The sequence below is a fragment of the Burkholderia arboris genome (genome assembly GCF_038723655.1).
GTDB lineage: Bacteria > Pseudomonadota > Gammaproteobacteria > Burkholderiales > Burkholderiaceae > Burkholderia > Burkholderia arboris.
On sequence record NZ_CP109821.1, the window covers coordinates 3,401,934 to 3,457,476 of the forward strand.

A 55,543-nucleotide genomic window follows, 5' to 3' on the forward strand; every position below is an offset into this window, starting at 1 on the left:
TCGACGTCAGCAGCACGGCCATGTCGTAGCGGCCCGCGATCAGCCCTTCCTCGATCGACTCGCGGTTCAGCTCGTGCAGGTGGATCGTCAGGCGCGGATAGAGCGTATTCAACCGCAGCACGTGGTGCGGCAGGAAGTAGCCAAGCACCGTGTAGCTCGCGGCGATCGCGAGCGTGCCGGTCAGCGTGCTTTCGAGGTTCGGGATCCGCATCGCCTCGTCGACCGACGACAGGATCGTGTACGCGTGATTGAGAAAGCGCCGCCCGGTGTCGGTGAGCGTCACGCCCGCCGGCGTGCGCAGGAACAGCTGCGTGCCGAGGCTGTCCTCCAGCTCCTTGATCGCGCTCGTCACGGCCGACTGCGAGATCGTGAGCTGGATCGCGGCCTGCGAGATCTGTCCGAGCTCGGCGGTCGCGACGAAGTACTTGAGCTGTCTGAGAGTCAGGGCCATGTCCGGTGGAAAACTGATGGGCACACGGCAAACATCATATCAACCGCCCCGCCGGCGGCAATCCGTGACCGCCCGCCCTGCGCACACCCGCCTGCGGCGGCGCTGCGCGGCCGCTTCGCGCGATATCTAAAAAATCGATACGGTCGCATACAAAAATAGAACTATTTTGACGCACCCCGCACGGCTAACCTGCGTTCAACACGGTTTCGGCCCGCGCCCCCGGCGCAAACGACACCGGAGAACCTGGAGGAACGATCCGTATGAGGAAGCACAGTGTCGACCTGAATTCCGACATGGGCGAAGGTTTCGGCCCGTGGACGATCGGCGACGGCGTCGACGAGCAGATCATGCCGCTCATCAGCTCGGCGAACATCGCCACCGGTTTTCACGCCGGCGATCCGAACATCATGGCGCGCACGGTGCAGCTTGCGCGCGACGCCGGCGTCGGGATCGGCGCGCATCCGGGCTTTCGCGATCTGGTCGGCTTCGGCCGGCGCACGATCACCGAAACGCCGCAGGCGCTCGTCCACGACATCCTGTACCAGCTCGGCGCGCTGCGCGAGTTCGCGCGGCTCAACGGCGTAAGCCTGCAGCACGTCAAGCCGCACGGTGCGCTCTACATGCACGCGGCAACGAGCGAAGCGTTCTCCCGGCTGCTGATCGAGACGCTGCAGCGCGTCGACCCCGGCCTGTGGCTGTACTGCATGGAGGCATCGGTCACCTATCGCGTTGCCAGGGAGTACGGACAGCCGGTGATCCGCGAGTTCTACGCCGACCGCGACTACGACCGCAGCGGCTCGATCGTGTTCACGCGCCGCGTGGGCCGCCTCGACCCGCAGCAGGTCGCCGACAAGGTGTTGCGCGCGTGCATCGACGGCAAGGTGCGCACGGTCGACGGCGACGACATCGACATCGATTTCGATTCGGTCTGCATCCACAGCGACACGCCGGGCGCGCTCGACCTCGTCCGCGACACGCGCGATGCGCTGGTCCGCGAAGGCATCCGGACCGCGGGCCCGCGACCGCTCGCCGCCCATCACTGAACCCGATTCAAGGAGACGCCAGATGGCATTGCACGATATCGTCAGCCCGTTGCCGGGCACGTTCTACCGGCGCCCGTCGCCCGATGCGGCCTACTACGTCGCGGTCGATGCGACGGTCGCCGCGGGCGCCGTGGTCGGCCTCGTCGAAGTGATGAAGCAGTTCACCGAGATCGAAGCCGAAGCGACCGGCCGCGTGGTCGAGCTGCTCGTCGAGGACGGCGAACCGGTCGACGCGGGCCAGGTCCTGATGCGGATCGAGGGGTGACGCGATGAAGCCGGCCACCTCCCCCGACACGTTTTATCGCCCGGCGCGGATCAAGACCGTGCTGGTCGCGAATCGCGGCGAGATCGCGGTGCGCGTGATCCGCGCGGCGCGCGAGCTCGGCATGCGCGCGGTCGCCGTGGTCAGCGACGCCGACCGCGACAGCCTCGCCGCACGCATGGCCGACGAGGCGATCCACATCGGCTCGTCGCATGCAGCGAAAAGCTATCTGAATCCCGCCGCGATCCTCGACGCCGCGCGGCAATGCGGCGCGGACGCGATCCATCCCGGCTACGGCTTCCTGTCCGAAAATGCCGCGTTCGCCGCGCAGGTCGAAGCGGCCGGGCTGATCTTCGTCGGACCGGACTCGCAGGTCATTGCGACGATGGGCGACAAGGCGCGCGCCCGCGACACCGCGCGGCGCGCCAACGTGCCGACGGTGCCCGGCAGCGACGGCGTCGTGCAATCGCTCGACGAGGCCCGTGCGGTCGCCGCGCGCATCGGCTATCCGATCATGATCAAGGCGGCCGCGGGCGGCGGCGGGCGCGGCATCCGCGTCGCGCACGACGCCGCGCAGCTCGACGCCGAACTGCCGCTCGCGCAGCGCGAAGCGCAGGCTGCGTTCGGCGACGGCGGAGTCTATCTCGAGCGCTTCATCGCACGGGCGCGGCACATCGAGGTGCAGGTGCTCGGCGACGGCCGCGACGTCGTCCATCTGTTCGAGCGCGAATGCTCGCTGCAGCGGCGCCGCCAGAAGATCCTCGAGGAAGCGCCGTCGCCGTCGCTCACGCCGGCGCAGCGCGACGCGCTGTGCACGTCGGCCACGCGCCTCGCGCGCGAAGTCGGCTATCGCAGCGCGGGCACGCTCGAATACCTGTTCGACGACGCGCGCGGCGAGTTCTACTTCATCGAGATGAACACGCGCATCCAGGTCGAGCATCCGGTCACGGAGGCGATCACCGGCATCGATCTCGTGCGCGAGACGCTGCGCATCGCCGACGGCGAGCCGCTGCGGTTCGCGCAGCCGGACATCGCGATGCGCGGCGCGGCGCTCGAATGCCGGATCAACGCGGAAGATCCGCTGCAGGATTTCCGCCCGAATCCCGGCCGGATCGACGCCCTGGTGTGGCCGACCGGCCCCGGCGTGCGCATCGATTCGCTGCTCTATCCGGGCTACGTCGTGCCGCCGTTCTACGATTCGCTGCTCGCGAAGCTGATCGTGCACGACGAGAGCCGCGCGGCCGCGCTGCGGCGCCTGTCGCGCGCGCTCGGCGAACTGCACGTCGGCGGCCTGAAGACGACCGCGCCGCTGCACGTCGCGCTGCTCGCGGACGACGACGTGCGCGCGGGCCGCTATCACACGAATTTTCTCGAAGCATGGATGCCGCAATGGCGCGAGGCCGCGACGGCCGCCGCCCGGCAGCACGCAACCGCGGACGCCGCGCGCGTCGGGGAGGCCCTGTGACGACCCGTTATACGTTCGGCGGCGACGAGTTCGTGTTCGTCGAGATCAGCGAGGCGATGTCGCTCGACGCCTTCTTCAAGGGCACGGCGATCACGCGCGAGCTGCAGCGGCGCGCGGTGCCGGGCATCACCGAAATCTGCCCGGCGAACGCGTCCTACCAGGTGCGCTACGACCCGGACGTGATCGAGCCCGACGCGCTCGTCGCGCTGCTGAAGGCGATCGAGGCCGAGGTCGGCGACGCGCCGCTCGAACTCGACACGCGCATCGTCGAGGTGCCGGTGCTCTACAACGACCCGTGGACGCACGAGACGCTGATGCGGTTTCGCGAGCGTCACCAGGACCCGTCGTCGACCGATCTCGAATACGCGGCGCGGATCAACGGCAAGCGCGACGTCGACGACTTCATCGCCGCGCACTCGGGTTCGCCGTGGTTCGTGTCGATGGTCGGCTTCGTCGCGGGCCTGCCGTTCATGTACCAGATGGTCGAGCGCGAACGGCAGCTCGAAGTGCCGAAATACCTGCGGCCGCGCACCGACACGCCGAAGCTGACGGTCGGCCACGGCGGCTGCTTCGGCTGCATCTATTCGGTGCGCGGCGCGGGCGGCTACCAGATGTTCGGCGTGACGCCGGCGCCGATCTTCGATCCCGCGCAACGGCTCGACTACCTGCACGATTTCATGGTGTTCTTCCGGCCCGGCGACATCGTGAAGTTCCAGCCGATCGATCGCGACGCATACGACGCGGCAGTGGCGGCCGTCGAGGCCGGCACGTTCTCGCTGCGCGTGCGCCCGGTGAAATTCTCGCTCGACGCGTTCCTGCGCGATCCCGATGCGGTCAACCGTTCTCTCGTCGAGGTGCTGCATGCCAGCTGACGCGCACAACCTGATCGAGGTCATCAAGCCCGGCCTCGCGACGTCGGTCCAGGATACGGGCCGGCAAGGCTACTACCACGTCGGCATCCCGCCGTCGGGCGCGCTCGACCAGTATGCGTCGCGTGCGGCGAACCTGCTGGTCGGCAATCCCGAAGAAGCGGCCGTGCTCGAATGCACGCTGCTCGGCCCGGAGCTGATGTTCCATGCGGACGCGCTCGTTGCCGTCACGGGCGCCGAGATGACGCCGAAGATCGACGGCGTCGGGCAGTGCTGCAACATCGCGCTGCGCATCCGCGCGGGCAGTGTGCTGTCGTTCAACTACGTGAAGGGCGGTGCGCGGGCCTACCTGGCCGTCGCGGGCGGCATCGACGTGCCGGTCGTGCTCGGCAGCCGCTCGACCTATGCGCTCGGCGCGATCGGCGGCCATGCGGGCCGGCGGCTGCAGAAAGGCGACCGGCTGCCGATCGGCGCCGCGCGCGGCATGCATCGCGAAGGGCGCGAGCTGCCGGCGGCGGTCGTCCGGCCGCTCGACAGCCAGGTCGAACTGCGCGTGCTGACGGGCCTGTACCACTACCGGCTCACCGACGCATCGGCGCACACGTTCTTCGACGACGAATGGACGGTCGCGCCTGAAGCCGACCGCATCGGCTACCGCTACAAGAACGGGCGCCCGCTGCAGTTCCGGCCGCGCGAACAGCCGTTCGGCGCGGGCGCCGATCCGTCGAACATCGTCGACGCGTGCTATCCGATCGGCTCGATCCAGGTGCCGGCCGGGCTCGAGCCGATCATCCTGCATCGCGACGCGGTGTCGGGTGGCGGCTACGCGACGATCGGCACGGTCATCAGCGCCGACATGGACCTGATCGGCCAGATGCAGCCGAACCATCGCGCGCGCTTCGTGCGCGTGACGATGGCCGATGCGCTCGCGGCACGCCGCGAGTACCAGCGGCGCCTCGCGCTGCTGCGCGCCGTGCTGCAGGACTGAGCGCCGGACGCCCGGCCACCCTGCCGGGCGCCGTTCGCCGCCCGCCGTTTTCATCCTTCGCTTTCGTTTCCCGCCCGTGCGGCCGCGCGCGGCGCGGCGGGGACGCTTGCGCGCCGTTTCTGCCGGACCGGTTGCCCGCCCGACGTCGGGGCAACCCTGCGGATCGCCTGACCCGCGGCCCAGACGTCGTCCGCTGTTTTGCTCATCGAGGAGCACGCTCATGGCCAACCTGGCTCAGGCCCGCACCGACGAGGATCTCGACCTGTCGACGCTCGCCATTCCCGATCACGCGCGCATGCCGCCCTTTTCGCTGACGATGGCGTGGTGGGCCGTCTGCAGCGCGGTGTTCTACATCGTCGTCGGCGCGACGCTCGCGCTCACCTACGGCGCGCGCAACGCGCTGATCGGCATGGCGCTGTCGGTGGTGTCGTACGGCGTCGTCAATTCGATCATCAGCCGCTATGCGATTCGCACCGGCCTGTCGGTCGCGCTGTTCTCGCGCGTGCTGTTCGGCAGCGCGGGCGCGGCGCTCGCGACGCTGATCTTCTTCGCGACGGCGATCTACTACGCGGTGTTCGAGGGCTCGGTGATCGCGGTCGCCGCGCATCACCAGTTTCCGGCGCTGGACTACCAATGGGCCGCGCTGATCGTCGTCTGCTACAGCGTGCCGCTCGTGTTCGGCAGCGTGCAGCACTGGCTCGACAAGTTCAACGGCGTGCTGCTGCCGTTCTACCTGTTCGGGCTGCTCGCGGCGGTCGGGCTCGCGACGGCCGAGTACGGCTATCACGCCGCGTGGCTCGATTTCGGGCCGGCGGGCGGCGCACCGGCCGGCGGCTGGTGGCAGTGCTTCGTCTACTACATGGGTGTGTGGGTGCTGATGATGTTCACGTTCGACTACGCGCGCTTCGGCCGCAAGGAGGACGCCCGCTATCACGGCCGCTTCAACTTCGGGATGCCGTTCTATCTCGTCACGTTCCTCGTCAACGGCGCGGCCGGCATCTATCTCGTCGCCACGATTCCCGGGCTCGGCACGCTGTCGGAAGTGTCGGTCGTGCTCGCGCTGCTCAAGCTGATGGGCGTGTGGGGGTTGCTGTTCGTATGGGTCACGCAGTCGCGCATCAACACCGCGAACTACTACCTCGCGACCGTCAACATGCAGGCGTTCTTCCAGAAGGTCGCCGGGCTGCGCGCGCCGAAGTTCGTATGGGCGCTCGTGGTCGGCGCGGTCGTCTACGCGCTGATGATGGCCGACATCTTCTCGCGGATCCTGCAGGCGCTCGCGTACCAGGGCATCTTCGTCGTCGCGTGGGTCGGCGTCGCGCTCGCGCACATCCTGTCGGCGCGCTACGGGCAGCTCGTCGGCGACGATGTCGAGTGCCGCGACGCGCATGTGCCGGTGTTCAATCCGGGCGGGCTGACTGCGTGGTTCGCGGGTGCGTTCGCGGGGCTCGCGCTGAACCAGGCGACCGGGTTCGCCGCGTCGCTGTCGGCACCGGCGACCTTCGTCGTGTCGTGGGTCGTCTATCGCGCGCTGCTCGGCACCGCGAAGCGGGCCTGGTTCGTGCGGAATACGTAACGCCGCCGCGCCTGCGACGGCGCGGCAGCGGCTTACCCGATCGTCTGTACCGGGTTGCCCTTCGCGTCGCGGATCACCGTCTTCTCGACGCGCCAGCGCACGCCGTCGAGCCCGTCGATCGCATACTCGCCCGCGCGCGGCTTCAGCGTGCGCGCCAGCGCCTGCACCGTCGCGTCGGTGAGCCGCAGCGTCAGCGTGCCGTCTTCGTCGGTCACGGCGTTCGCGTCGCCGTGCACGAACCGCAGCGCGCCGTCGTGACCGACCAGGCGGAACGCGCGGTCGAACGGCAGCCGCAACGGCAGCAACGCGACGAGTTCCTCGACCTGCCGCGCGCCGACGGTAATCTCGATCACGGGCGCGCGCAGCAGCCGCTTGCGCGTGTCCCATCCGAGCACGTCGGTGAACAGGTAGCCGCTCGCCGAGCCGTCGCGCTGCGTACCCGCGTCGACCTGCTCGCGCACGTCCGCGCGTTCGAGCAGCGATGCGCGGCCGAGCTCGGTCACCCAGAGCGGCATGTGCGGCAGCAGCGTGTCGAGCAGCGCGCGCGTGCGCCAGCGCTTCGCGGCGCGCTCTTCGTCGAGCGTCAGCCCGACGACCTGCAGGAACGCGAGGCGGCCGTGCGGCGTGTCGATCGACGGCAGTTCCGGATCGAACGCGAAGCCCATCGAGCAGAGCGCCGTGCCGGTATCGAGCGCGATCGGGCCGTTGGCCGTCATCCAGTGGCCGTCGTCGAACGCGTTGCCGCTCTGGAACACGTAGCGCGCGAGATTCTGCAGGAAGCTGAACACCCAGCGCGGCGGCTCCTCTTCGCCCGCCGCGCACGCGACGCGCATCGTCAGCTCGAACCCGAAGCCGCTGACGGCCGGATCGTCGGACTCCTTCGCATACAGCTCGCTCAGCCCGTACGTGACGAAGTGCCAGTGCGGCACGGGCCCCGCGCGCTTCCACACGCTGATCCCGTCGAGCGGATCGGGGCCGCCGAGCCGCCACTTGACCAGCGTGCCGTAGTGCTTCGGCTCCTGGCCCGGATAGAGGCGTGCAAGCGCACCGTCGATCGCGTCCCAGCCGGGCGCGGCGTCATCGTCCGCGCCGTCCTGCGTGTCGTGTGTTGCGTCGGTCATGTGGCCCTCTGTCGCGTTTCATGTTCCGGTGCGTGGTGGCGCCAGCGCACGGGGCAGCGGCTGCGGCCGCCGCCGGGCGCATCACACGTGCGCCGCCGCGCCGTCGAGCGCCGCGCGCACGCGCTCGACGCGCTGTTCGTCGACGGGCGCGAGCACCTCGCCGCGCGGCCGCACGCCCGAGCCGAAATGCACCGCGCGCACGCCGGTCGCACGGACGAAATCGCCGACCGCATCGATCGTGAGCCCCGAGCCGGCCAATACCGTGCAGGTCGAACCGGCCGCCTGCCGCACCAGCCGCGTGATCGTCGCGACGGCATCGAGTACCGACGGATGGCCGCCCGACGTCAGCACCGACGTGACGGCCGGCACGCGCAGCAGCGCGTCGAACGCGGCGTTCAGATCGCGCGCGACGTCGAACGCCCGGTGGAACGTGAGTGCCCGGCCGTCCGCGGCGGCCGCGATGCGGGCCAGCGCGCCGAGATCGATGTCGCCGTGCGCGTCGAGCGCGCCGAACACGACGCCGTTCGCGCCGGCCGCGACGGCCGCGCGCACGTCGCGTTCGATCACGCGCAGGTCGTCGGCGTCATAGACGAACGACCGGCTGTGCGGACGCACGATCACGTTGACGGGAATCGGCACCGCGGCCACGACGGCCTCGATCAGGCCGACGCTGGGCGTCAGCCCGCCTTCGGTGATCGCGGTCACGAGCTCGAGGCGGTCGGCGCCCGCGCGGGCGGCGGCCTTCGCATCGCCGACGGTCGTGGCGATCACTTCGAGGAGGACGGAAGAAGCGGCGTTTCGGTTCATGGGCGGCCCGCGAATCGTCTGGACAATTCGCGCATCCTAGCCGAGCCGCGTGACGGACGCCAGCGTGCCGGCGGCCGTGCGCGTCAGCCGCGCCGCACGAGCCAGACGCCGGCGAGCGCGGACAGGCCGGTCACCACGGTGCCGGGCGCGAACCGGAACATCCGCACGGTGAATTGCACCCCCTGCTGCTGCATCACGTCGACGATCCCCGGCGCGAGCAGGAGCGTCGCCCAGCCGATCATCCCGAGCGCGGTGGTCGCGGTCGCGACGAGCAGCGCGATGCCGGCACCGCGCGCACGCGGCCGGAACGCGCCGGCAAACGCGCCCGCAGCCAAAAGCGCAACCGAAAACGCGGACATCCCGGCGGCAAACACGACCATCACCGTCGTCTGGCCGACCTTCAGGAACGCGACCATCTGCGCGACGATCACGCACATGCCCGCGATCGCGAACAGCACGATCGCCAGCGCGTTGCGCACGGCGTTCATGCGGGTGTCTGGCGGAAATACGCGGTCGCGGGGCGCCGGAACAGCAGGTAGACGAACAACGCGAACAGCAGGACGCCGGGAATCAGCACCGCGAGCATCGACGCCGGCATGTTGATTAACGAGAACGCAATCCCGAACACGAATGTCACGATATACGCCATGCGCGACCATTCGCGGCCCTTGAGGATCGCAATGCCGATGACGACGTTCGCCGCTTCGATAATCATGCTGATGCCGAACGTCGCCCACACGGGCAGCAGGTAGTGCGACATCAGCGCCTGGGTGGTCGGCATGCCGATCGAGAACGGCGTATAGACGCACGTGATCGCGTTGGTCACGATGATGATCCACGCGAGGATGGTCAGCGAAATCGGTCTTTTCATTGTGTTTTCCTTTTATTCGCCGCCATGGTTGGCCCCCGGGACGGCGCGATCGCGGTCACGACGGCCGCGGTCGGGCCATTGTCGGGGAAGCCCGCGGCGAACGCAACGGCCGCCCCGCGCCGCCGCGCCCCGATCGCCGCATGCGATCCGTGCGCCCCTAGCCGGCGTCCGCTTCGTCGTCGACCCAGTCGATGTCGCCGCACAGCACGCGCTGCGCATCGCCGACGCGCACCGCCACCGACAGCGTCACGCACGGCTGCGCCTCGTTGATCGACAGGTACGGCCGCGTGACCTGCACGCGCCCCGGCTCGGCGATCGCCGAGCGGAAATACGGCCGGCGCAGCCAGTTCGCACCTTGCGCGTCCGCCAGCGGCGAGAAGCGCGCCTCGGCGAGCGCGCGATCGGCGCGCAGCACGACGTTGCGGCCCGACTGCCGGCCGTGCGCGTCGAGCAGGAAGCAGCGCGCGGCCGCGTCGAGCGCGAGGAAGTTCCAGCACACCTCGTCGAGCGGCTCGCCGGCCGCGAGACGCTCGGCCGCCCGCTCGAACGCACGCAGGTACGGCGCGAGCCGCTGCGCGTCGCGCCGCTCGCGAGCTTCGGTCTGCTGACGAAAGCGCTCGGTCAGCTCGCCGATGCAGCCGGTCGCGGCCGCGCTGTCGGGCAGCCCCGGCGCCGGGCGCCCGAAGTAGTAGCCCTGCACGAAATCGGCCTCGCACGACAGCGCGATCTGCGCCTCGTGCTCGGTCTCGATCCCTTCGACGAGCACGAGCTTGCCGGCCTCGTGCAGCAACGTGACGAGTCCGTGCAGGATAGCGGTGAGCCCGGTGCGGTGCGCCGCGTGCGACAGCATGATCCGGTCGAGCTTCACGATGTCCGGGTTCAGCTGCCAGATCCGTTCGAGGTTCGAATGACCGGCGCCGAAATCGTCGAGCGCGATCAGGAAGCCGTGCGTGCGGAATTCGCGCACGGCCTCCGCGAGCCGCTCGACGTCTTCCGCGCGCTGTTCGAGCACTTCGAGCACGATGCGGCGCGGCGGCATGCCGAGCCGCTTCAGGTTCGCGAGCAGCGCGGCTGCCTGGAACGGATCGGTCAGCACACCCGGATGGACGTTGAGGAACAGCCACTCGCGCTCCGCGCCGAGCAGCGCGAAGTTCTCGAGATGCAGCGCCTGCGCGAGCCGGTCGAGCTGCAGCAGTTCGCCCTGCCGCGCGGCTTCGCCGAACACGTCGAGCGGCGACACCGCGCGGTCGAGCGCATCGTGCGCGCGCAGCAGCGCCTCGTAGCCGACCGCACGCTGGTGCGACAGGCTGAATATCGGCTGGAACACGGTCGTCAGCGTCAGGTCGCGGTGCTGCGTGGCCAGACGTTCGAAGCCGGAGCTCATCTCCCGCTCGAACCGGTACGGCGACGCGGCGGCCGGACGCTCCTGTTGAACGATCGTCATGCCTTCCTCCTGGTATTGCCTTCGAACGCGCCGCCCGCCGAAACGGACGGCGCGTTCAATGTCATGGTTGGACCCTCGGTTGCCCGGTCGATGCCGGACGGCTGCCCACCTTCAAGCAAGCTCCGTGCAAGGTCCTGACAACCCGTACGCCATGCGGCTGCACGGGGTCTTCGCACCATCGTGGCGCGCGCCGGATGCACCACTTTCGTGCGCACGCACCGGTCACTCGAGCGCAGCCGTCACGTCAGCACGCTACACTCCGTACGATCGTTTCATTCCCCGTATTCGCCGTATCGATGGAAATCGTCTTCACAGTCCTGATCCTGCTGCTGACCGTCGCGCTGTCCGGCGCCGTCACGCGCATTCTGCCGTTGCAACTGCCGCTGCCGCTGATGCAGATCGCGTTCGGCGCGATGCTCGCATGGCCGAAGCTGAACCTGCACGTCACGTTCGACCCCGAAATCTTCATGCTGCTGTTCATTCCGCCGCTGCTGTTCGCGGACGGCTGGCGGATTCCGAAACGCGAGCTGTACCTGCAGCGCCGCGCGATCCTGATGCTCGCATTCGGGCTCGTGTTCATGACGGTACTCGCAGTGGGTTACTTCGCGCATTGGCTGATTCCCGAGTTGCCGCTGCCGATCGCGTTCGCGCTCGCGGCCGTGCTGTCGCCGACCGACGCGGTCGCGCTGTCCGGCATCGCCGGCAAAGGCCGGATCCCGCCGCAACTGATGCACATCCTCGAAGGCGAGGCGCTGATGAACGACGCGTCGGGCCTCGTCGCGCTGAAGTTCGCGATCGCGGCCGCGCTGACGGGCGTGTTCTCGCTGCGCGCCGCGTCAGTCACGTTCGTGATCGTCGCCGCCGGCGGGCTCGCGACGGGCGCGATCGTGTCGTGGGTGTTCAGCGCGCTGTCCACGCGCTTCCTGAACGCCGAGCAGGAAGGCGATCCGGCCCCCGGCATCGTGATGACGCTGCTCGTGCCGTTCGCGGCCTACCTGTTCGCCGAGCACCTCGACCTGTCGGGCGTGCTCGCGGCCGTGTCGGCCGGGATGATGATGAATTACACGAGCTTCTCGCGCAAAAGCACGGTCGCGTCGCGCGTGCGGGCCGAAAGCACGTGGGCGATGATCGAGTTCGTGTTCAACGGCATGGTGTTCATCATGCTCGGGCTGCAGTTGCCGCACATCATCGGCCGCGCGCTCGTCGATGCGCACCATACGAGCGACGCGCTGGTCGGCCGGATGATCTTCAACGTGTGCGCGATGATGCTCGCGCTGTATGCGATCCGCTTCACGTGGGTGTGGCTGCTGCGCTGGTTCGCGAGCCGCCGCGCCGCGCGCCAGGGCCTCGCGGGCACGATGGCCGGCGTGCGCACGATCGCGGTGATGACGGTCGGCGGCGTGCGCGGTGCGGTCACGCTCGCCGGCGTGCTGTCGATCCCCGTCGCATTGTCGGACGGCGCGCCGCTGCCGGGGCGCGACACCGCGATCTTCGTCGCATCGGCCGTGATCCTCGGCTCGCTGATCGTCGCGGTGATCGGGCTGCCGCTGCTGCTGCGCGGCGTGCGCTCGGCGCGCAACCCGCTCGGCGACGAGGAACGCTCCGCGCGCTCGGCCGCCGCGCAGGCCGCGATCCGCGCGATCGACTCGTCGCACGATGCGATCTCGGCCGATCTCGACGAATCGGGCGCCGCACGCTGCGCGGACATCTCCGCACGCGTGATGGACCAGTATCGCCGCCGGCTCTCCGCGCTGGCCGAGGACGGCCCCACGCCGCGCGCGGAAGCGAAGCAGGCCGAGACGATGGAACTGCAGATGCGGATCGCGGCCGTGCGCGCGGAACGCTCGGCGCTGTACCGGCTGCGCAGCGACAGCAAGATTTCCGACGAGACGCTGACGAAGCTGATCCGCGAGATCGACCTGTCGGAAACCGCGCTGTCGACGCGCAAGAAAGGCATTCTTTGACGGGCCGGCAGCCGCCGGTGCGCAATCGGGTCGAAGTCCGGATAAAAAAAGGCGACGCAGCAGCGTCGCCTTTTTCACATCCGCCCGCGATCGCGCTACTTCGCGACGACGACCGGAATCCCCTTCAGCATCCCCGCGCCCTTCATCTCGTCGAGCGCATGTTGCACCGCCACGCTCGTCGCCGCGTCGATGCCGAGCTGCAACGCAAGCTCGCGCTCCGTGCGCTTCACGCCGGCCAGGTTGCGCACCTTCACGTGGCCGAAGCCGCGCACGCGGGCGTGCAGGTCGGCCAGTTGCACGACCTGCGCCGCATTGCCGGCCGTCATCGCGGCGAACGCACGCGCAAGCGTCGTCTCGTAGTCGTCGGCAAGCGCGCGCTCCATCTTGCGCTCGACGGTGCGGCCGAACGGATCGAGCCACGTGCCGCGCAGGCTGCGCACGCGCGCCAGCACGCCGAACACCGGCCACATCCACTGGCCGAACACGCGCTTCTTCGGCGTGCTGCCGTCGCTGCCGGCCTTCGCGACCGTCGGCGGAGCGAGGTTGAACTTCACGCGGTACGCGTGCCCCGGCACGCCTTCGAACTGCGCTTCGAGCGCCGTGCGGAAGGTATCGTCCGCGTACAGCCGCGCAACCTCATATTCGTCCTTCACCGCGAGCAGCCGGTAGAACGTCGTCGCGACCGCGCGCGTCAGCGCGTCGTCGCCTTTTGCGTGCGCGGCGTTCACGAGCGCACGGTAGCGCTCGACGTAACGCGCGCCGCCATACGCGTCGAGACGCGCTTCGCGATCGGCGATCACCTCGGCAAGCGTCTCCGGCGCGGCCTGCACGGCCACCGTGTGACGCGCGTTCCACAACGCGTCGAGGCCCGCCGCGTCGCCGGCCGCCATCCGGCCGATCGAGAACGCGAGCTTGTTCATCGGCACCGCGACATTGTTCAGCTCGATCGCGCGCATCATCGCGGCGAGCGACACCGGCACGAGGCCGAGCTGCCACGCATAGCCGAGCATCAGGATGTTCGCGCCGATCGAATCGCCGAGGAACTTCGCGGCGAGCGCCTGCGCGTCGCAGCTCGACAGGTAGCCCTCGCCGGCCGCGTGATGCATCTTCTCGAGCAGCGCGTCCGCATGCAGGTTCGCGTCGGGATTCTGCACGAACGATGCGTTCGGGATCCGGTGCGTGTTGACGACGATCCGCGTGCGCTCGTGACGCACCGTCTGCAGCGCCTCCGCACTCGCGCCGACGACCATGTCGCACGCGAGCAGCACGTCGGCCTGCTGCGTGTCGATGCGCACCTGGTTCAGCCACCGGTCGCTCGACGCGATCCGCACGAACGACAGCACCGAGCCGCCCTTCTGCGCGAAGCCCATGAAGTCGAGCACCGACGCGCTCTTGCCTTCGAGGTGCGCGGCCATGCTGATCAGCGCGCCGACCGTCACGACGCCCGTGCCGCCGACGCCCGTCACGAGCATGTCGAACGGCGCGGCGTCGAGATGGGTCGCGGGCACCGGCAGCCCGTCGACGCGCGCGGCCAGCGCCGCTTCGTCGAACGCGGCGCCGGCAGCCTTCTTCAGCGCCGCGCCTTCGACCGTCACGAAGCTCGGGCAGAAGCCGTTCACGCACGAATAGTCCTTGTTGCACGACGACTGGTCGATGCGGCGCTTGCGGCCGAGCGGCGTCTCGAGCGGCTCGACCGACAGGCAGTTCGACTGCACGCCGCAGTCGCCGCAGCCTTCGCATACCGCGTCGTTGATGAACAGGCGCTTGTCCGGGTCGGGGAATTCGCCTTTCTTGCGGCGGCGGCGCTTCTCGGCCGCGCAGGTCTGGTCGTAGATCAGCACGGTGACGCCGGGCGTCTCGCGCAGCTCGCGCTGCACCGTGTCGAGCTCGCTGCGGTGATGGAACGTCGTGCCCGCCGGGAACTGCCCGTGATGGCCGTCGTACTTCTCCGGTTCGTCGGACACGACGACGAAGCGCGACACGCCTTCCGCCTCGACCTGCCGTGCGATCTGCGGCACCGAGATGCTGCCGTCGACCGGCTGGCCGCCCGTCATCGCGACCGCATCGTTGTAGAGGATCTTGTACGTGATGTTCGCTTTCGCGGCGACCGCCTGGCGGATCGCGAGGATGCCCGAATGGAAGTAGGTGCCGTCGCCGAGGTTCTGGAACACGTGCTTCGTGTTCGTGAACATCGCGTGCGCGGCCCAGTCGACACCCTCGCCGCCCATCTGGATCAGCCCAGTCGTGTCGCGCTCCATCCACGACGCCATGAAATGGCAGCCGATGCCGGCCTGCGCGATCGAGCCTTCGGGCACCTTCGTCGACGTGTTGTGCGGGCAGCCGGAGCAGAAGTACGGCGTGCGCTTCACCGCGTCGGCCTCGTTCGACAGGATCTGCGGCGCGACCAGATCGACGACGCGTTCGCGGCGGTCGAGCGCCGGCTTGTGCCGCGCGAGCCATTCGGCGAACACCGGCAGGATGCGCGACGGGCGCAGCTCGCCGAGTTCGGACAGCAGGCATGCGCCGGCGGCGTCGTGCTTGCCGAGCACCCGCGGGCGCGCGCCTTCCGTGCGGTTGTACAGGTAATCCTTGATCTGCTGCTCGATGACCGGGCCCTTCTCCTCGATCACCAGCACTTCGGCGAGACCGTCGACGAACGTCTCGATGCGCGTCATTTCGAGCGGATACGACAGGCCGACCTTGTAGATCCGCACACCGGCCGCGTCGAGATCGGCGACCGTCAGGTCGAGACGGCGCAGCGCCTCCATCAGGTCGAGGTGCGCCTTGCCGCAGGTGACGATGCCGACGTTCGCGTGCGTGCTCGGCGCGATCCACTTGTCGATGCTGTTGGTGCGCGCGAAATGACGCACCGCGTCGAGCTTCGCGGCGAGGCGCGCCTCGATCGTCAGGCTCGGCAGGTCGGGCCAGCGGTTGTGCAGGCCGCCCGACGGCGGCGTGAAGCCTTCCGGCGCCGGCCACCGCGTCTGCAGCGCATCGAGGTCGACCGTGGAGCCCGACTCGACCGTTTCGGAGATCGCCTTGAAGCCGACCCACGCGCCCGAGTAGCGCGACAGCGCCCAACCATACAGGCCGAATTCGAGCATGTCGGCGATGTTCGCCGGGTTCACGACCGGCATGTGCCACGCGATCATCGCGAAGTCGCTCTGGTGCGGCATCGACGACGACACGCAGCCATGGTCGTCACCGGCGACGACCAGCACGCCGCCGTGCGGCGACGAGCCATACGCGTTGCCGTGCTTCAGCGCGTCGCCGGCGCGATCGACGCCCGGGCCCTTGCCGTACCACATCGCATACACGCCCTCGACCGTGCGCTCGGGATCGGACTCGACCCGCTGCGTGCCGAGCACGGCCGTGCCGCCGAGTTCCTCGTTGATCGCCGGCAGGAAGCGTACGCCGCTGGTGTCGAGCAGTTTCTTCGCCTTCCACAGCTGCTGGTCGACCATGCCGAGCGGCGAGCCGCGATAGCCGCTGACGAAGCCGGCCGTGTTGAGCCCCTGTTCGGTGTCGACCGTGCGCTGCATCAGCAGCAGGCGGATCAGCGCCTGCGTGCCGGTCAGGAAGATCCGGCCGCGCGTCGCGGTCAGGTTGTCGGTCAGGCGGTAGTCGGACAAGGCAGGCGTGCCATCGACGGGCAGGCGGGCGGTCATGGGGGATAGTCTCCGGATTGTGCTGTTCTGGGCTGCGCGGCGGGACGTCGGGCGGCGCGTGACCGGCGGCAGCGAATGGCTCTATTTTTTCGCGCGGAGCCGAGAATGTTTTTTCTCATCTTGCTCGGCCGGGGCTGTAGCGAGAAAGACTGCGCAGGTTTTTGCCGGGATTTGAGAGAGTTTTCGCGCGCGGTGGCGGGAGCGGGGTTGGCGGGACGTTCGGACGACCGGGTGGATCGGCGTCAAGGGCGGTGCATGCCCGACGGCCCGCCGTCAGCCCCGCGACTGGCGCGCGAACCCCGTGCGACAAGGGTTTCCGTGGCTCGGGCGGTCACCCTCACCGTTGCAATACACAGCGTTCCGATTGGTCGGTGGCGCCGGATGTCCACAACGCTTCGTCCGATCGGGCGCGCGCTCACCGTTCGATTGCACAGCGTTTCGAGTGGCGTCCGGGCCGGGATATCCACACCCGGAATCGGCATGCGGCTCGCCCGGGTGTCGCTGCTCACCGTCGGAATTCACAGCGCGGCGAGTGGGTTTCGGCGCGGGATATCCACATCGGACCCGGTGCATTTCGTCGATCCGCCGCGCACATTCACCGTTCGAATACACAGGGTCGAGAGTGAGTTTGTCAGGCGAATATCCACGCCGGAACACCCATGCTGCGTGATCGCCGTCTCACCCTCACCGTTGATGTGCACAGGAATTCGACTGGCTACGGCGGCGGTTGTCCACGCCCGGAACTGCATTGCCTTTCAGCCATCCGACCACCCTCACCGCCGAAAACCACAGCGCTTCGAGTGGCTTGAGGGTCCGGATATCCACATGGGCGCACGTTCTCCGATCGATCGAAGATGTGCCTTTCGCCGCGCTCCGACGACCGGCAATCCATACCGGACGCGGCTCTTCACCCGATCGGGCCTCGACGCTCACCCTCGAAATACACAGTGCCGCGAGTCGTTTCGGCGGCCGGATATCCACACGGCGGCGTGCGCCGCCCCCCGTTTGCAAGCTCGCGGCCGAGCCCGGCCCGAACAGCGCTTCGCGCGGCATCGGCAGCCGACCGGCCGCATTCTGGCGGGCCGCACGCCGATCCCGAAATCGCACTCACCATTGAATTGCATGGCGCGCCGAGTCGCTCGAGAACGCAGATATGCGCGGCGATATTCGCACTTTGCGGACCACACGCGCGCTTGCGCCGTTAGAATGCACGACCCTTTGATCGTGATCCGGAGCCGGATGTCGACGTCGCGGTGCGCGCCCGGCTTGGTCACGCATGCGCGCATTCAGCTAGAATGCGCGACCCTCCCGAATCGCGGCAAAGGGCGGAAACCCGCGCCGGAGCAGGCGCGCCGCGCGATCGGGCGCGACACTCACCGATGAATTTCACAGCAATTCGCGTCGTTTCGCGGCGAGTTGTCCACACCCCGATTCATGTCTCGCGCAGCATCCGGTCATCCTCACCTGTGAAACTCACAGCGTGCCGAGTCGTTTCCGGGCGCGGATATCCACAACCCGGCGAGCGGCCGGATCTTCATCCGGCTGTCGACGGACGTCTCGGCGCACCACCGCCGGGGACAACCGGAAAGGCTTGTCCGGCCGGCCCCGGCGGCACCCTCACCCTTCGAATGCACAGCGTTTCGAGTCGCTGCGAAGCGAGTTGTCCACATCGGTCCGCCGATGTCTCATCGCGCCCGCACGCGCGCCCGAGCGACGTTACTCGGCAATCGACCGGATGACCGTCGCCGGATTGCCGCCGACCAGCGTATTCGGCGGAACGTCGCGCGTGACGACCGCCGCAGCCGCGACGACCGAATTCTCGCCGACCGTCACACCGCCGATGATCGTCGCGCCGGCGCCGATCCACACGTTCCGCCCGATCACGATCGGCTTCGCGACGACGCAGTCACGGCGCCGCGAAGGCTCGACCGGATGACCGGACGTGATCAGGCTGACGTTCGGGCCGATCATCGCGTCGTCGCCGATCTCGAGCCCGCCCAGGTCGTAGAACGTGCAGTTCTGGTTGACGAACACGTTGCGCCCGAGCTTCATGCCGGTGCCGCCTGTGGCATGGAATGGCGGAATCAGCGTGAAGCCGTCGTCGACCTGCATGCCGATCAGTTCGCCGAACAGCGCACGAACCTCGGCCGCATCGTCGAACGTCAGACGGTTGAGCCGCGCGGTGATCGCCATCGCTCGTTTGACCTCGGCCACCATGGCCGCCGATTCGGACGTTCTGCGCGGAATGATCGTGGTGCGATCGTCGTTTGCCATGCGTGACTTGTCTCCAGTGATTGCCGTGTTTCGCGATGCGTCGGCGGTTGCAGCCGAATGCCTGCGGCGCGCATGTACGGGTGCTACAGAATCGGCGGTGCGCGTTGGTAGCGATGCTGCTTTTCGCCTGAATTTTTGCCGATTTTTATAACTAGTTTTCATATAACTAGTGATTGATAAACTCCCTTATCCCATCGGGCTTTGCCCGATTTTCTGCCCGATTCACGCTCGACAGATAACGCCCCAACAGTCTCTTTCAGCCGAACCGCCCCTGGCCGGGCGCCCCTGGCCGGGCGCCCCTGTCCGAACCTGCTGCGCTCGGGTACGCTTGAGCATCGACCGGACCGACACCAGCACCGAAACGCGGAGGCGCGATGAAGCTCTACTACTGGCCGAAGACCCGGGCATTCCGGGCGTTGTGGATGCTCGAGGAAATCGGCGTGGTGTACGAACTCGTGCCGATCGACCTGCGCTCGCACGAACAGGGCAGCGACGCATTCGTGCAGGTCAACCCGATGGCCAAGCTGCCCGCGCTCGACGACGGCAGCGCGCCGTTCGCCGAATCGGGCGCCGTGCTGCTCTATCTCGCCGACTGCTGCCCGGGCGCCGGGCTCGGCATCGCGCCCGACGATCCGCTGCGCGGCCGTTTCCTCCAATGGATGTTCTTCACGCCGGCCTGCCTCGAACCGGCGATGGCCGAAAAATTCACCGGCGCGTCGGGCAATCCGGTCGCGTTCGGCTGGGGCAACATCACGCGCGTGCAGCGCGCACTCGCGCAAGCGCTCGCCCACACCCCCTGGCTCGTCGGCGACCGTTTCACCGCGGCCGACCTGCTGCTCGCCAGCACGCTGAAGATCGCGTTCGACGCGCATCTGCTGCCGCACGAAGGCGTGCTCGGCGACTACGTTGCGCGCGCGGAGGATCGCGACGCATTCCGCCGCGCGGTCGCGATCGAGCAGCGCGAAGCGGCGCGGTTGCTGCATGCGTGACGCATGAGGGGGCGCCCGCCGCCCCCGGTCACGCCTGCGCGGCCGGCCCCTGCGCCGACGCGCCCGCTTCGGCCGCCACGCCCGGCGAACTGCGTTCGTCGGTGTCGACGTCGATCGGCACGACTTCGTGAAAATGCGTGTAGTCGATGTGCGTGATGCCGTCCTCGTCGTGCATCAGGTCGACATAGCGGTGACGCCAGCGGATCTCGCCATGCGTCCATGAGTGACGCGCCTGCATGACCTGCGCGGTCGTTTCGTCCGAGCCCTCGATCGTGATCAGCAACGACGCGTCGCGCGCGGCGAGCGATTCGGGCGTCTCGCCGAACAGCGCGCTCGATTCGTCGATCACGTGCATCAGGTTCCAGCCGAGCAGGAAGATCGGGTGCTCGCTGCGCACGAGCGGCAGGTCGTGGATCTTGCGCAGCGAGTAGCCCTCGTGCGTGCCTTCGATGCGCATCAGCCGCAACTTCGCCTGCGCCTCCGCAATCACGTTCTGGCGCGCATTCGCAGCACGCACCATCAGCGTCATCCGGCCGTTCAGCGGCCGCACGATCGCGTTGCGCGCGAACAGGATCTTCGCCTGCGGCCGCGAAAAGCGCGCGAACACGAGCCCCGTGGCCAACGCGATGCTCGACATCCCGACGAAGATCTCGAGCGTCGCGACGAGGTGCGCATAAACGGTCTGCGGATGCATGTCGCCATAGCCGACGGTCGCGAGCGTCTCGACGCTGAAGAAGAACGCGCCGCCGAAGCCGGCCGGCGACTGGTTCGCGATCGGCGTGCGGCCGAGCACGTAGAGCGTCGCGAAGCCGCCGTTGAGCAGCAGGAACAGCACCGCGAGCGACAGGAAGAACACGGGCCAGCTCACCGTCAGCGCGCGGTGGTAGAAATCGCGCCAGCCGAGCGGCGGCATCCCGTACGCGATCACCGGGCGGGTGCCCGACCAGATCTTGCGGCCACGGCCGCGGGAGGCTGGGGAGGACGAATCGACGTTCATCGCGCGGGGCCGGTTGCAGGGAGGCGATGAGCGTAGCACGCGCCGCGGCGGCCGGGAATGCGTGCCGGCGCGGAACGGAACTCCGCCGCGCAATGCAAAAAAAAGGCCGCGGGTGCGGCCGGCTGCGTCGTCATCGCGCGGACCCGCGCGCGATGCGCGCCGCGGTCACTTCCGGTCGACGATCACCTGGTCGAACGTGCCGCCGTCGGCGAAATGGGTCTTCTGCGCGTTCGCCCAGCTGCCGAAAACCTGCTCGACGCTGAACGTCTTCAGCGCCTTGAACTCGGCCGCATGCTTCTTCAGCACGTTCGCGTCGCGCGGGCGCAGATGGTGCTGCGCGATGATTTCCTGCGCTTCCGGCGTGTACAGGTAGTCGAGATACGCCTGGGCAACCTTGCGCGTGCCTTTCTTGTCGACGACCTTGTCGACGACGGCGACGGGCGGCTCCGCGAGGATGCTCGCCGACGGATACACGGCGTCGAACTGCGCGCCCGATGCGCCGGTGTCCATCAGCGCCACTTCGTTCTCGAACGTGACCAGCACGTCGCCGATGCCGCGCTGCGTGAACGTCGTCGTCGCGCCACGGCCGCCCGAATCGAGCACCGGCACGTTGCGGAAGATCGCCTTCTCGAAGTCGAGCGCCTGCTGGTCGGTCGCGCCCTTCTGCTTCTGGAAGCCCCACGCGGCGAGATACGCGTAGCGGCCGTTACCCGACGTCTTCGGGTTCGCGATGATCACCTGTACGCCCGGCTTCGCGAGATCGCTCCAGTCCTTGATCGCCTTCGGATTGCCCTTGCGCACGAGGAACACCATCGTCGTCGAGTACGGCGAGCTGTTGTCCGCAAAGCGTGCGCGCCAGTCCTTCGGCAGCAATTGACCGCGCTCGGCGAGCAAGTCGATGTCGTTCGGCTGGTTCATCGTCACGACGTCGGCCTGCAGCCCCTGCAGTACCGACAGCGCCTGCGCGCTCGACGCGCCGTGCGACTGCTTGATCGTGACGGTCTCGCCGGTCTTCTGCTTGTACGCGGCGGCAAAGCTCGTGTTGATGTCCTTGTACAACTCGCGCGTCACGTCGTACGACACGTTCAGGATCGACGTGTCCGCATGCGCAGCCGTCGCCGCCATGACCAGCGCCGCCGCCGCGCCCGTGTGCAGCCAACGGCCGATCCCCTTGATGCTTGCCATCGTGATATGCCCCGTTTCCAGTGGTGGTGAATGTGCGTGACGGCACGCGTACGCGCTGTCATCGAAACGTAAGCGGGCATTCTAGCGGCCGGGCGCGGCGCGCTTTCCAATCAGTCGTGGAAAGCAAATCTCGAATCCTGCTAAACGGCGGCGGCGCTCGCGCGCGCCGCCGATCCGGTGTTAAGATCGCCGCTCAGCCCACTTACGGTTCATCCATGTCCGCTACCCTGCGCTCGCTTTCGATCCTCGCCGCCGTTGCGGCAGGTACGCGCGCGGCCGGGCTGAAACTGAAAAAACGACGCCTCGACTGACGGGGACGTCGCGTCCCGTCAGGCGAATGCCGGACGGGATGCCCGCAGGTCGTTTCTTTCTCCTTGCACGCACGCCTCGCTCCGGCACTCCGCCGGCGGAACGGTTCCTTACCATGCCGTTTCCACCATGAGGCTTTGCATGAACACACGTTTCGAAGGTATCTGGCTGCCGATCATCACGCCGTTCCACCACGGCGAAGTCGACCATGCAGCGCTCGCGCGGCTCGCCCGTCACTATGCGGGCGCGGGCATCGCGGGCTTCGTCGCGGGCGCGACGACCGGTGAAGGCGTCCTGCTCGACGGGCGCGAGCAGGACGCGGTGTTCGCGACGCTGCGCGACGCGGCGCCCGGGCGGCCGATCGTCGTCGGACTGACCGCGAGCGCGACGCACTTCGCGGCCGCGCGCGCACGCGAACTCGCGGCGCTGCGGCCCGACGGGCTGCTCGTCACGCCGCCCGTCTACGTGCGGCCGACGCAGGACGGCATCCGCCGCCATGTCGAGGCGATCGTCGACGCCGCCGACCTGCCGGTGCTCGTCTACAACATCCCGTACCGCACCGGCGTGAGCGTCGAACTGGACACGCTGCAGGCGCTCGCGCGCGACCCGCGCGTCGCCGGCATCAAGGAATGCGGCGGCACGCTCGACCGGATGAGCCGGCTCGTGCACGACACGCCGCTCGCGATCCTGTCCGGCGACGACAACCAGAACTTCGCGGCGATGTGCGCCGGCGCGCACGGCGCGATCGCGAGCAGCGCACACGTGCTGCCCGAATGGCATGTGCGCATCCATGCGCTGCTGCGCGACGGGCGGCTCGCCGATGCACGGCGCCTGTCGGTCGCGCTGCAGCCGCTCGTCGCGGCGCTGTTCGCGGAGCCGAACCCGGCACCGGTGAAGGCCGTGCTCGCCGCGCAAGGGTGGTGCGAGGACGGGTTGCGGCTGCCGTTCGTGCCGGCGAGCGAAGGATTGCGGGTGCGGCTGGCAGCGATCTGTACGGCGCTCGAAGCCATCGAGTCGGACGTCGCCGCAGCATAAGCCGCTACGCCGCGCAGGGTGCTGCCGACAGACGCATTCCGACCCGACGGATTATTTCGCACTGTCAGAACCAGCGACAGGTCGTACCGAGCAGGACGAGCGTCGGCCGTCACGCGCTGAAGCGGTTCGTGGCGCGCCTGCGCGACCAGCAAGCGATCGAACGGGTCGCGAGGGTGATGAGGCAAATCACGCACCGCAGCCCCATGCGCGGCGCGAACCGGCAGCTCACGAATCCCGCATGCGCCGGTTGCCCGGATCAGCTTGCCCACGTCGATGTCGAGCGTCCCCAGACCGGCCTTGATGGCGGCCTCCCAGATACTCGCGCTGCTGACGATACGCTCGTCGGCAGCCGGGATCAGTCTGCGCGCCCCATTCAGCCGATCGGCAGAGGGACGAATGGATCGCAGCCCGCGACGGCAACCGAAGGTGTCATCAGGCCGCCAACGCCGCCGCGCCCTCCGTCGCATCCCGCACCGCCTGCGTCACGATCCGCGCCAGCCGGTCGACCGTCGGCGTCGCCGACGACGTGCGCCGCAGCAGGATCAACGGCAGGCTCGGCAGTGCCGGCAGCCCGCACGACGCCGCGTCGAGCACCCGCACCGACGCGGGCAGCCCGTAGTGCGAGCGCACCGTCAGCCCGAGGCCGGCCGCCGCAGCCGCCCATAGCCCGGCAAGACTCGGCGTCGTGAACGCGATGCGCCACGGCACGCCCGCGCGATCGAGCGCATCGGTCGCCGAGCCGAAGAACCGGCACGGCCGGTCGAACACGACGAGCGGCAGCGGCTCACCCGGCGTGCGCCCGGCACGGCTGCCCGTAGCACCTGTAGCGCCCGTGTCGCCCGTTTCGCCTTCGGCGCCGTCGCCGCCCTCGTCCGGCACCCCGAAACCACCCGCCCGCACCGCACCGATCCATTGCATCGGCACCTGTGCGATCGCTTCGCTGTCGATCCCCGCCCGCGACACGAGCGCCGCCGACGCCGGATCGCCCCACACGAGCGCGAGATCGAGCTGGTTCGCATCGAGCCGCTCGAGCAGATCGGCATTGCGCGCCACGCGCGCCTCGATCCTCACCTTCGGATGCGCACGCGCGAACCGCCCGAGCACGTCGGGCAGGATCGCTTCGCCGAAGTCCTCCTGCAGCCCGACCCGCACCCAGCCGTCGAGATTCACGCCGCGCACCGCCGCGGCCGCCTCGTCGTTCAGTTCGATCATCCGCCGCGCATAGCGCAGCATCGCGTCGCCGGCATCGGTCAGTGCGAGCCCGCGCCCGGCTTTCACGAACAGCGGCGTGCCAGCCTGCTCCTCGAGCTTGCGGATCTGCGCGCTCACCGCCGACGACGAACGCGCGACGCGGTCGGCCGCCTTCGCAAAACTGCCGAGATCCACGCCCGCAACCAAGCTACGCAGCGCCGCCACGTCGAAGTTGGGCCGCGCCAGCGTGGCATCGGCCACCGCAAGCGGCTCGCCGCCGCGCGGAATGTCTTGTCCGGGCATTTCAACCATCCTGATTTATCGAATGATTTATCACAAACTTTCCAATTTTCAGGATGAATGTAGGCCGCCAGACTGTGGATGTCAATTTCCAACCGGGCCCGCCGTCATGGATACCTCGTGCATCGCCTCCCCCTCCTCGCCTGCCCGCGACGTGCGCGGCCCGGCCCATCGCTGGCGCGTGCTGGCGGCCGGTGTCGCCGCGAACATGAGCTTTTCGGCGGCCGCGGCCGGCATCCCGACCACGGCCGTGTGGATGCGCACGGCCTATCACCTCGACAACGGCGCGCTCGGCCTCGTGCTCGGCGCGCTCGGCTTCGGCGTCGCGCTGTCCGAGCTGCCGTGGGGAATCGCCGCCGACCGCTTCGGCGATCGGCGCGTGCTGCTGACCGGGCTGGTCGCGACGGCCGCGATGCTCGCGCTGATGGTGGGCACGATCGTCCCGACCGCGCACGCAGTGCCGCCGCTGATGCGCGTCGTCGCGGCCATGTGCTGCGTCGGCCTGCTCGGCGGCAGCGTGAACGGGTCGAGCGGACGCGCGGTGATGCGCTGGTTCGGCGAGCGCGAACGCGGGCTCGCGATGAGCATCCGCCAGACGGCCGTGCCGCTTGGCGGCGGCGTCGGCGCGGCGCTGCTGCCATCGCTCGCGTCGCATCTCGGTTTCGCCGCGGTGTTCGGTGCGCTGATGCTGCTGTGCGCGGGATCGGCCGCCCTGACCTGGCGCTGGCTGCACGAGCCGCCCGCCGAGCCGGCCGCGGCGCGCGTCGCCACGCATCGCCCGGCCGGGCGGCAGCCGTCCGCCCCGCAGGCGCGCAACCCGCTCGCGAGCGGCCCCGTGTGGCGCATCGTGCTCGGCATCGGCCTGCTGTGCGCGCCGCAGTTCGCGGTGCTCACGTTCGCGACGGTGTTCCTGCACGACTTCGGCCGGCTCGGCCTCGCCGGCATCAGCGCGGCAATGGTGGTGCTGCAACTCGGCGCGATGGTGATGCGCGTGTGGAGCGGCCGTCATACCGACCGGCACGGCAACCGGCGCGCGTATCTGCGCGGCTCCGTGTTCGTCGCGGCCGGGTCGTTCGCGCTGCTCGCCGCGGCGACAGCCGGCAGTGCGCACGTACCGCTCGCCGCGATCGTCGCGATTCTCGTGTTCGCCGGCATCTGCGTGTCGGCATGGCACGGCGTCGCGTACACGGAACTCGCGACGCTCGCGGGCGCGAACCACGCGGGCACTGCGCTCGGGATGGTGAACACGATCGTCTACCTCGGGCTGTTCGCGACGCCACTCGCGATTCCGCCGCTGCTCGCGGTCAGCTCGTGGAGCGTGGTGTGGCTCGCAGCCGCGCTGGTCGCCGGCGCGACCTATCCGCTGTTCGCCGCGAAATAGCCGTTGCCCGTCTCACGCGGGCGTCGCGGCACACACCACGACGCCCGCGCATCCGTCAGGCTGCCTCGCGCGCCAGCGCACGCCGCGCAGCCGGCCGTTCGGCCTCGCGCTGCGCATGGGCTGTCCACGCCGCATGCTGCGTCATGTCGAGCCCGATCGCGGCGCCCCAGCGGTACAGCACGAGCAGGAACGGATCGACGATCGAATGCGCGCCCGGTTCGGCCCACGTGCGGCCATCGGCGAGCGCGGCTTCGATCGTCGCGTTCGCGGCTTCGATCGTGTTGCGCCCGTGCGCGCTGATCGCACCGTGCAGCGCCGGATCGTCGATGAAGCGGCCCGGCCGCCACAGCGTGCCGTAGCCGACGCCATGCACCCAGCCGACCAGCCAGGCGAGCCATTCGTGGCACCGCGCCTCGCGCAGCGGATCGCCGAGCGGCAGCAATTGCGCATCCGGATGGCGGCGCGCGAGATACGTGAGGATCGCCGGCGTTTCGGTCAGCGCGCGCGGCTCGCCCGGAATCGCGAGCACGGGCACGCGCGCCTTCGCGTTGATCGCGAGATAGCGCGCGTCGAGATTCTGCTGCTTCTGCACCGAGACGATCTCGACGTCGAACGGCGCGCCGGTTTCCTCCAGCGCGATGTGGGCGGCAAGCGAGCAGGCGCCCGGCGAAAGATAGAGACGATATGCGTTCATGATGGCGTGGCCCGACGAGGCTGTGGAAGACGGAACCGAGTGTAGGAACGTGTACCGGTGCGCCGCAAACGATGAATTGTCGTACTCGGGCATTAGTGTTACTAATACCCGCATGCGACGCATCCACCTCCCTCCGCTGCAGACGCTGCGTGCGTTCGAGACCGCCGTGCGGCTGCAAAGCTTCACGCGCGCGGCCGACGAACTCGCCCTCACGCAAGGCGCGGTCAGCCAGCACATCCGCGCGCTCGAAGCGCAGCTCGGCCATCCGCTCTTCACGCGCGAGCGTAACGGCGCGACGCCGACGCATGCCGCGCACGCGCTCGCGCTGCAGGTGCGCCAGGGCCTGAGCGTGCTCGAACGCGCGTTCGAGCCGGCGCTCGCGGTACGCCGCCGCCCGCGTCCCTGCGACGTGACGCTGAACGTCAGCGTGCTGCCGAGCGTGGCCGAGCGCTGGCTCGCGCCGCGCCTGCCGCGCTTTACGGCCGCGCATCCGCACATCGCGATCGCGCTGCACCCGGACGTGGCGCTCGCGCCGCTGCGCAAGCGCGATCGCATCGACGTCGCACTGCGCTACGGGCCCGGCACCTGGCCGGGCGTCATCGCCGAGAAGCTGATGAACGAAACCCTCTTCCCGGTCGCGAGCCCCGCGTACCGCAATCGCGACGGCGTCGCCCCGCGCGCGCCGGCGGAGCTCGTCCGCGCGACGCTGCTGCGCCATCCCGCGCAGCCGTGGGAACCGTGGCTCCAGGCCGCACGGCTCGACCTCACCGAATCCGCGCGCGCGCCGCGTTTCACCGATACGAACGCGCTGATCGACGCGACGCTGCAAGGCCGCGGCGTCGCGCTCGCGCGCCGCTCGCTGATCGAGCCCGAGCTCGCGGACGGCACGCTGGTGCGCGTGTCGACGGTGCGCATCACCGACGTGTATGCGCACTACGTCGTCTGGCGCCCCGGCCATCCGCACGAGGCGGCGATCCGCACGTGGCTCGACTGGCTGCGCAGCGAGGTGCGGCGCAGGACGCCGCGGCGCTGACCGGCCGCGATCGGCAGGCGGCCGCCTGCCGGCCCGCCACACGCGAAAGCCAATGGTCAGCCTGGCGAAAGCCTTTCGCGATCACGCGCCCGACGCAAACGATTCACCGAAACGTCGCATCGCATCGGCATACTCGAAAACGTTTCCCGATCAGCCTGCCAGGAGAGAAGTCATGCGTCGCGTTTCCGTCGTCGTCGTTCTTTGTGCCGCCGTTTTCGTCGCCGCCTGCAGCGACGACGGGCAGCACGACGCCCACGCGACCGACGCCTCGCAGCAAGCCGGCGCATCGTCCGGCTCTGCCAGCGCGTTCAACAACGATGCCGCAGCGAATGCCGCCGCGTCCGATGCGGCGCCGCTCGCGCCGCCCGTCGTGCACTACCCGCCCGATGACGACGACGACGCGAAGCCCGCGGCGAACGCGGCCGCGTCGAGCGCCGCCGCATCGTCGCCGGGCTGATTCCGCCGCTTCCGTCCCCCCGACCGCAGAACCGAGGTGAACAACATGACGTCATCGAGCCGCCGCCGTTTCCTGCATACCGTCGCACAATCCGCGGGCGCCGCCGTTGCGCTCAACGCCTTTCCCGAATCGATCCGCCGCGCGCTCGCGATTCCCGCCGCGCGTGGCACCGGCACGATCCGCGACGTCGAGCACATCGTCGTGTTCATGCAGGAAAACCGCTCGTTCGATCATTACTTCGGACACCTGCGCGGCGTACGCGGCTACAACGACCGCTTCCCGATCCCGCTGCCGAACGGCAAGCCGGTCTGGTACCAGCCGTCGAAGGCCGATCCGGGCAAGCCGGTGCTGCCGTTCCGGCTGAACACGCTGACGACGAGCGCGCAGTGCGTGGGCGATCTCGACCACTCGTGGTACAAGACGCACGCGGCGATCGACGGCGGCCGCTACGACCAGTGGCCCGCGAACAAGACCGACATGACGATGGGCTATCACGTGCGCGAGGACATCCCGTTCCACTACGCGCTCGCCGATGCGTTCACCGTGTGCGACAACTACTTCTGCTCGCTGCCGGGGCCGACGCACCCGAACCGCTCGTACCTGATGACGGGCACGGTCGACCCGACCGGCAAGTTCGGCGGCCCGCTGCTCGACAACAGCGACTATGTCGACGGCGACGGGCCGCCGGCCTACCAGTTGCTGTCATGGACGACCTTTCCCGAGCGCCTCGAAGCGCACGGCGTGTCGTGGCAGATCTATCAGCAGGGCACGACGGGCAACGACCCGTACAACGGCAACTACGGCACCAACGTGCTGCAGAACTTCGCGAACTTCATCAACGCGAAGCCCGGTTCGTCGCTGTACCAGCGCGCGCAGACGGTGCGCACGCTCGACAACCTGAAGGACGACGTGATCAACGACCGGCTGCCGCAGGTGTCGTGGCTGTGCCCGCCGGCCGCGTTCTCCGAGCATCCGAAATACACGCCCGCGTACGGCGCGAACTACACGTCGCAGATTCTCGATGCGCTCACGTCGAACCCGGACGTGTGGCGCAAGACCGTGCTGTTCATCATGTACGACGAAAACGACGGCTTCTTCGACCACATCGTGCCGCCGCAGCCGCCGACGTCGGCCACGCAGGGCGCGTCGACCGTGACGACCGACGGCGAGCTGCATACGGTCGTGAACCCCGGCCGCGGCGGCAGCTACACGGCCGACGGCCTGCCGTACGGCCTCGGGCCGCGCGTGCCGATGACGGTCGTGTCACCGTGGACCAAGGGCGGCTACGTGTGCTCGCAGGTGTTCGACCACACGTCGGTGATCCGCTTCATCGGCGAGCGCTTCGGCATCGACGAACCGAACATCACGCCGTGGCGCCGCACCGTGTGCGGCGACCTCACCGCCGCGTTCGACTTCCGCTCGTCGGATGCGTCGTTCCCGCCGCTGCCGGATACCAGCCAGTACCGCTCGATCGCGGACCAGCAGTGCACGTCGCAACCCGCGCCGACCGTGCCCGCGACGCCGTCGCCGGTCGATCCGCAGGAACCCGGCGTGCGGCCCGCGCGCGCCCTGCCGTACGAACTGCACGTGAACGCGAGCATTTACGGTGGGACGAAGCTGCGCATCGAGTTCGCGAACCGCGGCAACCAGGGCGCGCACTTCCACGTGTATGCGACGAACCGCACCGACGGCCCGTGGCGCTATACGGTCGGCGCGCGCCGCGTGCTGCATGCGGACTTCGACCTGACGGTGACGAACGGCGTGTATGCGTTCTCGGTGTACGGGCCGAACGGCTTCGTGCGCGTGTTCTCGGGCAACGTGTCGGCCACGGCCGTGCATCACCGCAACCCGGCACAGCCGGAGGTGAAGGCCGGCTACGACGTCGCGAACGGGAACCTGTACCTGAAGCTGCACAACCACGGTGGCGCCCACGTCGCGCTGACGCTGACCGACAACGCGTACGGCACGCCGGCGCGGCAGGTGACGCTGCACGGCGGCGGCGAGCAGGTCGAGCAATGGGCGCTCGCGTCGAGCCACCAATGGTATGACGTGACGGTCAGCGACGGCGCGAACGGCACGTTCTCGCGCCGCTTCGCGGGCCACGTCGAGAACGGCCGGCCGAGCTACTCGGATCCGGCCGCCGTCAAGCCCGTCGCCGCGTCGTAAGCGCGACGGCCCGCGCCGTCAGACCGCGTGCGCGAGCGCGCGGTCGACGAGCGCGGCTTCGAAGCCGTCGTCCGCGTCGCGAAAGCGCAGCGGCGCCGCGCAGTGAACCAGCGTGTCGATGAAGTATTTCGCGCGCGGCCACGGCCCGAACCCGGCCGCCGTGTTGATGTGCCCGGCGTCGCCGAGGTTCACGAACGCGCTGCCGAGGCGCTGCGCGAGCGTGCGCGCGTCGGCGAGCGGCATCCACGGATCGGTCTCGCTGCCGATCACGATCGACGGCACCGCGAGCCGGCGGGCGTCGAACGGCCCGGCGAACGTGAATTTCTTCGGGCTGGCGGGCGCGACGAACAGCACGCCCGCGACATCGCCCGTATGCGGCCCCTGCGCGAGCGCGTGTGCGGCCGCAAGGCAGCCGAAGCTGTGCGCGGCGAGCACGAACGGGCCGCGCTCGCGATCGAGCAGCGTGCGCACCGAGTGCGCCCAGCCCGCGAGATCGGGCGCGTCCCAGTCGTCCTGCTCGACGCGCAACGAGCGCGGAAACTGCCGCTCGAGCCAGGTTTGCCAGTGAGCGCCTTCGCTGCCGTGCAGGCCCGGAACGGTGACGAGCCGCGGCGGCCACGCCGATTTGCTGCATGCGCTCATGATTGCCCTCGCTTGCTTGAAGACGAGGTTCGATTGTGGCGCGGCGGACCCGGCGGCCGAACCAATATTTTGTGCTTTGCTTTTGCGCGGCCGGCGGCCGCGCGGCGGTCCGGCGGCGGTCTGGTGGCGGCCCGATGGCGGGCCGCGCCGGACGCACGGCCCGCGCGACGGCGCGATGCGCCGCGAAACCGTAGAATGTGGGCTTCCCGTCAGCTTCACACGGAACCGGTCCGGGCGCCGACGCGCCGTGCCGGTCGTCAGGAGACGCCCGATGTCCGCTACGTCCGCCGGCGCGCTGCGCCCGGCTCCGCTCGCCGTTCCCGTGACGCGCCTCGCCGGCGCGCGCCCCTTCACGCAATGAAGATCCTGTTCCATTCCCCGCACCAGGAAGCCGTCGCGTGGCGCGACGAGATCGCTCACGCGCTGCCGGAAGCCGAGTTGCGCGTGTGGCAGCCGGGCGATACGGCCCCCGCCGACTACGCGCTCGTGTGGCGCGCGCCGCGCGAGTTCTTCGCGCCGCGCGACGGCCTGCGCGCGATCTTCAACCTCGGCGCGGGCGTCGACGCGCTGCTCGCGCTCGATCGCGCGCATCCGGGCACGCTCCCCGCGCACGTGCCGCTGGTGCGGCTCGAAGATTCGGGCATGGCGCAGCAGATGGTCGAGTACGTGACGTACGCCGTGCTGCGCTACCTGCGCCGCTTCGACGAATACGACCTGCAACAGCGCGAGCGCCGCTGGCAGCCGCTCGAACCGCATGCGCGCGCGCGCTTCGCGGTCGCCGTCCTGGGCCTCGGCGTGCTCGGCACCCAGGTCGCACGCGCGCTCGCCGCGCTCGGCCTGCCCGTGCGCGGCTACAGCCGCAGCCCGAAGCAGCTCGACGGCGTCACGACCTTCGCCGGCGACGGCGCACTCGACGCGTGCATCGACGGTGCGAAGGTGCTCGTCAACCTGCTGCCGAGCACGCCCGACACCGACGGCATCCTGTCGTCGCGCGCGTTCGCGCGGCTCGCGCCCGGCGCGTACGTCGTCAACGTCGCGCGCGGCGCGCACCTGGTCGAGGCTGACCTGCTCGACGCGCTCGCGAGCGGCCGGATCGCCGCGGCCACGCTCGACGTGTTCCAGCACGAGCCGCTGCCGGAAGACCATCCGTTCTGGCACGCGCCGCGCATCACGATCACGCCGCACAGCTCGGCCGAAACGCTGCGCGAGGAAGCCGTCGAGCAGATTGCCGGCAAGATCCGCGCACTGGCGCGCGGCGAGCCGATCAGCGGCGTCGTCGACTACGCGCGCGGCTACTGAATTCCGCCCTACCGAACAATCAGGAGACAACCATGACGTTCCCCACCGCCGTCAAGATCGTCGAAGTCGGCCCGCGCGACGGGCTGCAGAACGAGAAGACCTTCGTGCCGACCGACGTGAAGATCGCACTCGTCGACCGGCTGTCGCGCGCCGGCTTCCGCAATGTCGAGGCCGCGTCGTTCGTGTCGCCGAAATGGGTGCCGCAGATGGCCGACGGCGCCGACGTGATGGCCGGCATCGAACGCCGCGCGGGCACCGTGTACTCGGTGCTCACGCCGAACCTGAAAGGCTTCGAGAATGCGGTCGCCGCACGCGCGGACGAAGTCGTGATCTTCGGCGCGGCGAGCGAGGCGTTCTCGCAGCGGAACATCAACTGCAGCATCGCCGAGAGCATCGCGCGCTTCGAGCCCGTCGCGAAAGCCGCGAAGGACGCGGGCCTGCGGCTGCGCGGCAGCGTGTCGTGCACGCTCGGCTGCCCGTACCAGGGCGAAGTGCCGGTCGCATCGGTCGTCGACGTCGTCGAACGCTTCGCGGCGCTCGGCTGCGACGAGATCGACATCGCCGACACGATCGGCGTCGGCACGCCGACGCGCACGCGCGAAGTGCTCGCGGCCGTCACGCGCGTGTTTCCGCGCGAACGCCTGTCGGGCCACTTCCACGACACCTACGGCCAGGCGCTCGCGAACATCTACGCGGCGCTGTTCGAAGGGATCGAGATCTTCCACGCGTCGGTCGCGGGCCTCGGCGGCTGCCCGTACGCGAAGGGCGCAACCGGCAACGTCGCGACCGAGGACGTGCTGTACCTGATGCAGGGCCTCGGCATCGACACCGGCATCGATCTCGCGCAGGTCGTCGCCGCCGGCGACTTCATCTCCAACGCAATCGGCCGCGCGAACGTGTCGCGCGCCGGGCGCGCCCTGCTCGCCAAGGCGCAGAGCGCGGCCGACGCCGCGAACTGCGTCTGATCGCGCCACTCCACGGATTCCTCGACATGACGACACCCGCTTCATTCGATTCACTCCCCGATTCCGCGCGACGCGTCGCGCTGCTGCTGCGCGAGCGCGGCCATGCGAAAGGCATCGTGATGCTCGCCGACACCGGCAAGACGTCGGCCGAAGCCGCGGCCGGGCTCGGCTGTTCGGTCGCGCAAATTGCGAAGTCGATCCTGTTTCGCCGGCAGGCGGACGGCGCGCCCGTGCTGGTCGTCGCGAGCGGCGTCAATCGCGTGGATGAAAAGAAGGTCGCCGCGCAGGTCGGCGCGGTCGGCCGCGCGGACGCGAAGTTCGTGCGCGACAACACCGGCTATGCGATCGGCGGTGTCTGCCCGATCGGCCATCTCGTCGAACCCGTCACGCTGATCGACGCCGACCTGCTCGCGCTCGACAGCCTGTGGGCCGCCGCCGGCCATCCGCACGCGGTGTTCAACCTGTCGCCGCACGAACTCGTGTCGCTGACGGGCGCGCCGGTCGCGGACGTCGCGTTGCGGGCCGACGCATGAGCGACGTGACGGTGCCGGTCGCCACGGTCGCGTCGCCGTGTACGGACGTCTGCCGCATCGATCCGCGCACCGACTGGTGCGCGGGCTGCCTGCGCACGCGCGGCGAGATCAAGGGATGGCGTACATCGGACGACGACGCCAGGCGTGCGCTGCTCGCGCGGCTCGACGCAAGGCGGCGTCTGCTCGCCGGAAGCGAAACATAAAAAAAAAGCCGTTCAGCCTCGCGGGCGAACGGCATCGAGATCGGAATCCTGTGAACGTGATCAACGTCACAGCCCGCATCATACGAGCGACGCCGCCGCGTCGCATCGGGTGTTTCCCTACAACTTCTTACAGCGTTTTTCACGCGTGCGCGGGGGCCGCTTGCGCGCGCAATCACCGTTCCTGAAATTCGCGTCCGGCGCGCCGCAGCGGCGCCGAATCGTACGATCGTTTCAGTTGCCGACCGCCGCGCGACGCGCGGGCACGATACGCCAGCCGAGGTTCACGCCGGCCGCCGCGAGCAGGATCAGCAGCGCGCCGAATACCTGCGTCCACGCGAGCGTCTGCCCGAACGCGACGTGATCGACGACGATCGCGACGACCGGATAGACGAACGACAGCGCGCCCGTCATCGCGGTCGGCAGCTTCTGGATCGCGCCGTACAGCAGCACGTACATCAGCCCCGTGTTGACGACGCCGAGCACGATCAGGTCGAGCCACTGCCCGGCCGTCGCAGGCAGCGTGCCGAAGTGCGCGAACGGCGCGAGCAGCACGATGCCGAGGCCGGCCTGCAGCAGCGCGAGCAGGTGCGGCGGCGTGCCCCTCAGGTGTTTCGTGACGATCGACGAGATCGCATACAGGAACGCCGCGCCGAGCGACAGCGCGACGCCCTCCAGATACGCGCCGGGCACCGCGAGCACGGCCGGCTCGACGCGCACCACGAACACGAGCCCGGCGAACGCGAGCGCGAGCCACGCCACCGTCGACGCGGTGATCCGTTCGCGGAACACGATCGCGCCGAGCGCGACGAGCATGAACGGCTGCGTGTTGTAGACGGCGGTAGCCATCGAGATCGACGCGCGCGAATAGGCGGCGAACAGCAGCAGCCAGTTCGCGACGATCGCAACGCTGCCGAGCGTCGCGAGCGCGAGCATGCGCGGCGAGAACAGCGCGCGGCGCAGGAAGCCGAACGCCGCGCAGACGATCGCGAGCGTCGCGGCGCCGAACAGGCAGCGGAAGAACACGACATTCGTCAGCGGCTGCTGCGACGACATCACGAGCCAGCCGATCGTGCCGGACATCAGCATCGCGACGATCATCTCGGCGGCGCCGCGGCGCATTTCATTCGAGGCCATCATGAACTCCGTTGAAGAGCGGGATGACTTCGATTCTAGAAACTTGCTTTCGCCGCAGCCACGGCTAAACTGAAGCGAATCAGCCGATTGACCTTCGAAAGCAAAGCGATCATGCCGAAACGCCTTTCCCCGCCCGCCGTCGCATCGCTCGACGCGACCGACCGCGCGATCGTCGCGGCGCTGGCCGACGACGCACGCATCGCGACCAGCGAACTCGCCCGGCAGATCGGGCTGTCGGCACCGGCGACCGCCGACCGCGTGCGGCGGCTCGAAGCGCAAGGCGTGATCGCCGCGTTCACCGTCGAGCTCGACCCGCGCGCGCTCGGCTACACGCTGCAGGCGATCGTCCGCGTGAAGCCGCTGCCGGGCCAGTTGCACCTGGTCGAGGAGTTGCTGCGGCGGATTCCCGAGTTCGTCGAATGCGACAAGGTGACCGGCGAAGACTGCTTCATCTGCCGGCTCTACCTGCGCACGATCGAGCACCTCGACGACATCCTGTCGAAGGTGACGGAGCGCGCGGAGACGAGCACCGCGATCGTGAAATCGACGCCGGTGCCGCGCCGCCTGCCGCCGCTCGTCGAGGACGACAGCGCGCACCGCTGAGCCGCAGGCGGCACGCGCCGCCTGCCCGCCCCTTTACGCCGCCGGATCGCGCGCCTCGAAGAACGCGAGCAGTTCGTCGATCAGCGCGACGGGCGCCTCTTCCGGAATGTAGTGCCCGCAGTCGAGCGCGCGGCCGCTGACGTCGCGCGCGACGCGCCGCCATTCGTCGAGCGGATCGAAGCAGCGGCCGACGATCCCGTGCTCGCCCCACAGTACGCGCAGCGGGCACGCGACCTTGTTGCCGCGCTCGAGATCCGCACGGTCGTGCTCGAGGTCGATCGTCGCCGATGCACGGTAGTCTTCGCACATCGCATGCACGGCGCCCGGCTGCGCGAGCGCCGCCCGATACGCGTCGAGCGCTTCGGGCGCGAACGGCGCGAGCCCTGCCGACCGGTTGCCCATCACGCGCTCGATGTACGCATCGGTGTGCGCGCCGACCAGCGTCTCGGGCAGCGGCGCCGGCTGGATCAGGAAGAACCAGTGGAAATACGCGGTCGCGAATGCGCGGTCGGTTTTCTCGTACATCGCGAGCGTCGGCGCGATGTCGAGCAGCATCATCCGCTCGACCGCCTCCGCGTGATCGAGCGCGAGCCGGTGTGCGACCCGCGCGCCGCGATCGTGCGCGCACACATGGAAGTGCTCGAAGCCGAAGTGCCGCATCACCGCGACCTGATCGGCCGCCATCGCCCGTTTCGAATACGGCACGTGCTGCGCGTCGCTCGGCGGCCGGCCCGATGCGCCGTAACCGCGCAGGTCGGTGGCGATCACCGTGAAGTGATCCGCGAGCGTCGCGGCAACGCGATGCCAGATCATGTGGGTTTGCGGATGTCCGTGCAGCAACAGAAGCGGCGGACCCGCGCCTCCTTTGACACCGAAGATGTCGGTGTCCTGCACCGTCACGCGAAACGGTGCAAACGCCTCAAACGACATGGTTTGTTTCTCGTTGGTTTGTTATGGCGGCTATTTTAGGAGCGCGCGCGCGTCTTCACAGCGGGGTAACCACCAGAATCCGTAGAAAGAGAACACTCACTCGATTGCCGCCACACCGCGCCTTTTGTTAAGCTCGCGTAGAATCGCACGACCGTTCGTATTAATATGAACGAACGCGTTCCGCAGCTACACTCGAATCACCGTTCGACCGCAAAGCATGGTGTCGACGCCGGCGCGACTGCGCGGGCGCCGACCGCCCCTGGAGACTGGAGACATCACATGGCATTGCCCACTGTCCTGCAGAACCTGACGCTGCCCGTCATCGCGTCGCCGATGTTCATCGTCAGCTACCCCGAACTCGTGCTCGCGCAATGCAAGGCGGGCATCGTCGGTTCGTTTCCCGCGCTCAATGCGCGTCCGGCCGAACTGCTCGACGAGTGGCTCACGCAGATCCAGGCGGAGCTGGCCGACCACAAGGCGAAACACCCCGATGCGGTGATCGGCCCGATCGCGGTCAACCAGATCGTCCATCAGTCGAACGCGCGGCTCGAGCACGACGTGCGCGTGTGCGTCGAGCACAAGGTGCCGATCTTCATCACGAGCCTGCGCGCACCGGCGCGCGAGATCGTCGACGCGGTGCACAGCTACGGCGGCATCGTGCTGCACGACGTGATCAACCTGCGCCACGCGCAGAAGGCGCTCGAAGCCGGCGTCGACGGGCTGATCCTCGTCGCGGCCGGCGCCGGCGGCCACGCAGGCACGACGTCGCCGTTCGCGCTGGTCGGCGAAGTGCGCAAGATCTTCGACGGCCCGATCGTATTGTCCGGCTCGATCGCGAACGGCGGCTCGATCCTCGCCGCGCAGGCGATGGGCGCCGACTTCGCGTACATGGGCACGCGCTTCATCGCGACGCAGGAAGCGCACGCGATCGACGACTACAAGCACGCGATCGTGAACGCGAAATCGTCGGACATCATCTACACGAACCTCTTCACCGGCGTGCACGGCAACTACATCCGCGAGAGCATCGAGAAAGCCGGCCTCGATCCGGACGCGCTGCCGGAATCCGACAAGACGAAGATGAATTTCGGCAGCGACAAGACGAAGGCGTGGAAGGACATCTGGGGCGCCGGCCAGGGCGTCGGCCTGATGGACGACCTGCCGAGCGTGGGCGCGCTCGTCGAGCGGCTGAAGCGCGAGTACGACGACGCGAAGGCACGGCTCGGCATCCCGCGCTGACGAAGGCGGCGGCCCTCGCGGCCGCCATCGGCGCGCAAACCGTCGGACCAAACAAAAAGCGCGAACCGCTTGAACTGCGGTTCGCGCTTTTTTATGGCCCCGCCGCAGCGGAATCCGCCGCTCAGACCGCGCGCTTCATCCGCGTGATCGGCAGCACGCGCAGGTGCGATTCGATCGACGGGCACAGCGACTGCCCTTCGAAACGCGCCGCCAGGAAGTCGACGAACGAGCGCACCTTCGCGGATACGTGGCGGCGGCTCGCGTACACCGCATAGATCGGCGCTTCGTGCGGCGGCACCGAATCGAGCAGCACCGGCACGAGCCGGCCCGATTCGATATCGTCGCCGACCACCTCGGTGCCGAGCAGCGCGATGCCCGCGCCGGCGAGCACGGCCGCACGCAGCCCTTCCAGGTGATTCACGATCAGGTTGCCGTTCAGGTTCACGCGCGACGCAGCGGCCGCGTCGATCACCAGCGCGTCGAGCATCGTCGAATTCGAATCGCGCCGCAGGTAGTTGTGGTGCGCGAGGTCGGCAATCGTCTGAGGCGTGCCGTGCTTCTCGAGATACTCGGGCGACGCGACCAGCAGGATGTGCGCGGTCGCGATCTGCCGCGCGACCAGCGACGACGATTTCAATCCGTTCGGCGCCGCGCGTACCGCGACGTCGTAGCCTTCCTCGATCAGGTCGACCACGCGATCGGACAGCGTCATGTCGACGGTCACGTCCGGGAACCGGCCCGCATAATCGGTGACGGCCTGCATCACGTGCCGCAACCCGAACGCGGACAGCGACGTGACGCGCAGCCTGCCCTGCGGCACCACGCTCGCGGCGCCGACGGCCTGCCCGGCTTCGTCGAGTTCTGACAGCGCCTGCACCAGGCGCTCATAGTATTCGCGTCCCGCCTCGGTAGGCGCAACGCGTCGTGTCGTGCGATGCAGCAGCCGCGCACCGAGCTGCTGCTCGAGATGCATCACGTGCTTGCTCGCCATCGCAGCCGACATCTGCATGCGTTCGGCCGCGCCGACGAAGCTGCCCACTTCGACGACGTAGCGAAACACATTCATGCTGACGAGGGTATCCATCGAACTAGCTCGTAATGACGGGGGAATGGTCCAATTACGAGATAGGGTAACAAAGGCGAGGAAACAGAAAGGTCAAGAAAGGCAAAACGGCGCCGCGAGTGGCGGCGCCGTTTCGGGCGGGAAAACATGCAGCCGGAACACGTGTTTTACGCGCGCGGCCGGCGCATCGATCGCGCGTACGCGTCAGAACTTCGCGCGGATGCCTGCGCCGAACGTGTTGCCGGACGACAGGCCGCTGATTTTGTCGTTCATGTAGGCCGCGTAGACGTCCGTGCGCTTGGACAGCGGATAGTCGTAGCCGACGGCCCAGGTTTGGCGCGTCTGGTCGAGGCCGCCCGCGTCGCGCGAATACGCGTACGACGCCATCGCGTTGCCCACGCCGATCGGCACCGACACGCCGCCCTGCGCGGTGTTCACGTGCCAGCTGCCCGCGACCTGGTCATTCTTCGTATACATGTACTGGCCGAACAGCTTCACATACTTCAGGTCATAGGTCGCGCCGACCTGTGCGATACCCTGGCTCTTCATGCCGGAGACGAGCGCGCTCAGATCCTGCGGGCCGTTGTTGAAGTTCACGTACTGGTACACGGCGGTCGCCGCGAACGGGCCGTTCGCGTAGTTGAACTGCGCGCTCCACTTCTTCGAACGGTTGTCGCCGGCCTGGTTGCCGAGCGCGTACATCGCACCGAAGTTCAGGCCACCGAACGAAGGCGACGTGTACGACAGCGCGTTGTTCCAGCCCGAATCGCCGACTGCACCCTGATCGCTCGGGTAGGTCGGGAACGTGCCGAGGCCGAGGAACACGTGGTACACCATCGGCGAGAAGGTGTACGAGTCGTAGAACGGGTTGAACAGGATCGTCGACAGGAACAGGTGCGTCGTCAGGCGGCCTGCCGTCACCGTGCCGTACGGCGAGCTGACGCCGACGTACGCGTTGCGGGCGAAGAACGTGTCGCCCTGGAAGCGGCCGAACTGGCCGTTCTGCGCGCGGAAGAAGCTCTCCATCGTGAAGATCGCCTTGTAGCCGCCGCCGAGATCCTCTGCACCGTGCAGGCCCCAGTACGACGTCGACATGCCGCCGCCCGACACGTTCCATGCGCGGTTGCCGCCCGGAAACTTGGTGGCGCCGACCCATTCGTCGACCTGACCGTAGAGCGACACGCTCGACTGTGCATGGACGGGCGCAGTGGCCGCCACGCAGGCGGCTGCGGCGATCAGCTTGACGGACGTGCGCGACGCACGGCGAGCAAATGCTTTCATGGGATCTCCAGATTTTGTCGAATAGTCGATAAGTGGCGCGAGCGTTGTTTTTTGGAGCCGAGTGCTTGCGTCGTATGGGGCGCAGCCATCTTTACGGATCATTCGTCCGGTCAAAATTGCGCACACTTATTGCTGGTATAGCGGCGGCATTAACTTCGCGGAATTGATACATGGCCGGATGCCCGGCAGCGGCCCGGCGCGAACGCGGTCGCGCGGCCAGGCGGCGGCGGGGCATGCGCGTGCCGGGCGCGAAAGATAGCGCAATGCGGCGGGAAAATCAGCGGAAATCTGCGCGCGACTGTGGCGAATTCGCATCAGCCGGCAGGGGGACGAGCGCCGGGGCGCTCAGTTTCGGTAGAACGGGGAGAAAAACGGCGAGTGCGCAGGCTCTTCCTGCGAGCGGGGCGGCGGCATCGGACGGCCGCCACGCTCCTCGTTGTAGCGCGCGACGTCGGCGCGGATCGAGCCGGCACGCAGCGGCACGTTGCCGCCACCCGGCGGGCGCGGCATCTGGCGCACGTCGGCACTGATCGGACGATACGGGCTTTGCGCGGCGTAATGGCCGTACGACGGCGTCGGCCGCAGCCCCCAGCGGGAGCCGTAGCCGCTCACACCACCGGGACGCACACCGGCAGGGGGCGGAGCGCGGCGCCAGACCGGCACACCGCCCTGCCCGCCGCCATTCGGCTGACCGTACGCGCGCATGTCGCCGCCACCGAAGCCGTGGCCGCCGAACCCGTGACCGCCGTGGGGCGGCTGGGCGAGCGCGAGCGGCATCAGGAACGCGCCGAGCACGCCTGCCACCCATCGTCCGATCTTCCGTTTCACCCGTTCCGTCATCGTTCCGTGCCTGTCCACGCCCGCCGCCAGCTCCTTTCGGCCGACCCAAGGCTTTCAGCAGTAATTTATGAGCCGTCCGAAACGGTGTCGAGCCAAAAAGTGTTATGTCGCGGGCATCGGTGTAACACCATGTTACTGCTAGGTTTTTTCACTTCCGGGCGCGATCGCGACAGAACATTCTTCTGCCGTTTTGCACGTCGCCGGGCGGCCAGGACAGCCGCCGTTTCATGCAACCGGCTCATCAATCGATTCCCACAATGAATTTGTGTGGTGAATCGTCAACCCGGACAATAGCGCCATCCGCGCGCGCGACGCGCGCCTTCGTCGTTTCCGAACCGAGTTCCAGATGGCCCGTCCCCGCTTCCTTCCCGACAATTTCACGCTCGCGCTCGTCGGCACCGTCGTGCTCGCGAGCCTGCTGCCCTGCCGCGGCCCGGCCGCCCATGCGTTCAACTGGGCGACCAACATCGCCGTCGGCCTGCTGTTCTTCCTGCACGGTGCGAAGCTGTCGCGCGAAGCCGTCGTCGCGGGCGCGACCCATTGGCGGCTGCACGCGGTCGTGCTGCTCAGCACGTTCGCGCTGTTCCCGCTGCTCGGCCTCGCGCTGAAACCCGTGCTGCAGCCGCTCGTCACGCCGACGCTGTACGCGGGCGTGCTGTTCCTGTGCACGCTGCCGTCGACGGTCCAGTCGTCGATCGCATTCACGTCGATCGCCAAGGGCAACGTACCGGCCGCCGTGTGCGCGGCGTCCGCGTCGAGCTTGCTCGGGATCTTCGTCACGCCGGCGCTCGTCGGGCTGATGATCACGTCGCAGTCGGCCGGCGCCGCATCGCCGTGGAGCACCGTCGGCAGCATCGTGATGCAGTTGCTCGTGCCGTTCATCGCCGGCCAGTTGCTGCGGCCGGTGATCGGTGGCTGGATCGACCGCAACCGCGGCGTGCTGCGCTTCGTCGACCAGGGCTCGATCCTGCTGGTCGTCTACGTCGCGTTCAGCGAGGCCGTCAACGAGGGCCTGTGGCACCAGATCCCGGCGCGCGCGCTCGGCGGCCTGCTGGTCGTCAACCTCGTGCTGCTCGCGATCGCGCTGCTGCTGACCGCGTTCGTCAGCAAGCGGCTCGGCTTCAACCGCGCCGACCAGATCACGATCATCTTCTGCGGATCGAAGAAGAGCCTCGCGGCCGGCGTACCGATGGCGAAGGTGATCTTCTCGGCGAACGCGGTCGGCGCCGTCGTGCTGCCGCTGATGCTGTTCCACCAGATCCAGCTGATGGCGTGCGCGGCGCTCGCGCAGCGCTGGGGCGCGCGCGACATGAGCGGCGAGCACGACGAGGGCGACGCGACCTCCGCGCCCGGCACGCTGAGCGCAGGCAAGCGCTGACGCCCCCGGAGGCGCGACGGCCGCCGATGGTGGCCTTCCGCCTTCCGCCTTCCGCCTTCCGCCTTCCGCCTTCCGCTTTCCGCTTTCCGCTTTCCGCTTTCCGCTTTCCGCTTTCCGCTTTCCGCTTTCCGCTTTCCGCTTTCCGCTTTCCGCTTTCCGCTTTCCGCCTCCCGCCTCCCGCCTCCCGCCTCCCGCCTCCCGCCTCCCGCCTCCCGCCTCCCGCCTCCCGCCTCCCGCCTCCCGCCTCCCGCCTCACGCCTCACGCCTCACGCCTCACGCCTTCCGCCTTCCGCTTTCCGCTTTCCGCTTTCCGCTTTCCGCTTTCCGCTTTCCGCTTTCCGCTTTCCGCTTTCCGCTTTCCGCGGCTCCCCGCCAACGCCTTCCGGATACGCGTCGATGCGCGTCCGGCGCGATGCACCAGCAGCGTCCATCGCGTCACAAAATCTTCATTCAATTCTCCGCGAGCGGTGCCGTTAAGCCGGGCGTCCCGTCGATTCGGCTGCCCTCGCCCATGCCCGCGCTCCACTCCGACTCCGCTGCCGCCCGCACCACGCGCCTGATCGCGGATCGCGCGCTCGCCGCCGTTTTCCAGCCGATCGTCGACCTCGGGTCGGGGACGGTCGTCGGTTACGAAGGGCTGATCCGCGGCCCGCGCGGCACCGACCTCGAACCGCCCGCCGCACTGTTCGCGCAGGCCGCGCGCGAAGGCGAAACCATCGCGCTCGAACAGGCCGCCGCGCTGACCTGCCTCGACGCGTTCGCGGCGCTGGGCTGCGACGGCAAGCTGTTCCTCAATTTCAGCGCCGGGACGATCCTCAAGCTCGCCAGCGAACGCGAGCGAGTGCGTCAGTTCCTCGCCCGCGCACAGGTCGCCGCCGAGCGCATCGTGATCGAGCTCACCGAGCAGAACACGATTCCCGATGTCGCCCACATCGGGCCGGCGGTCGCGTCGCTGCGCGACACCGGCATCCAGTTCGCGCTCGACGACTACGGCACCGCGAACGCGAGCATGAACCTGTGGCTGCGCCTGCATCCGGACGTCGTGAAGATCGACCGCTTCTTCATCCACGACATCGCGCGCGACCCGCTCAAGTTCGAGGCCGTGAAAGCGATGCAGCACTTCGCGCAGGCGAGCGGCGCGCAACTGATCGCGGAAGGCATCGAGAACGAATGCGACCTGATCGTCGTGCGCGACATGGGCATCTGCTGCGTGCAGGGCTTCCTGCTCGGCCGGCCGAACGCGCAGCCGTCGCGAGTCGTCGCGCCGGCCGCGCGCGATGCGATCCGCGCGCCGCACATCGCGGTGTTTCCCGGCGCGACGCGCCCGGTGCGGCCGGCCGGCACGATCGCCGGAAAGATGCTGGTGCCGGCCCCCGCGCTGCCGCGCGACGCGACCAGCAACGACGTGCTCGACCTGTTCAACCGGATGCCCGACCTGCACGCGGTCGCGCTCGTCGAACGCGGGCGGCCCGTCGCGCTCGTGAATCGCCGCGGCTTCATCGACCGCTTCGCGCTGCCGTATCACCGCGAGGTGTTCGGAAAGAAGCCGTGCCTGCAGTTCGCGAACGACGCGCCGCTGATGATCGACAACGCGACGACGTTCGAGCAGCTCGCGATGCTGCTCGCGAGCCACGACCAGCGCTATCTCGCGGACGGCTTCGTGATCACCGAACACGGCCGCTACGTCGGGCTCGGCACCGGCGAGAGCCTGGTGCGCGCGGTGACCGAGATGCGCATCGAGGCCGCGCGCTACGCGAATCCGCTGACCTTCCTGCCCGGCAACATCCCGATCAGCGCGCACATCGACCGCCTGCTCCAGCGCGACGCCGGCTTTCATGCGTGCTACGTCGACCTGAACCAGTTCAAGCCGTTCAACGACCAGTACGGCTACTGGCAGGGCGACGAGGTGCTGAAGTTCGCGGCGACGGTGCTGGCCGGCGTGTGCGACCCGCAGCGCGACTTTCTCGGCCACGTCGGCGGCGACGATTTCCTCGTGCTGTTCCAGCGCGACGACTGGCGGGAGCGCGCCGCCGACGCGATCGCGCGCTTCAACGACGGTGCGCAGCTCTTCTACACGCAGGCCGACCGGCAGGCAGGCGGGCTGCGTGGCGAGGACCGCCACGGCAACCCGGCGTTCTTCGGCTTCGTGACCATGGCGATCGGCGCGGTTGGCGTGCCGGCCGGCGCGCACGGGGCGAAGCGCTACGGCAGCGACGAGATCGCGTCGGTCGCGGCGCTCGCGAAGCGGCGCGCGAAACAGCAGCCGGACGGGCTCGCGGTCGTCGATCTCGACGCGGGCCGCGCCGCGCTGCGCCAGCGCGGCGAACCGCCGGCCGCGGCGGCCGGCTGAGCGGCACGCGGCTCGCGGCACGCGGCACGCGCCGGCGTTTGGCGTTTGGCGTTTGGCGTTTGGCGTTTGGCGTTTGGCGTTTGGCGTTTGGCGTTTGGCGTTTGGCGTTTGGCGTTTGGCGTTTGGCGTTTGGCGAGGACACGGTAACGCCCCGGGCCATGACGGCGGCTGTCCGCACGCCGGCCGGCGCGTTGCGCACCGGCTTCCCGCCTGCCCGCGCAGGCCGCCGGACACGTCCCCGGACACGCGCAACACGCTCGCGTTCCAGCCACTTCCCCACCGCGACGCCCCCCTTCCGGCACCCGAACGCCCACCTTGCCTTTTTCGTGTTTTGTTTAGTATTTTTAGTAACGGCGTTTTCGCAGATTAGCGCTTAAAAACCCGTTATTCGCGGGTATTCCCCGGCTATCCGGCCCGAATTCCGCGATCCGTTTTACTATACAATCGCCTTCACCCTAAACAAACGGACCCCGAACGATGGGTACGACCATTCGCGATGTGGCACGGGCGGCAGAGGTCTCGATCGGCACCGTCTCCCGTGCGCTGAAAAACCAGCCGGGCCTGTCCGAAGCCACGCGTGCGCGCATCGTCGAGATCGCGCAGCAGCTCGGCTACGATCCCGCGCAGCTGCGGCCGCGCATCCGCCGACTCACCTTCCTGCTGCACCGCCAGCACAACCGCTTTCCCGCCAGCCCGTTCTTCTCGCACGTGCTGCACGGCGTCGAGGACGCGTGCCGCGAGCGCGGCATCGTGCCGACGTTGCTGACGGTCGGCCCGAACGACGACGTGCTGCGCCAGATGCGCCCGCATGCGCCCGACGCGATCGCGGTCGCCGGCTTCATCGAGCCCGAGACGATCGAGGCGCTCGCCGCGACCGGCCGGCCGCTCGTGCTGATCGACCTGTGGGCGCCCGGGTTGCGCTCGGTCAATATCGACAACGCGACGGGCGCGGCGCTCGCGATGCGCCACCTGCTCGCCACCGGCCGCTCGCGGATTGCGTTCATCGGCGGCTCGCCCGCGCACTACAGCATCGCGCAGCGCGCGATCGGCTACCGGCGCGCGTTCTTCGACGCCGGGCGGCTGTTCGATCCCGCGTACGAAGTGACGATCGACGCCGGGCTCGACCCCGACACCGGCGCCGCGCGTGCGATGGAGCAGCTGCTCGACGCACCGGGCCCGCGCCCCGAAGCCGTGTTCGCGTACAACGACGCGGCGGCGCTCGCCGCGCAGCGCGTGTGCACCGCGCGCGGCCTGCGGATTCCCGACGACATCGCGATCGTCGGCTTCGACAACATCCCGGCCGCCGCGCACGCGAGCCCGCCGCTCACGACGCTGTCGGTCGACAAGGAAGCCCTCGGCCGCCGCGGCGTCGAGCTGCTGCTCGCCGACGCGCCCGAGCGCACCGAGATTTCCCTGCCCGTCGAGCTGATCGTGCGGGCCAGCAGCCAGCCCGCCGGCTCCCCGGCACTCGATACCGCAACGGTCACCGAATCATGAACATGCCCCCGGTCCAACCCTGCACGGCCGCGCCGGCCGCCCACCCGCAAGCCGCACCGTTCGTCGCGAGCTTCCGCGATCCGTCGTTCCTGCTGTCGCACATCGAGGACACGCTGCGCTTCTACGCGACCAACGCGTTCGACCCGACGGGCGGCTTCTACCATTACTTCCGCGACGACGGCAGCATCTACAACCGCACGTCGCGCCACCTCGTCAGCACCTGCCGGTTCGTTTTCAACTACGCGATGGCGTACCGGCATTTCGGCGACCCGCGCCACCTGGAATACGCGCGCCACGGGCTGCGCTTCCTGCGCGACGCGCACTGGGACGACGAATTGCAGGGCTACGACTGGGAACTCGACTGGCGCGACGGCGCGAAGCGCGAGACGCTCGACGGCACGCGCCACTGCTACGGGCTCGCGTTCGTGCTGCTCGCGGCCGCGCACGCGACGATGGCCGGCATCGACGAGGCCCGCCCGCTGATCGCCGCGACCTACGAACTGGCCGAGCACCGCTTCTGGGATGCGGCCGCAGGCCTGTACGCGGACGACGCGACGCCGAACTGGACCGTGTCGTCGTACCGCGGCCAGAACGCGAACATGCACATGACGGAAGCGCTGCTCGCGGCCTATGAAGCGACCGGCCACCTCACGTACCTCGATCGTGCCGAAAAGCTCGCGACCCACATCACGCAGCGCCAGGCCGCGCTGTCGGGCGGGCTCGTGTGGGAGCACTACCATGCGGACTGGTCGGTCGACTGGGACTACAACAAGGAAGACAGCTCGAACATCTTCCGTCCGTGGGGTTTCCAGCCCGGCCACCAGACCGAATGGGCGAAGCTGCTGCTGATCCTCGAGCGGCACCGCCCGCTCGACTGGCTCGTGCCGCGCGCGGCCGAACTGTTCGATGCGGCGCTCACGCACGCGTGGGACGCCGATCACGGCGGCCTGTACTACGGCTTCGGCCCCGACTTCACGATCTGCGATCACAACAAGTATTTCTGGGTGCAGGCGGAAACCTTCGCGGCGGCCGCGATGCTCGGCGCGCGCACCGGCAGCGAGCGCTTCTGGGACTGGTACGACGAGATCTGGCGCTATAGCTGGGCGCATTTCGTCGATCACCGTTACGGCGCGTGGTACCGGATCCTCACCTGCGACAACCGCAAGTACAGCGACGAGAAGAGTCCGGCCGGCAAGACCGACTATCACACGATGGGCGCGTGCTACGACGTGCTCGCGACGCTCGCCCGCACGCAGCGCAGCGAGCCCACGCAATGAGCGGCGGCACGTTTCCGGCTTTCGTGTCGGCAGGCGACATCCTGACCGACATGGTGCGCGCGGGCGACGCGCAATGGACGTCGGTGCCGGGCGGCGCCGGCTGGAACGTCGCGCGCGCGGTGGCGCGGCTCGGCGTGCCGAGCGCGCTGGCGGGCTCGATCGGCGAAGACTGCTTCTCCGACGAACTGTGGCGTACGAGCGAAGCGGCCGGGCTCGACCTGCGTTTCCTGCAGCGCGTCGCACGGCCGCCGCTGCTCGCGATCGTCCACGAGACGCGGCCGCCCGCGTACTTCTTCATCGGCGAAGCGAGCGCCGATCTCGCGTTCGATCCCGCGCGGCTGCCGGCTGGCTGGAGCGATCACGTGAAATGGGCGCATTTCGGCTGCATCAGCCTCGTGCGCGAACCGCTCGCGGGCACGCTGGCCGCGCTCGCGGCCGACCTGCACGCGCGCGGCGTGAAGATCAGCTTCGATCCGAACGTACGGAACCTGATGACGGCTGCGTACCGGCCGACGCTGGAGAAGATGGCCGCGCTCGCCGACCTGATCAAGGTATCCGACGAGGACCTGCGGCACCTGTTCGGCGGCGACGGCCCCGACGCGGTCGCGGCGGTGCGTGCGCTGAACCCGCGCGCGGCCGTGCTCGTCACGCGCGGCGCGCAGGCGGCGACGCTCTATGCCGACGGCGACGTGCACGAGGCCAGCCCGCCGCGCGTCGAGGTGGCCGACACCGTCGGCGCGGGCGACGCATCGATCGGCGGCATGCTGTTCAGCCTGATGGCCGCGCCGCAGCGCACATGGCGCGAGCATCTCGTATTCGCGCTGGCGGCCGGTGCCGCCGCGTGCCGGCATACGGGCGCGCATGCGCCGACGCTCGACGAGGTCGTCGCGCTGATCGAACGCTGATGGAAATGCGGTGACCGGACACTGTTCGGTCACCGATAAGCGACGCTGACCATACTGCGCCGCAGTGCTACGATGAAGTGTCCTTTTGCGGGAGAGCACGATGGACACGAACACGTTCACGAAAGGCATCTACACGGCCAAGGCGCATACCCAGCATGCGGGCAACGGGCAGTTCCAGGGTTACGTGATCCTCGCGCGCGACGACGGCGACGACACCGAGAACACACGTTACGACGTCCACTCGACGAGCCCCAGCGAGGAAGAAGCGTTCGACGAGGCGAAGGCGCTCGCGCACCGGATCCTCGGCGAGATCGAGCTGTAACGCCCCCCCCCTTTTCGGCGCGGCTCAGAGCAGCCGCGCCACCATCGATAGCAGCATCGTCAGCACCAGCGTCGACATGAACGGGAACGGGTAGCGCCGCCCGCCGAGCGTCAGCGTGACGTCGCCCGGCATCCGCCCGATGCCGAGCTTGCCGAGCCACGGCCAGCAGCGCGTCAGGATCATCACCGCGATGAACGTCGTCAACAGCCAGCGCAGCATGCCGGGCTCCCGTCAGAGTGCGTGCGAGCGGTCGCCGCGCGCGAACGCGTCGAGCGTGCCGTCGATGCCGCGCGAGAACGCGATCACCTTGAACAGCTCGCCCATCTCGGCTTCCGAGATCAGCTTCTGCACCGCGTTCGCGGCCGGCAGGAACGCGCGGATGTCGGACGGGTCGATCGCGGCCAGCGCGTCGGTGATGCCCGCGTTCAGCAGGAAGCGCGCCTGCGACGTGTAGCCGAGCAGGTCGGCGCCGGTCGCGACGGCCGCATCGTAGATGCCGGTGAATTCGACATGCGCGGTGATGTCCTGCAGGCCGGGGTAAAGGAACGGATCATCGTGCGCATGGTGGCGGTAGTGGCACATCAGCGTGCCGCGGTCGCGCTGCGGGTGATAGAACTCGTGCGCCGGAAAGCCGTAGTCGACCAGCAGCACCGCGCCGCGCGCGAGCATCGTGCAGACGGTGCGCGTGAACGCCAGCGCGGCCTCGTGCGTTTCGGTCACGTAGCCGTCGCCGACGTCGAGCCCCGCGAGCACCGGCGGCAGGCCGGCCGCGCCGGCAGGCCGGTCGTCGAACACGAACGCCTGCTGCGCGTCGAGCGCGACGCCGCGCTCGTGCCACGCGCCGTCCGCCTTCGCGAACAGCCGCACCGGCATCGCGTCGAGCACCTCGTTGCCGACCACGACGCCCTCGAACCGCTCGGGCAGCGCATCGAGCCAGCGCACCTTCGCGGCCAGCGCCGGCGCGGCGGCCTCGATCGTGTCGCGCTGCCGTTCGCGCAGTTCGCCGGACAGGTCGACGATCAGGTATTCGTCAAGTTCGACGCCCTGCGCGTCGAGCGCGGCGAGCAGCCCGGCCGCGAGCTTGCCCGTGCCGGCGCCGAATTCCATCACGCGGCGCGTGCCGCTCGCCGCGAGCGCTTCCGCGACCGGCTGCGCGAGCGTCTGCGCGAACAGCGGCGACAGCTCGGGCGCGGTGACGAAGTCGCTGCCGTCGTCGGCGCGGCGCCCGAACTTGCGTGCGCCGCCGCTGTAATAGCCGAGGCCCGGCGCATACAGCGCGCGCTCCATGAAGCGGTCGAACGGCAGCCAGCCGCCGGCCGCCGCGAGCTCGTCGCGCAGTTGCGCGGCAAGGGTTTCGGACTGCGCGAGCGCGTCGGGGCCGGGAGCAGGTAAACTAGCGGGTTCGTGAGCTTTCGGGTTCATCCCGGCATTGTAAATGACCGTTTCAGCCGATACGTCGACCCCGCGCGTGGTGCTCGTCACGGGCGCCCTGGGCAGCGCAGCCGACGCCGCATCGATCGGCCGTGCGCTCGCGACCGGTTTCGCCCGCCGCGGCTGGGACGTCGCGTTGCAGCGCAGCCACGGCGCGCCGCGCGCGGCGGCCGATGCGCTCGTCGCCGAAGTCGCGGCGCTCGGCCGCCGCGCGGCCGTGCTCGACGCCGATCTGGCCCTGGAAGCCGATGCGGCCGCCGTCGTCGCCGCGTGCTGCGAAGCGCTCGGCCGGCCGGCGTGCGCGGTGTTCGTCAGCGCCAGCGCGGGCGCCGACGACGCGCAAACGGTCGACGGCGCATCGCTCGCCGGCGCGCTCGCGCGCAACGTGACCGCGCCGCTCGCAGTGGCCCGTGCGCTCGCCGACGCGACGCCCGACGCCGCGCGCGAGCATGAAGCGCTGCGCGCCTGCGCGATCCACGTGCTGGATCAGGCCCTGTTTCACCCGGCGCCGGCGCAGCTGTCGCACGCGCTGATGCAGGCCGCGCTGAACCGCGCGACGTCGGCGCTGGCGCTGGCGCTCGCGCCGAAGGTGCGGGTCGCGGCGCTCGTGCGCGGCCACGCGCCGCACGCGGACGACATCGCGGCGGCCGCCTGCTATCTCGCGAGCGCGCCCGGCGTGACGGGCGCGACGCTGACCGTCGACGGCGGCGAGCACCTCGTGCCGCCTGCCGCCGGCCCGAATGAATGAACTGCGCGGATCGCGCGGCCTGACTGCCGCCGCCCGCGCCGCTTTGCGTGCGCGCACGCCAATTTGACTGGGACGACCATGTTTTCCGCTCTCCTGCACCCCCGCCTCGCGGATTGCCGCAGGCTCTACCTGCGCGACTACGAGGTGCACATCAACATCGGGGCCTTCGAACACGAGAAGCGCGGCGAGCAGCGCGTCGTCATCAACGTCGACCTGTTCGTGCCGCTCGCGCTGTCCACCCCCGTCGACGACCGGCTGCATGAAGTCGTCGACTACGACCTGATGAAGCAGAGCGTCGCGCAATGCGTGGCGCGCGGCCACATCCACCTGCAGGAAACGCTGTGCGACGCGATCGCCGCGCGCCTGCTGGCGCACGATGCCGTGCGCGCGGTACGCGTCTGTACCGAGAAACCGGACGCCTATCCGGACTGCGACGCCGTCGGCGTCGAAGTCTTTCGCATCAAGGACGAGGAGCGCGCATGAACGCCCCCCACATGAATGACACGGCGGCCGATGCCGCCCCCCTCGACGACGCCGCCCCGGCCGGCCGCCCGGTGCTGACGCGCCGCGAACAGAAGGACGCGTACGAGAACAACAAGCTGTTCAAGCGGATCGTGCGCCAGGTCGGCCAGGCGATCGGCGACTTCAACATGATCGAGCAAGGCGACAAGGTGATGGTGTGCCTGTCGGGCGGCAAGGACAGCTACGCGATGCTCGACGTGTTGCTGCGCCTGCGCGAGCGCGCGCCGATCGACTTCGACATCGTCGCGGTGAACCTCGACCAGAAGCAGCCGGGCTTCCCGGAGCACGTGCTGCCGGAATACCTGAAGCAGGTCGGCGTGCCGTTCCACATCGAGAACCAGGACACCTACAGCATCGTCAAGCGGCTCGTACCCGAAGGCAAGACGACCTGCTCGCTGTGCTCGCGGCTGCGCCGCGGGATCCTGTATCGGGTGGCCGGCGAGCTCGGCGCGACCAAGATCGCGCTCGGCCACCACCGCGACGACATCGTGCAGACGCTGCTGCTCAACATGTTCTACGGCGGCAAGCTGAAGGGGATGCCGCCGAAGCTGCAGTCGGACGACGGCAAGAACATCGTGATCCGCCCGCTCGCCTACGTGAAGGAAACCGATCTGGAGAAATACGCGGAGCTGCGCGAATTCCCGATCATCCCGTGCAACCTGTGCGGCAGCCAGCCGAACCTGAAGCGCGCGGAAATGAAGGCGCTGATCCGCGAATGGGACAAGCGCTTCCCGGGCCGCGTCGAGAACATGTTCAACGCGCTCGCGAAGGTCGTGCCGTCGCACCTGATGGATACGACGCTGCACCCGTTCCAGTCGCTGCGCGCGACAGGCGTTGCCGATCCGCAAGGCGACATCGCGTTCGACGAGGAACCGTGCGCATCGGGCGACGACACCTCGGCGCCGGGCGCGGCCCGGCCGATCTCGATCGTCCAGTTCGACGACCTGTAAGCGGGGCCGGAACGCCGCCGGAACCGGGGCCCGCGCCCCCTTTCCGGCGCTGTCGCCCCGCCGCGACAGGCCCGGAACGGCGGGGGCCGCATGCTAAAATGGACGGCTTCGAACTCCTCTGACAAGCTGGCGCCATGAATATCGTGATTTTGGCGGCAGGCACCGGCAAGCGCATGCGTTCCGCGCTGCCGAAAGTGCTTCACCCCCTGGCCGGCAGGCCGCTCCTCTCCCACGTCATCGACACCGCGCGCACGCTGCAGCCGTCCCGGCTCGTCGTCGTCGTCGGTCACGGCGCCGAGCAGGTCCAGGCCGCCGTCGCCGCACCCGATGTCCAGTTCGCGGTGCAGGCCGAGCAGCTCGGCACCGGCCATGCGGTGCGCCAGGCGCTGCCGCTCCTCGATCCCGCCCAACCGACGCTCGTGCTGTACGGCGACGTGCCGCTCACGCGCGCATCGACGCTGCAGCGCCTCGTCGACGCCGCGCGCGAAGGCCGCTACGGGATTCTGACCGTCACGCTCGACGACCCGACCGGCTATGGCCGCATCGTGCGCGACGCATCGGGCTTCGTCACGCGCATCGTCGAGCAGAAGGACGCGTCGCCGGACGAGTTGAGGATCGCCGAGATCAACACGGGCATCATCGTCACGCCGACGGCCCAGCTGTCGATGTGGCTCGGCGCGCTGAAGAACGAAAACGCGCAGGGCGAGTACTACCTGACCGACGTCGTCGAACTCGCGATCGAGGCCGGCTTCGAGGTCGTCACGTCGCAGCCCGACGAGGAATGGGAGACGCTCGGCGTGAACAGCAAGGCGCAGCTCGCGGAACTCGAGCGGATTCACCAGCGCAATGTCGCGAACACGCTGCTCGTCGACGGCGTCACGCTCGCCGATCCGGCGCGCCTCGACGTGCGCGGCACGCTGCACTGCGGCCGCGACGTGTCGATCGACGTGAACTGCGTGTTCGAAGGTAACGTGACGCTCGCCGACAACGTGACGATCGGCCCGAACTGCGTGATCCGCAATGCGTCGGTCGGCGCGGGCACGCGCATCGACGCGTTCACGCATATCGACGGCGCCGCGCTCGGCGCGAACACCGTGATCGGCCCGTACGCACGGCTGCGCCCGGGCGCGCAGCTCGCGGATGAAGCCCACGTCGGCAACTTCGTCGAGGTGAAGAACGCGGTGATCGGCCACGGTTCGAAGGCGAACCACCTCACGTACATCGGCGACGCCGACATCGGCGCGCGCGTGAACATCGGCGCGGGCACGATCACCTGCAACTACGACGGCGCGAACAAGTTCCGCACCGTGATCGAGGACGACGTGTTCGTCGGCTCCGACACGCAGCTCGTCGCGCCCGTGCGCGTCGGCCGCGGCGTGACGATCGCCGCCGGCACGACGATCTGGAAGGACGTGGCCGACGGCCTGCTCGCATTGAACGAGAAGACCCAGACCGCGAAGAGCGGTTACGTCCGCCCGGTCAAGAAGAAAACTTAACATCACGCGGGTGCCCTACGGCATCCGCTTCGACATAGAAGGTAGATTTCATGTGCGGCATTGTCGGCGCAGTTGCGCAGCGTAATATCGTTCCGGTGCTGATCGAAGGTTTGCGGCGCCTCGAATACCGTGGCTACGACTCGTGCGGCGTCGCCGTGCTCGAGCCGGGCGCACCGAAGCGCGCGCGCAGCGTCGCACGTGTCGCCGATCTCGACACGCAGGTGCGCGAGTCGTACCTCGAAGGCACGACGGGCGTCGCGCACACGCGCTGGGCCACGCATGGCGCGCCCGTCACGCACAACGCGCACCCGATCTTCTCGTCGGACGCGCTCGCGCTCGTGCACAACGGCATCATCGAGAACTTCGAGCCGCTGCGCGACGCGCTGCGTGCGAAGGGCTACGAATTCGTGTCGCAGACCGACACCGAGGTGATCGCCCACCTCGTGCACAGCCTGTACCGCGGCAACCTGTTCGACGCCGTGCGCGAAGCCGTGCATCAGCTGCACGGCGCGTATGCGATCGCCGTGATCCACAAGGACCAGCCGCACACCGTCGTCGGCGCGCGCCAGGGTTCGCCGCTCGTCGTCGGTCACGGCGACGGCGAGAACTTCCTCGCGTCCGACGCGCTCGCGCTCGCGGGCAGCACCGACCGCTTCACGTTCCTCGAGGAAGGCGACGTGTGCGAGCTGTCGCTCGACGGCGTGACGATCGTCGACCGCCTCGGCGCCACCGTGCAACGTGAAATCCGCGTCGTCAGCGCGTACGGCGGCGCGGTCGAGCTCGGCCCGTATCGCCACTTCATGCAGAAGGAAATCTTCGAGCAGCCGCGCGCGATCAGCGATACCGTGCCGCAGACGGAAGCGTTCGACGCGACGCTGTTCGGCGACGCCGCGCCCGCCGCGTTCGCGGAGATCGACAGCCTGCTGATCCTCGCGTGCGGCACGAGCTACTACTCGGGCCTCACCGCGAAGTACTGGCTCGAATCGATCGCGAAGATCCCGACCCAGGTCGAGATCGCCAGCGAGTACCGCTATCGCGAATCGGTGCCGAACCCGCGCCAGCTCGTGCTCGTGATCTCGCAGTCGGGCGAGACGGCCGATACGCTCGCGGCGCTCAAGCATGCGCAGTCGCTCGGCCACACGCATACCCTCGCCGTCTGCAACGTCGCGACGAGCGCGATGGTGCGCCTGACCGAGATGCAATTCCTGACGCACGCGGGCACCGAGATCGGTGTCGCGTCGACGAAGGCGTTCACGACGCAGCTCGTCGCGCTGTTCGTGCTGGCCGCGACGCTCGGCAAGCTGCGCGGGCACGTCGACGCCGCGCAGGAAGCCGAATTCCTGAAGCAGCTGCGCCACCTGCCGGCCGCGCTGAACAGCGTGCTCGTGCTGGAGC

Annotated in this window: 51 protein-coding genes and 1 pseudogene (2 of these 52 only partly in view); 31 read left to right on the forward strand and 21 right to left on the reverse strand. The window is 68.9% G+C overall.

Features of this window, described 5'->3' with window-relative positions:
* Positions 1-451, reverse strand: the 5' portion of a protein-coding gene (locus OHZ10_RS15935) for a LysR family transcriptional regulator (RefSeq protein WP_059233054.1). The gene continues 467 nt to the left of window position 1, outside the view; only the first 451 of its 918 coding nucleotides appear in the window; the start codon lies at positions 449-451; its stop codon lies off the left edge, out of view.
* Between the two features lie 260 nt (positions 452-711).
* Between OHZ10_RS15935 and OHZ10_RS15940 the strand changes: the two genes are divergently transcribed.
* The 6 genes from OHZ10_RS15940 (at position 712) to OHZ10_RS15965 (ending at position 6,654) form a co-directional block, all read left to right on the forward strand.
* A complete protein-coding gene (locus tag OHZ10_RS15940; protein ID WP_059233053.1) occupies positions 712-1,494 on the forward strand; it encodes a 5-oxoprolinase subunit PxpA in 783 nt (260 codons plus the stop codon).
* A gap of 22 nt (positions 1,495-1,516) precedes the next feature.
* Positions 1,517-1,759, forward strand: coding sequence for an acetyl-CoA carboxylase (locus tag OHZ10_RS15945; protein ID WP_256085317.1), 243 nt, complete (start codon positions 1,517-1,519; stop codon positions 1,757-1,759).
* Positions 1,760-1,763: 4 nt separating this feature from the next.
* Positions 1,764-3,221, forward strand: a complete 1,458-nt coding sequence (locus OHZ10_RS15950) for an acetyl-CoA carboxylase biotin carboxylase subunit (RefSeq protein ID WP_059233051.1) — start codon at positions 1,764-1,766, stop codon at positions 3,219-3,221.
* Positions 3,218-4,093: a 5-oxoprolinase subunit B family protein gene (locus OHZ10_RS15955; protein ID WP_059236589.1), complete on the forward strand. Its 876-nt coding sequence runs from the start codon at positions 3,218-3,220 to the stop codon at positions 4,091-4,093. Before OHZ10_RS15950 ends, OHZ10_RS15955 begins: the two co-directional genes overlap by 4 nt.
* Positions 4,083-5,078, forward strand: coding sequence for a biotin-dependent carboxyltransferase family protein (locus OHZ10_RS15960; RefSeq protein ID WP_059233050.1), 996 nt, complete (start codon positions 4,083-4,085; stop codon positions 5,076-5,078). The genes OHZ10_RS15955 and OHZ10_RS15960 overlap by 11 nt, the downstream gene beginning before the upstream one ends.
* A 220-nt stretch (positions 5,079-5,298) precedes the next feature.
* The gene (locus tag OHZ10_RS15965; protein WP_174994228.1) at positions 5,299-6,654 is read left to right on the forward strand and encodes a purine-cytosine permease family protein; all 1,356 of its coding nucleotides are present in this window, start codon (positions 5,299-5,301) and stop codon (positions 6,652-6,654) included.
* A gap of 32 nt (positions 6,655-6,686) precedes the next feature.
* Here OHZ10_RS15965 and OHZ10_RS15970 read toward each other — a convergent pair whose 3' ends face one another.
* The 5 genes from OHZ10_RS15970 to OHZ10_RS15990 all read right to left on the reverse strand — a co-directional run bounded on the left by OHZ10_RS15970 (position 6,687) and on the right by OHZ10_RS15990 (position 10,897).
* A complete protein-coding gene (locus tag OHZ10_RS15970; protein ID WP_174994229.1) occupies positions 6,687-7,775 on the reverse strand; it encodes a suppressor of fused domain protein in 1,089 nt (362 codons plus the stop codon).
* 81 nt (positions 7,776-7,856) lie between these two features.
* Entirely contained in the window at positions 7,857-8,582 is a 726-nt protein-coding gene (locus OHZ10_RS15975; RefSeq protein WP_059233047.1) for a copper homeostasis protein CutC, read from the reverse strand.
* 83 nt (positions 8,583-8,665) lie between these two features.
* Positions 8,666-9,070, reverse strand: a complete 405-nt coding sequence (locus tag OHZ10_RS15980; protein ID WP_342703011.1) for a hypothetical protein — start codon at positions 9,068-9,070, stop codon at positions 8,666-8,668.
* Positions 9,067-9,453, reverse strand: coding sequence for a hypothetical protein (locus OHZ10_RS15985; RefSeq protein WP_059233045.1), 387 nt, complete (start codon positions 9,451-9,453; stop codon positions 9,067-9,069). Before OHZ10_RS15985 ends, OHZ10_RS15980 begins: the two co-directional genes overlap by 4 nt.
* 157 nt (positions 9,454-9,610) lie before the next feature.
* Positions 9,611-10,897: a sensor domain-containing phosphodiesterase gene (locus tag OHZ10_RS15990; RefSeq protein WP_059233044.1), complete on the reverse strand. Its 1,287-nt coding sequence runs from the start codon at positions 10,895-10,897 to the stop codon at positions 9,611-9,613.
* Between the two features lie 296 nt (positions 10,898-11,193).
* Here OHZ10_RS15990 and OHZ10_RS15995 point away from each other — a divergent pair, with 296 nt between their 5' ends.
* Positions 11,194-12,861, forward strand: a complete 1,668-nt coding sequence (locus OHZ10_RS15995; RefSeq protein WP_059233043.1) for a Na+/H+ antiporter — start codon at positions 11,194-11,196, stop codon at positions 12,859-12,861.
* 95 nt (positions 12,862-12,956) lie between these two features.
* Here OHZ10_RS15995 and OHZ10_RS16000 read toward each other — a convergent pair whose 3' ends face one another.
* Positions 12,957-16,529 carry an indolepyruvate ferredoxin oxidoreductase family protein gene (locus OHZ10_RS16000; RefSeq protein WP_342703014.1) on the reverse strand — a complete coding sequence of 1,191 codons (3,573 nt, stop codon included), beginning with the start codon at positions 16,527-16,529 and terminating at the stop codon, positions 12,957-12,959.
* Positions 16,530-18,245: 1,716 nt separating this feature from the next.
* Entirely contained in the window at positions 18,246-18,803 is a 558-nt protein-coding gene (locus OHZ10_RS16005) for a DapH/DapD/GlmU-related protein (RefSeq protein ID WP_059233041.1), read from the reverse strand.
* Positions 18,804-19,177: 374 nt separating this feature from the next.
* Here OHZ10_RS16005 and OHZ10_RS16010 point away from each other — a divergent pair, with 374 nt between their 5' ends.
* Complete coding sequence (locus tag OHZ10_RS16010; protein ID WP_059233040.1) at positions 19,178-19,792, forward strand: glutathione S-transferase family protein; 615 nt, start codon at positions 19,178-19,180, stop codon at positions 19,790-19,792.
* Between the two features lie 28 nt (positions 19,793-19,820).
* On the opposite strand, the gene OHZ10_RS16015 is transcribed toward OHZ10_RS16010, so the two are convergent.
* Together OHZ10_RS16015 and OHZ10_RS16020 are read right to left on the reverse strand one after the other, a co-directional pair.
* On the reverse strand, positions 19,821-20,789 hold the full coding sequence (locus OHZ10_RS16015; RefSeq protein WP_174994233.1) for an ion channel: 969 nt from the start codon (positions 20,787-20,789) through the stop codon (positions 19,821-19,823).
* A 165-nt stretch (positions 20,790-20,954) separates the two neighbouring features.
* Positions 20,955-21,974: a sulfate ABC transporter substrate-binding protein gene (locus tag OHZ10_RS16020; RefSeq protein WP_342703015.1), complete on the reverse strand. Its 1,020-nt coding sequence runs from the start codon at positions 21,972-21,974 to the stop codon at positions 20,955-20,957.
* Positions 21,975-22,090: 116 nt separating this feature from the next.
* On the opposite strand from OHZ10_RS16020, the gene OHZ10_RS16025 reads away from it, so the two are divergent.
* Positions 22,091-22,285: a hypothetical protein gene (locus tag OHZ10_RS16025; RefSeq protein WP_342703017.1), complete on the forward strand. Its 195-nt coding sequence runs from the start codon at positions 22,091-22,093 to the stop codon at positions 22,283-22,285.
* Positions 22,286-22,424: 139 nt separating this feature from the next.
* The gene (dapA, locus tag OHZ10_RS16030; RefSeq protein WP_340624521.1) at positions 22,425-23,318 is read left to right on the forward strand and encodes a 4-hydroxy-tetrahydrodipicolinate synthase; all 894 of its coding nucleotides are present in this window, start codon (positions 22,425-22,427) and stop codon (positions 23,316-23,318) included.
* A gap of 59 nt (positions 23,319-23,377) precedes the next feature.
* Here dapA and OHZ10_RS16035 read toward each other — a convergent pair.
* Positions 23,378-23,686: pseudogene (locus OHZ10_RS16035) on the reverse strand (type II toxin-antitoxin system VapC family toxin); the annotation flags it as partial.
* Between the two features lie 64 nt (positions 23,687-23,750).
* On the reverse strand, positions 23,751-24,812 hold the full coding sequence (locus OHZ10_RS16040) for a LysR substrate-binding domain-containing protein (protein ID WP_059233036.1): 1,062 nt from the start codon (positions 24,810-24,812) through the stop codon (positions 23,751-23,753).
* Positions 24,813-24,918: 106 nt separating this feature from the next.
* Between OHZ10_RS16040 and OHZ10_RS16045 the strand changes: the two genes are divergently transcribed.
* Entirely contained in the window at positions 24,919-26,190 is a 1,272-nt protein-coding gene (locus OHZ10_RS16045; RefSeq protein ID WP_340624523.1) for an MFS transporter, read from the forward strand.
* Between the two features lie 55 nt (positions 26,191-26,245).
* Here OHZ10_RS16045 and OHZ10_RS16050 read toward each other — a convergent pair whose 3' ends face one another.
* Positions 26,246-26,884: a glutathione S-transferase family protein gene (locus tag OHZ10_RS16050; RefSeq protein ID WP_342703020.1), complete on the reverse strand. Its 639-nt coding sequence runs from the start codon at positions 26,882-26,884 to the stop codon at positions 26,246-26,248.
* A gap of 112 nt (positions 26,885-26,996) precedes the next feature.
* On the opposite strand from OHZ10_RS16050, the gene OHZ10_RS16055 reads away from it, so the two are divergent.
* From OHZ10_RS16055 to OHZ10_RS16065, 3 genes are all read left to right on the forward strand, one after another.
* On the forward strand, positions 26,997-27,917 hold the full coding sequence (locus OHZ10_RS16055) for a LysR substrate-binding domain-containing protein (RefSeq protein ID WP_342703022.1): 921 nt from the start codon (positions 26,997-26,999) through the stop codon (positions 27,915-27,917).
* Between the two features lie 172 nt (positions 27,918-28,089).
* Entirely contained in the window at positions 28,090-28,374 is a 285-nt protein-coding gene (locus OHZ10_RS16060) for a hypothetical protein (RefSeq protein ID WP_059233032.1), read from the forward strand.
* A 45-nt stretch (positions 28,375-28,419) separates the two neighbouring features.
* Positions 28,420-30,540, forward strand: a complete 2,121-nt coding sequence (locus OHZ10_RS16065) for a phosphocholine-specific phospholipase C (RefSeq protein WP_059236587.1) — start codon at positions 28,420-28,422, stop codon at positions 30,538-30,540.
* 18 nt (positions 30,541-30,558) lie between these two features.
* Here the strand turns inward: OHZ10_RS16065 and OHZ10_RS16070 are convergent, their stop codons facing one another.
* Complete coding sequence (locus OHZ10_RS16070; RefSeq protein ID WP_059233031.1) at positions 30,559-31,182, reverse strand: RBBP9/YdeN family alpha/beta hydrolase; 624 nt, start codon at positions 31,180-31,182, stop codon at positions 30,559-30,561.
* Positions 31,183-31,539: 357 nt separating this feature from the next.
* On the opposite strand from OHZ10_RS16070, the gene OHZ10_RS16075 reads away from it, so the two are divergent.
* Genes OHZ10_RS16075 through OHZ10_RS16090 form a run of 4 tightly spaced genes read left to right on the forward strand, consistent with a single transcriptional unit; the run spans position 31,540 to position 34,182 of the window.
* Positions 31,540-32,481 carry a glyoxylate/hydroxypyruvate reductase A gene (locus OHZ10_RS16075; RefSeq protein ID WP_342703023.1) on the forward strand — a complete coding sequence of 314 codons (942 nt, stop codon included), beginning with the start codon at positions 31,540-31,542 and terminating at the stop codon, positions 32,479-32,481.
* A 32-nt stretch (positions 32,482-32,513) separates the two neighbouring features.
* A complete protein-coding gene (locus OHZ10_RS16080) occupies positions 32,514-33,446 on the forward strand; it encodes a hydroxymethylglutaryl-CoA lyase (RefSeq protein ID WP_059233029.1) in 933 nt (310 codons plus the stop codon).
* 26 nt (positions 33,447-33,472) lie between these two features.
* Positions 33,473-33,979 (forward strand): YbaK/EbsC family protein, encoded by a 507-nt coding sequence (locus tag OHZ10_RS16085; protein WP_059233028.1) that lies wholly within the window; start codon positions 33,473-33,475, stop codon positions 33,977-33,979.
* Positions 33,976-34,182 carry a DUF1289 domain-containing protein gene (locus OHZ10_RS16090; RefSeq protein ID WP_059233027.1) on the forward strand — a complete coding sequence of 69 codons (207 nt, stop codon included), beginning with the start codon at positions 33,976-33,978 and terminating at the stop codon, positions 34,180-34,182. Before OHZ10_RS16085 ends, OHZ10_RS16090 begins: the two co-directional genes overlap by 4 nt.
* Before the next feature lie 231 nt (positions 34,183-34,413).
* Here the strand turns inward: OHZ10_RS16090 and OHZ10_RS16095 are convergent, their stop codons facing one another.
* Positions 34,414-35,316, reverse strand: a complete 903-nt coding sequence (locus OHZ10_RS16095) for a DMT family transporter (protein WP_342703024.1) — start codon at positions 35,314-35,316, stop codon at positions 34,414-34,416.
* 111 nt (positions 35,317-35,427) lie between these two features.
* Here OHZ10_RS16095 and OHZ10_RS16100 point away from each other — a divergent pair, with 111 nt between their 5' ends.
* On the forward strand, positions 35,428-35,919 hold the full coding sequence (locus tag OHZ10_RS16100) for an Lrp/AsnC family transcriptional regulator (RefSeq protein WP_059236583.1): 492 nt from the start codon (positions 35,428-35,430) through the stop codon (positions 35,917-35,919).
* Positions 35,920-35,952: 33 nt separating this feature from the next.
* Here the strand turns inward: OHZ10_RS16100 and OHZ10_RS16105 are convergent, their stop codons facing one another.
* Positions 35,953-36,849: an alpha/beta fold hydrolase gene (locus OHZ10_RS16105; RefSeq protein WP_059233025.1), complete on the reverse strand. Its 897-nt coding sequence runs from the start codon at positions 36,847-36,849 to the stop codon at positions 35,953-35,955.
* A gap of 279 nt (positions 36,850-37,128) precedes the next feature.
* Between OHZ10_RS16105 and OHZ10_RS16110 the strand changes: the two genes are divergently transcribed.
* Positions 37,129-38,088, forward strand: a complete 960-nt coding sequence (locus OHZ10_RS16110) for an NAD(P)H-dependent flavin oxidoreductase (protein WP_059233024.1) — start codon at positions 37,129-37,131, stop codon at positions 38,086-38,088.
* 121 nt (positions 38,089-38,209) lie between these two features.
* Here OHZ10_RS16110 and OHZ10_RS16115 read toward each other — a convergent pair whose 3' ends face one another.
* The 3 genes from OHZ10_RS16115 to OHZ10_RS16125 form a co-directional block, all read right to left on the reverse strand.
* Positions 38,210-39,172, reverse strand: a complete 963-nt coding sequence (locus OHZ10_RS16115) for a LysR family transcriptional regulator (RefSeq protein WP_059233023.1) — start codon at positions 39,170-39,172, stop codon at positions 38,210-38,212.
* A gap of 183 nt (positions 39,173-39,355) precedes the next feature.
* Positions 39,356-40,432 (reverse strand): porin, encoded by a 1,077-nt coding sequence (locus OHZ10_RS16120; RefSeq protein ID WP_059233022.1) that lies wholly within the window; start codon positions 40,430-40,432, stop codon positions 39,356-39,358.
* Positions 40,433-40,777: 345 nt separating this feature from the next.
* A complete protein-coding gene (locus tag OHZ10_RS16125) occupies positions 40,778-41,272 on the reverse strand; it encodes a peptide-binding protein (RefSeq protein WP_174994242.1) in 495 nt (164 codons plus the stop codon).
* 346 nt (positions 41,273-41,618) lie between these two features.
* Here OHZ10_RS16125 and OHZ10_RS16130 point away from each other — a divergent pair, with 346 nt between their 5' ends.
* The 6 genes from OHZ10_RS16130 (at position 41,619) to OHZ10_RS16160 (ending at position 49,001) form a co-directional block, all read left to right on the forward strand.
* Complete coding sequence (locus OHZ10_RS16130; RefSeq protein WP_059233020.1) at positions 41,619-42,650, forward strand: bile acid:sodium symporter family protein; 1,032 nt, start codon at positions 41,619-41,621, stop codon at positions 42,648-42,650.
* Between the two features lie 511 nt (positions 42,651-43,161).
* Entirely contained in the window at positions 43,162-45,000 is a 1,839-nt protein-coding gene (locus tag OHZ10_RS16135) for an EAL domain-containing protein (RefSeq protein WP_174994244.1), read from the forward strand.
* 477 nt (positions 45,001-45,477) lie between these two features.
* A complete protein-coding gene (locus tag OHZ10_RS16145; RefSeq protein ID WP_059233018.1) occupies positions 45,478-46,497 on the forward strand; it encodes a LacI family DNA-binding transcriptional regulator in 1,020 nt (339 codons plus the stop codon).
* Complete coding sequence (locus OHZ10_RS16150) at positions 46,494-47,774, forward strand: AGE family epimerase/isomerase (protein WP_059233017.1); 1,281 nt, start codon at positions 46,494-46,496, stop codon at positions 47,772-47,774. The genes OHZ10_RS16145 and OHZ10_RS16150 overlap by 4 nt, the downstream gene beginning before the upstream one ends.
* Positions 47,771-48,679, forward strand: coding sequence for a carbohydrate kinase family protein (locus OHZ10_RS16155; protein ID WP_059233016.1), 909 nt, complete (start codon positions 47,771-47,773; stop codon positions 48,677-48,679). Before OHZ10_RS16150 ends, OHZ10_RS16155 begins: the two co-directional genes overlap by 4 nt.
* A 100-nt stretch (positions 48,680-48,779) precedes the next feature.
* On the forward strand, positions 48,780-49,001 hold the full coding sequence (locus OHZ10_RS16160; RefSeq protein WP_011353424.1) for a hypothetical protein: 222 nt from the start codon (positions 48,780-48,782) through the stop codon (positions 48,999-49,001).
* 24 nt (positions 49,002-49,025) lie between these two features.
* Here OHZ10_RS16160 and OHZ10_RS16165 read toward each other — a convergent pair whose 3' ends face one another.
* Both OHZ10_RS16165 and OHZ10_RS16170 read right to left on the reverse strand, forming a co-directional pair.
* On the reverse strand, positions 49,026-49,220 hold the full coding sequence (locus OHZ10_RS16165) for a DUF2905 domain-containing protein (protein ID WP_006477606.1): 195 nt from the start codon (positions 49,218-49,220) through the stop codon (positions 49,026-49,028).
* A 12-nt stretch (positions 49,221-49,232) separates the two neighbouring features.
* Positions 49,233-50,423, reverse strand: a complete 1,191-nt coding sequence (locus OHZ10_RS16170) for a class I SAM-dependent methyltransferase (RefSeq protein WP_059233015.1) — start codon at positions 50,421-50,423, stop codon at positions 49,233-49,235.
* Between the two features lie 13 nt (positions 50,424-50,436).
* On the opposite strand from OHZ10_RS16170, the gene OHZ10_RS16175 reads away from it, so the two are divergent.
* From OHZ10_RS16175 to glmS, 5 genes are all read left to right on the forward strand, one after another.
* Positions 50,437-51,180 carry an SDR family oxidoreductase gene (locus OHZ10_RS16175; RefSeq protein WP_059233014.1) on the forward strand — a complete coding sequence of 248 codons (744 nt, stop codon included), beginning with the start codon at positions 50,437-50,439 and terminating at the stop codon, positions 51,178-51,180.
* Between the two features lie 78 nt (positions 51,181-51,258).
* Positions 51,259-51,663: a dihydroneopterin aldolase gene (locus tag OHZ10_RS16180; RefSeq protein WP_047899203.1), complete on the forward strand. Its 405-nt coding sequence runs from the start codon at positions 51,259-51,261 to the stop codon at positions 51,661-51,663.
* Positions 51,660-52,652 carry a tRNA 2-thiocytidine(32) synthetase TtcA gene (ttcA, locus tag OHZ10_RS16185; protein ID WP_059233013.1) on the forward strand — a complete coding sequence of 331 codons (993 nt, stop codon included), beginning with the start codon at positions 51,660-51,662 and terminating at the stop codon, positions 52,650-52,652. The genes OHZ10_RS16180 and ttcA overlap by 4 nt, the downstream gene beginning before the upstream one ends.
* A gap of 134 nt (positions 52,653-52,786) precedes the next feature.
* Positions 52,787-54,148, forward strand: coding sequence for a bifunctional UDP-N-acetylglucosamine diphosphorylase/glucosamine-1-phosphate N-acetyltransferase GlmU (gene glmU / locus OHZ10_RS16190; RefSeq protein ID WP_059233012.1), 1,362 nt, complete (start codon positions 52,787-52,789; stop codon positions 54,146-54,148).
* A 50-nt stretch (positions 54,149-54,198) separates the two neighbouring features.
* Positions 54,199-55,543, forward strand: the 5' portion of a protein-coding gene (glmS, locus tag OHZ10_RS16195) for a glutamine--fructose-6-phosphate transaminase (isomerizing) (RefSeq protein WP_342703028.1). Its footprint extends 473 nt past the window's final position; 1,345 of the gene's 1,818 nt are visible here — the first part of the coding sequence; it begins with the start codon at positions 54,199-54,201; its stop codon lies beyond the right edge, outside the window.

Excerpts from the sequence above, each read along its gene's own strand:
- OHZ10_RS15940 (WP_059233053.1), top strand. The coding sequence starts at position 712 with ATGAGGAAGCACAGTGTCGACCTGAATTCCGACATGGGCGAAGGTTTC.
- OHZ10_RS15945 (WP_256085317.1), top strand. The coding sequence starts at position 1,517 with ATGGCATTGCACGATATCGTCAGCCCGTTGCCGGGCACGTTCTACCGG.
- OHZ10_RS15950 (WP_059233051.1), top strand. The coding sequence starts at position 1,764 with ATGAAGCCGGCCACCTCCCCCGACACGTTTTATCGCCCGGCGCGGATC.
- OHZ10_RS15960 (WP_059233050.1), top strand. The coding sequence starts at position 4,083 with ATGCCAGCTGACGCGCACAACCTGATCGAGGTCATCAAGCCCGGCCTC.
- OHZ10_RS15965 (WP_174994228.1), top strand. The coding sequence starts at position 5,299 with ATGGCCAACCTGGCTCAGGCCCGCACCGACGAGGATCTCGACCTGTCG.
- OHZ10_RS15970 (WP_174994229.1), bottom strand. The coding sequence starts at position 7,775 with ATGACCGACGCAACACACGACACGCAGGACGGCGCGGACGATGACGCC.
- OHZ10_RS15975 (WP_059233047.1), bottom strand. The coding sequence starts at position 8,582 with ATGAACCGAAACGCCGCTTCTTCCGTCCTCCTCGAAGTGATCGCCACG.
- OHZ10_RS15980 (WP_342703011.1), bottom strand. The coding sequence starts at position 9,070 with ATGAACGCCGTGCGCAACGCGCTGGCGATCGTGCTGTTCGCGATCGCG.
- OHZ10_RS15985 (WP_059233045.1), bottom strand. The coding sequence starts at position 9,453 with ATGAAAAGACCGATTTCGCTGACCATCCTCGCGTGGATCATCATCGTG.
- OHZ10_RS15990 (WP_059233044.1), bottom strand. The coding sequence starts at position 10,897 with ATGACGATCGTTCAACAGGAGCGTCCGGCCGCCGCGTCGCCGTACCGG.
- OHZ10_RS15995 (WP_059233043.1), top strand. The coding sequence starts at position 11,194 with ATGGAAATCGTCTTCACAGTCCTGATCCTGCTGCTGACCGTCGCGCTG.
- OHZ10_RS16000 (WP_342703014.1), bottom strand. The coding sequence starts at position 16,529 with ATGACCGCCCGCCTGCCCGTCGATGGCACGCCTGCCTTGTCCGACTAC.
- OHZ10_RS16005 (WP_059233041.1), bottom strand. The coding sequence starts at position 18,803 with ATGGCAAACGACGATCGCACCACGATCATTCCGCGCAGAACGTCCGAA.
- OHZ10_RS16010 (WP_059233040.1), top strand. The coding sequence starts at position 19,178 with ATGAAGCTCTACTACTGGCCGAAGACCCGGGCATTCCGGGCGTTGTGG.
- OHZ10_RS16015 (WP_174994233.1), bottom strand. The coding sequence starts at position 20,789 with ATGAACGTCGATTCGTCCTCCCCAGCCTCCCGCGGCCGTGGCCGCAAG.
- OHZ10_RS16020 (WP_342703015.1), bottom strand. The coding sequence starts at position 21,974 with ATGGCAAGCATCAAGGGGATCGGCCGTTGGCTGCACACGGGCGCGGCG.
- dapA (WP_340624521.1), top strand. The coding sequence starts at position 22,425 with ATGAACACACGTTTCGAAGGTATCTGGCTGCCGATCATCACGCCGTTC.
- OHZ10_RS16040 (WP_059233036.1), bottom strand. The coding sequence starts at position 24,812 with ATGCCCGGACAAGACATTCCGCGCGGCGGCGAGCCGCTTGCGGTGGCC.
- OHZ10_RS16045 (WP_340624523.1), top strand. The coding sequence starts at position 24,919 with ATGGATACCTCGTGCATCGCCTCCCCCTCCTCGCCTGCCCGCGACGTG.
- OHZ10_RS16050 (WP_342703020.1), bottom strand. The coding sequence starts at position 26,884 with ATGAACGCATATCGTCTCTATCTTTCGCCGGGCGCCTGCTCGCTTGCC.
- OHZ10_RS16055 (WP_342703022.1), top strand. The coding sequence starts at position 26,997 with ATGCGACGCATCCACCTCCCTCCGCTGCAGACGCTGCGTGCGTTCGAG.
- OHZ10_RS16060 (WP_059233032.1), top strand. The coding sequence starts at position 28,090 with ATGCGTCGCGTTTCCGTCGTCGTCGTTCTTTGTGCCGCCGTTTTCGTC.
- OHZ10_RS16065 (WP_059236587.1), top strand. The coding sequence starts at position 28,420 with ATGACGTCATCGAGCCGCCGCCGTTTCCTGCATACCGTCGCACAATCC.
- OHZ10_RS16070 (WP_059233031.1), bottom strand. The coding sequence starts at position 31,182 with ATGAGCGCATGCAGCAAATCGGCGTGGCCGCCGCGGCTCGTCACCGTT.
- OHZ10_RS16075 (WP_342703023.1), top strand. The coding sequence starts at position 31,540 with ATGAAGATCCTGTTCCATTCCCCGCACCAGGAAGCCGTCGCGTGGCGC.
- OHZ10_RS16080 (WP_059233029.1), top strand. The coding sequence starts at position 32,514 with ATGACGTTCCCCACCGCCGTCAAGATCGTCGAAGTCGGCCCGCGCGAC.
- OHZ10_RS16085 (WP_059233028.1), top strand. The coding sequence starts at position 33,473 with ATGACGACACCCGCTTCATTCGATTCACTCCCCGATTCCGCGCGACGC.
- OHZ10_RS16090 (WP_059233027.1), top strand. The coding sequence starts at position 33,976 with ATGAGCGACGTGACGGTGCCGGTCGCCACGGTCGCGTCGCCGTGTACG.
- OHZ10_RS16095 (WP_342703024.1), bottom strand. The coding sequence starts at position 35,316 with ATGGCCTCGAATGAAATGCGCCGCGGCGCCGCCGAGATGATCGTCGCG.
- OHZ10_RS16100 (WP_059236583.1), top strand. The coding sequence starts at position 35,428 with ATGCCGAAACGCCTTTCCCCGCCCGCCGTCGCATCGCTCGACGCGACC.
- OHZ10_RS16105 (WP_059233025.1), bottom strand. The coding sequence starts at position 36,849 with ATGTCGTTTGAGGCGTTTGCACCGTTTCGCGTGACGGTGCAGGACACC.
- OHZ10_RS16110 (WP_059233024.1), top strand. The coding sequence starts at position 37,129 with ATGGCATTGCCCACTGTCCTGCAGAACCTGACGCTGCCCGTCATCGCG.
- OHZ10_RS16115 (WP_059233023.1), bottom strand. The coding sequence starts at position 39,172 with ATGGATACCCTCGTCAGCATGAATGTGTTTCGCTACGTCGTCGAAGTG.
- OHZ10_RS16120 (WP_059233022.1), bottom strand. The coding sequence starts at position 40,432 with ATGAAAGCATTTGCTCGCCGTGCGTCGCGCACGTCCGTCAAGCTGATC.
- OHZ10_RS16125 (WP_174994242.1), bottom strand. The coding sequence starts at position 41,272 with ATGACGGAACGGGTGAAACGGAAGATCGGACGATGGGTGGCAGGCGTG.
- OHZ10_RS16130 (WP_059233020.1), top strand. The coding sequence starts at position 41,619 with ATGGCCCGTCCCCGCTTCCTTCCCGACAATTTCACGCTCGCGCTCGTC.
- OHZ10_RS16135 (WP_174994244.1), top strand. The coding sequence starts at position 43,162 with ATGCCCGCGCTCCACTCCGACTCCGCTGCCGCCCGCACCACGCGCCTG.
- OHZ10_RS16145 (WP_059233018.1), top strand. The coding sequence starts at position 45,478 with ATGGGTACGACCATTCGCGATGTGGCACGGGCGGCAGAGGTCTCGATC.
- OHZ10_RS16150 (WP_059233017.1), top strand. The coding sequence starts at position 46,494 with ATGAACATGCCCCCGGTCCAACCCTGCACGGCCGCGCCGGCCGCCCAC.
- OHZ10_RS16155 (WP_059233016.1), top strand. The coding sequence starts at position 47,771 with ATGAGCGGCGGCACGTTTCCGGCTTTCGTGTCGGCAGGCGACATCCTG.
- OHZ10_RS16160 (WP_011353424.1), top strand. The coding sequence starts at position 48,780 with ATGGACACGAACACGTTCACGAAAGGCATCTACACGGCCAAGGCGCAT.
- OHZ10_RS16165 (WP_006477606.1), bottom strand. The coding sequence starts at position 49,220 with ATGCTGCGCTGGCTGTTGACGACGTTCATCGCGGTGATGATCCTGACG.
- OHZ10_RS16170 (WP_059233015.1), bottom strand. The coding sequence starts at position 50,423 with ATGAACCCGAAAGCTCACGAACCCGCTAGTTTACCTGCTCCCGGCCCC.
- OHZ10_RS16175 (WP_059233014.1), top strand. The coding sequence starts at position 50,437 with ATGACCGTTTCAGCCGATACGTCGACCCCGCGCGTGGTGCTCGTCACG.
- OHZ10_RS16180 (WP_047899203.1), top strand. The coding sequence starts at position 51,259 with ATGTTTTCCGCTCTCCTGCACCCCCGCCTCGCGGATTGCCGCAGGCTC.
- ttcA (WP_059233013.1), top strand. The coding sequence starts at position 51,660 with ATGAACGCCCCCCACATGAATGACACGGCGGCCGATGCCGCCCCCCTC.
- glmU (WP_059233012.1), top strand. The coding sequence starts at position 52,787 with ATGAATATCGTGATTTTGGCGGCAGGCACCGGCAAGCGCATGCGTTCC.